The sequence below is a fragment of the Sphingomonas endophytica genome, from assembly GCF_014199415.1.
GTDB classification, from domain to species: domain Bacteria; phylum Pseudomonadota; class Alphaproteobacteria; order Sphingomonadales; family Sphingomonadaceae; genus Sphingomonas; species Sphingomonas endophytica.
The window spans coordinates 55,639-111,250 of sequence record NZ_JACIJN010000010.1; the positions used below are offsets into that span (position 1 = coordinate 55,639).

At 69.3% G+C, this 55,612-nt stretch carries 53 protein-coding genes, 1 tRNA gene and 1 other RNA gene (2 of these 55 running past the window's edge); 28 read left to right on the forward strand and 27 right to left on the reverse strand.

What is annotated here, in order from left to right:
- Positions 1–277, reverse strand: the 5' end (the start) of a protein-coding gene (locus FHS97_RS14345) for a putative DNA modification/repair radical SAM protein (protein WP_184039340.1). 977 nt of this gene lie to the left of the window's left edge; the window shows 277 of its 1,254 coding nt (coding positions 1–277); its start codon is at positions 275–277; its stop codon lies beyond the left edge, outside the window.
- A 65-nt stretch (positions 278–342) separates the two neighbouring features.
- On the opposite strand from FHS97_RS14345, the gene FHS97_RS14350 reads away from it, so the two are divergent.
- Entirely contained in the window at positions 343–1,587 is a 1,245-nt protein-coding gene (locus FHS97_RS14350) for a hypothetical protein (protein ID WP_343053463.1), read from the forward strand.
- On the opposite strand, the gene FHS97_RS14355 is transcribed toward FHS97_RS14350, so the two are convergent.
- From FHS97_RS14355 to FHS97_RS14370, 4 genes are all read right to left on the reverse strand, one after another.
- Positions 1,532–4,924, reverse strand: a complete 3,393-nt coding sequence (locus tag FHS97_RS14355) for a chromosome segregation SMC family protein (protein ID WP_184039343.1) — start codon at positions 4,922–4,924, stop codon at positions 1,532–1,534. The two genes, FHS97_RS14350 and FHS97_RS14355, sit on opposite strands and share 56 nt — an antisense overlap.
- A gap of 211 nt (positions 4,925–5,135) precedes the next feature.
- Positions 5,136–5,891 (reverse strand): thioredoxin domain-containing protein, encoded by a 756-nt coding sequence (locus FHS97_RS14360; RefSeq protein ID WP_184039346.1) that lies wholly within the window; start codon positions 5,889–5,891, stop codon positions 5,136–5,138.
- A gap of 16 nt (positions 5,892–5,907) precedes the next feature.
- Positions 5,908–6,570 carry a thioredoxin domain-containing protein gene (locus tag FHS97_RS14365; RefSeq protein ID WP_184039349.1) on the reverse strand — a complete coding sequence of 221 codons (663 nt, stop codon included), beginning with the start codon at positions 6,568–6,570 and terminating at the stop codon, positions 5,908–5,910.
- Positions 6,567–7,082, reverse strand: coding sequence for a DUF721 domain-containing protein (locus FHS97_RS14370; protein ID WP_246346691.1), 516 nt, complete (start codon positions 7,080–7,082; stop codon positions 6,567–6,569). Before FHS97_RS14370 ends, FHS97_RS14365 begins: the two co-directional genes overlap by 4 nt.
- Before the next feature lie 26 nt (positions 7,083–7,108).
- Between FHS97_RS14370 and mutY the strand changes: the two genes are divergently transcribed.
- Genes mutY through nudC form a run of 3 tightly spaced genes read left to right on the forward strand, consistent with a single transcriptional unit; the run spans position 7,109 to position 10,364 of the window.
- Complete coding sequence (gene mutY / locus FHS97_RS14375) at positions 7,109–8,149, forward strand: A/G-specific adenine glycosylase (protein WP_184039355.1); 1,041 nt, start codon at positions 7,109–7,111, stop codon at positions 8,147–8,149.
- Positions 8,146–9,498: a serine hydrolase domain-containing protein gene (locus FHS97_RS14380; protein WP_246346692.1), complete on the forward strand. Its 1,353-nt coding sequence runs from the start codon at positions 8,146–8,148 to the stop codon at positions 9,496–9,498. Before mutY ends, FHS97_RS14380 begins: the two co-directional genes overlap by 4 nt.
- Positions 9,492–10,364 (forward strand): NAD(+) diphosphatase, encoded by an 873-nt coding sequence (nudC, locus tag FHS97_RS14385; RefSeq protein ID WP_184039357.1) that lies wholly within the window; start codon positions 9,492–9,494, stop codon positions 10,362–10,364. Before FHS97_RS14380 ends, nudC begins: the two co-directional genes overlap by 7 nt.
- Positions 10,365–10,676: 312 nt before the next feature.
- Here the strand turns inward: nudC and gyrB are convergent, their stop codons facing one another.
- The 4 genes from gyrB to recF are packed head-to-tail and all read right to left on the reverse strand — an operon-like array spanning position 10,677 to position 16,831.
- On the reverse strand, positions 10,677–13,169 hold the full coding sequence (gene gyrB / locus FHS97_RS14390; RefSeq protein WP_184039360.1) for a DNA topoisomerase (ATP-hydrolyzing) subunit B: 2,493 nt from the start codon (positions 13,167–13,169) through the stop codon (positions 10,677–10,679).
- A 42-nt stretch (positions 13,170–13,211) separates the two neighbouring features.
- Positions 13,212–14,435 (reverse strand): MFS transporter, encoded by a 1,224-nt coding sequence (locus tag FHS97_RS14395; protein WP_184039362.1) that lies wholly within the window; start codon positions 14,433–14,435, stop codon positions 13,212–13,214.
- Positions 14,436–14,444: 9 nt separating this feature from the next.
- Positions 14,445–15,722: an MFS transporter gene (locus FHS97_RS14400; RefSeq protein WP_184039365.1), complete on the reverse strand. Its 1,278-nt coding sequence runs from the start codon at positions 15,720–15,722 to the stop codon at positions 14,445–14,447.
- Positions 15,723–15,745: 23 nt separating this feature from the next.
- Entirely contained in the window at positions 15,746–16,831 is a 1,086-nt protein-coding gene (recF, locus tag FHS97_RS14405; RefSeq protein WP_184039368.1) for a DNA replication/repair protein RecF, read from the reverse strand.
- A 114-nt stretch (positions 16,832–16,945) separates the two neighbouring features.
- Here recF and rarD point away from each other — a divergent pair, with 114 nt between their 5' ends.
- Positions 16,946–17,809: an EamA family transporter RarD gene (gene rarD, locus FHS97_RS14410; protein ID WP_184039710.1), complete on the forward strand. Its 864-nt coding sequence runs from the start codon at positions 16,946–16,948 to the stop codon at positions 17,807–17,809.
- Here rarD and FHS97_RS14415 read toward each other — a convergent pair.
- Positions 17,799–19,028: a dicarboxylate/amino acid:cation symporter gene (locus FHS97_RS14415; RefSeq protein ID WP_184039370.1), complete on the reverse strand. Its 1,230-nt coding sequence runs from the start codon at positions 19,026–19,028 to the stop codon at positions 17,799–17,801. The genes rarD and FHS97_RS14415 overlap by 11 nt on opposite strands.
- Positions 19,029–19,097: 69 nt before the next feature.
- Between FHS97_RS14415 and glmM the strand changes: the two genes are divergently transcribed.
- Positions 19,098–20,435: a phosphoglucosamine mutase gene (glmM, locus tag FHS97_RS14420; RefSeq protein WP_184039373.1), complete on the forward strand. Its 1,338-nt coding sequence runs from the start codon at positions 19,098–19,100 to the stop codon at positions 20,433–20,435.
- Positions 20,436–20,586: 151 nt separating this feature from the next.
- Here glmM and gpmA read toward each other — a convergent pair whose 3' ends face one another.
- Together gpmA and FHS97_RS14430 are read right to left on the reverse strand one after the other, a co-directional pair.
- A complete protein-coding gene (gpmA, locus tag FHS97_RS14425; protein ID WP_184039376.1) occupies positions 20,587–21,273 on the reverse strand; it encodes a 2,3-diphosphoglycerate-dependent phosphoglycerate mutase in 687 nt (228 codons plus the stop codon).
- A gap of 13 nt (positions 21,274–21,286) precedes the next feature.
- The gene (locus tag FHS97_RS14430; RefSeq protein WP_343053464.1) at positions 21,287–21,742 is read right to left on the reverse strand and encodes a GNAT family N-acetyltransferase; all 456 of its coding nucleotides are present in this window, start codon (positions 21,740–21,742) and stop codon (positions 21,287–21,289) included.
- Positions 21,743–21,814: 72 nt separating this feature from the next.
- On the opposite strand from FHS97_RS14430, the gene FHS97_RS14435 reads away from it, so the two are divergent.
- Together FHS97_RS14435 and FHS97_RS14440 are read left to right on the forward strand one after the other, a co-directional pair.
- Positions 21,815–22,567, forward strand: a complete 753-nt coding sequence (locus FHS97_RS14435) for a dienelactone hydrolase family protein (RefSeq protein ID WP_184039379.1) — start codon at positions 21,815–21,817, stop codon at positions 22,565–22,567.
- 83 nt (positions 22,568–22,650) lie between these two features.
- Positions 22,651–23,175, forward strand: a complete 525-nt coding sequence (locus FHS97_RS14440) for a GAF domain-containing protein (protein ID WP_184039382.1) — start codon at positions 22,651–22,653, stop codon at positions 23,173–23,175.
- A 5-nt stretch (positions 23,176–23,180) separates the two neighbouring features.
- Here the strand turns inward: FHS97_RS14440 and FHS97_RS14445 are convergent, their stop codons facing one another.
- Positions 23,181–23,462, reverse strand: coding sequence for a chorismate mutase (locus FHS97_RS14445; RefSeq protein WP_184039385.1), 282 nt, complete (start codon positions 23,460–23,462; stop codon positions 23,181–23,183).
- Positions 23,463–23,544: 82 nt separating this feature from the next.
- Here FHS97_RS14445 and FHS97_RS14450 point away from each other — a divergent pair, with 82 nt between their 5' ends.
- On the forward strand, positions 23,545–24,555 hold the full coding sequence (locus FHS97_RS14450) for a polyprenyl synthetase family protein (protein ID WP_184039388.1): 1,011 nt from the start codon (positions 23,545–23,547) through the stop codon (positions 24,553–24,555).
- A 200-nt stretch (positions 24,556–24,755) separates the two neighbouring features.
- On the opposite strand, the gene lepA is transcribed toward FHS97_RS14450, so the two are convergent.
- Positions 24,756–26,567 carry a translation elongation factor 4 gene (lepA, locus tag FHS97_RS14455; protein ID WP_184039391.1) on the reverse strand — a complete coding sequence of 604 codons (1,812 nt, stop codon included), beginning with the start codon at positions 26,565–26,567 and terminating at the stop codon, positions 24,756–24,758.
- A 351-nt stretch (positions 26,568–26,918) separates the two neighbouring features.
- Here lepA and FHS97_RS14460 point away from each other — a divergent pair, with 351 nt between their 5' ends.
- On the forward strand, positions 26,919–27,743 hold the full coding sequence (locus FHS97_RS14460; RefSeq protein ID WP_184039394.1) for a hypothetical protein: 825 nt from the start codon (positions 26,919–26,921) through the stop codon (positions 27,741–27,743).
- 76 nt (positions 27,744–27,819) lie between these two features.
- On the opposite strand, the gene FHS97_RS14465 is transcribed toward FHS97_RS14460, so the two are convergent.
- Together FHS97_RS14465 and pnuC are read right to left on the reverse strand one after the other, a co-directional pair.
- Positions 27,820–28,335, reverse strand: coding sequence for an AAA family ATPase (locus FHS97_RS14465; protein WP_184039397.1), 516 nt, complete (start codon positions 28,333–28,335; stop codon positions 27,820–27,822).
- Complete coding sequence (pnuC, locus tag FHS97_RS14470; protein ID WP_184039399.1) at positions 28,332–28,910, reverse strand: nicotinamide riboside transporter PnuC; 579 nt, start codon at positions 28,908–28,910, stop codon at positions 28,332–28,334. Before pnuC ends, FHS97_RS14465 begins: the two co-directional genes overlap by 4 nt.
- A gap of 118 nt (positions 28,911–29,028) precedes the next feature.
- Between pnuC and FHS97_RS14475 the strand changes: the two genes are divergently transcribed.
- The 5 genes from FHS97_RS14475 to FHS97_RS14495 all read left to right on the forward strand — a co-directional run bounded on the left by FHS97_RS14475 (position 29,029) and on the right by FHS97_RS14495 (position 32,379).
- Positions 29,029–29,105 (forward strand) — tRNA-Pro (locus FHS97_RS14475).
- Between the two features lie 77 nt (positions 29,106–29,182).
- Positions 29,183–30,304 carry an NADH:flavin oxidoreductase/NADH oxidase gene (locus FHS97_RS14480; RefSeq protein ID WP_184039402.1) on the forward strand — a complete coding sequence of 374 codons (1,122 nt, stop codon included), beginning with the start codon at positions 29,183–29,185 and terminating at the stop codon, positions 30,302–30,304.
- A 47-nt stretch (positions 30,305–30,351) separates the two neighbouring features.
- A complete protein-coding gene (modA, locus tag FHS97_RS14485; protein ID WP_246346693.1) occupies positions 30,352–31,104 on the forward strand; it encodes a molybdate ABC transporter substrate-binding protein in 753 nt (250 codons plus the stop codon).
- Positions 31,101–31,784, forward strand: a complete 684-nt coding sequence (modB, locus tag FHS97_RS14490; protein WP_184039409.1) for a molybdate ABC transporter permease subunit — start codon at positions 31,101–31,103, stop codon at positions 31,782–31,784. Before modA ends, modB begins: the two co-directional genes overlap by 4 nt.
- Positions 31,774–32,379, forward strand: a complete 606-nt coding sequence (locus tag FHS97_RS14495) for an ATP-binding cassette domain-containing protein (RefSeq protein ID WP_184039423.1) — start codon at positions 31,774–31,776, stop codon at positions 32,377–32,379. The genes modB and FHS97_RS14495 overlap by 11 nt, the downstream gene beginning before the upstream one ends.
- 36 nt (positions 32,380–32,415) lie before the next feature.
- Here FHS97_RS14495 and mtgA read toward each other — a convergent pair whose 3' ends face one another.
- The 3 genes from mtgA to FHS97_RS14510 all read right to left on the reverse strand — a co-directional run bounded on the left by mtgA (position 32,416) and on the right by FHS97_RS14510 (position 35,073).
- Complete coding sequence (gene mtgA / locus FHS97_RS14500; protein ID WP_184039426.1) at positions 32,416–33,090, reverse strand: monofunctional biosynthetic peptidoglycan transglycosylase; 675 nt, start codon at positions 33,088–33,090, stop codon at positions 32,416–32,418.
- A 61-nt stretch (positions 33,091–33,151) separates the two neighbouring features.
- On the reverse strand, positions 33,152–34,054 hold the full coding sequence (rpoH, locus tag FHS97_RS14505; RefSeq protein WP_184039429.1) for an RNA polymerase sigma factor RpoH: 903 nt from the start codon (positions 34,052–34,054) through the stop codon (positions 33,152–33,154).
- A gap of 71 nt (positions 34,055–34,125) precedes the next feature.
- Complete coding sequence (locus FHS97_RS14510) at positions 34,126–35,073, reverse strand: RluA family pseudouridine synthase (protein WP_184039432.1); 948 nt, start codon at positions 35,071–35,073, stop codon at positions 34,126–34,128.
- Positions 35,074–35,090: 17 nt separating this feature from the next.
- On the opposite strand from FHS97_RS14510, the gene FHS97_RS14515 reads away from it, so the two are divergent.
- From FHS97_RS14515 to FHS97_RS14565, 11 genes are all read left to right on the forward strand, one after another.
- The gene (locus FHS97_RS14515; protein WP_184039716.1) at positions 35,091–35,546 is read left to right on the forward strand and encodes a M67 family metallopeptidase; all 456 of its coding nucleotides are present in this window, start codon (positions 35,091–35,093) and stop codon (positions 35,544–35,546) included.
- An 8-nt stretch (positions 35,547–35,554) separates the two neighbouring features.
- On the forward strand, positions 35,555–36,202 hold the full coding sequence (locus FHS97_RS14520; protein ID WP_184039435.1) for a histidine phosphotransferase family protein: 648 nt from the start codon (positions 35,555–35,557) through the stop codon (positions 36,200–36,202).
- Between the two features lie 78 nt (positions 36,203–36,280).
- Complete coding sequence (locus FHS97_RS14525; RefSeq protein ID WP_184039440.1) at positions 36,281–38,569, forward strand: chemotaxis protein CheA; 2,289 nt, start codon at positions 36,281–36,283, stop codon at positions 38,567–38,569.
- Positions 38,566–39,000: a chemotaxis protein CheW gene (locus FHS97_RS14530; protein ID WP_184039443.1), complete on the forward strand. Its 435-nt coding sequence runs from the start codon at positions 38,566–38,568 to the stop codon at positions 38,998–39,000. Before FHS97_RS14525 ends, FHS97_RS14530 begins: the two co-directional genes overlap by 4 nt.
- A 71-nt stretch (positions 39,001–39,071) precedes the next feature.
- A complete protein-coding gene (locus tag FHS97_RS14535; RefSeq protein ID WP_184039445.1) occupies positions 39,072–39,437 on the forward strand; it encodes a response regulator in 366 nt (121 codons plus the stop codon).
- A 29-nt stretch (positions 39,438–39,466) separates the two neighbouring features.
- A complete protein-coding gene (locus FHS97_RS14540) occupies positions 39,467–40,528 on the forward strand; it encodes a chemotaxis protein CheB (RefSeq protein ID WP_184039448.1) in 1,062 nt (353 codons plus the stop codon).
- Positions 40,528–41,352, forward strand: a complete 825-nt coding sequence (locus FHS97_RS14545; RefSeq protein WP_184039451.1) for a CheR family methyltransferase — start codon at positions 40,528–40,530, stop codon at positions 41,350–41,352. Before FHS97_RS14540 ends, FHS97_RS14545 begins: the two co-directional genes overlap by 1 nt.
- Before the next feature lie 82 nt (positions 41,353–41,434).
- On the forward strand, positions 41,435–42,124 hold the full coding sequence (locus FHS97_RS14550; RefSeq protein ID WP_184039454.1) for an N-acetylmuramoyl-L-alanine amidase: 690 nt from the start codon (positions 41,435–41,437) through the stop codon (positions 42,122–42,124).
- 129 nt (positions 42,125–42,253) lie between these two features.
- Positions 42,254–42,647, forward strand: an RNA gene (gene rnpB, locus FHS97_RS14555) — RNase P RNA component class A.
- 55 nt (positions 42,648–42,702) lie between these two features.
- On the forward strand, positions 42,703–43,251 hold the full coding sequence (locus tag FHS97_RS14560) for a J domain-containing protein (protein WP_184039468.1): 549 nt from the start codon (positions 42,703–42,705) through the stop codon (positions 43,249–43,251).
- Positions 43,227–43,544: a (2Fe-2S) ferredoxin domain-containing protein gene (locus FHS97_RS14565; RefSeq protein ID WP_343053465.1), complete on the forward strand. Its 318-nt coding sequence runs from the start codon at positions 43,227–43,229 to the stop codon at positions 43,542–43,544. Before FHS97_RS14560 ends, FHS97_RS14565 begins: the two co-directional genes overlap by 25 nt.
- 220 nt (positions 43,545–43,764) lie before the next feature.
- Here FHS97_RS14565 and paoC read toward each other — a convergent pair whose 3' ends face one another.
- From paoC to paoA, 3 genes are read right to left on the reverse strand one after another with little or no spacing between them, the layout of a single operon-like run.
- Entirely contained in the window at positions 43,765–45,960 is a 2,196-nt protein-coding gene (gene paoC, locus FHS97_RS14570) for an aldehyde oxidoreductase molybdenum-binding subunit PaoC (protein WP_184039471.1), read from the reverse strand.
- Complete coding sequence (locus FHS97_RS14575; RefSeq protein WP_184039474.1) at positions 45,957–46,910, reverse strand: FAD binding domain-containing protein; 954 nt, start codon at positions 46,908–46,910, stop codon at positions 45,957–45,959. The genes paoC and FHS97_RS14575 overlap by 4 nt, the downstream gene beginning before the upstream one ends.
- Complete coding sequence (gene paoA / locus FHS97_RS14580) at positions 46,907–47,545, reverse strand: aldehyde dehydrogenase iron-sulfur subunit PaoA (protein ID WP_184039477.1); 639 nt, start codon at positions 47,543–47,545, stop codon at positions 46,907–46,909. Before paoA ends, FHS97_RS14575 begins: the two co-directional genes overlap by 4 nt.
- A 156-nt stretch (positions 47,546–47,701) precedes the next feature.
- Here paoA and FHS97_RS14585 point away from each other — a divergent pair, with 156 nt between their 5' ends.
- Together FHS97_RS14585 and FHS97_RS14590 are read left to right on the forward strand one after the other, a co-directional pair.
- Complete coding sequence (locus FHS97_RS14585; RefSeq protein WP_184039722.1) at positions 47,702–48,472, forward strand: class II aldolase/adducin family protein; 771 nt, start codon at positions 47,702–47,704, stop codon at positions 48,470–48,472.
- A gap of 59 nt (positions 48,473–48,531) precedes the next feature.
- Positions 48,532–50,472: a sialate O-acetylesterase gene (locus FHS97_RS14590; RefSeq protein WP_221233327.1), complete on the forward strand. Its 1,941-nt coding sequence runs from the start codon at positions 48,532–48,534 to the stop codon at positions 50,470–50,472.
- 252 nt (positions 50,473–50,724) lie between these two features.
- Here FHS97_RS14590 and pnp read toward each other — a convergent pair whose 3' ends face one another.
- From pnp to FHS97_RS14615, 5 genes are all read right to left on the reverse strand, one after another.
- Positions 50,725–53,070, reverse strand: a complete 2,346-nt coding sequence (pnp, locus tag FHS97_RS14595) for a polyribonucleotide nucleotidyltransferase (protein ID WP_184039480.1) — start codon at positions 53,068–53,070, stop codon at positions 50,725–50,727.
- A 216-nt stretch (positions 53,071–53,286) separates the two neighbouring features.
- Positions 53,287–53,556, reverse strand: coding sequence for a 30S ribosomal protein S15 (gene rpsO, locus FHS97_RS14600; RefSeq protein ID WP_028966110.1), 270 nt, complete (start codon positions 53,554–53,556; stop codon positions 53,287–53,289).
- A gap of 20 nt (positions 53,557–53,576) precedes the next feature.
- The gene (gene truB, locus FHS97_RS14605; protein ID WP_246346699.1) at positions 53,577–54,470 is read right to left on the reverse strand and encodes a tRNA pseudouridine(55) synthase TruB; all 894 of its coding nucleotides are present in this window, start codon (positions 54,468–54,470) and stop codon (positions 53,577–53,579) included.
- Positions 54,471–54,472: 2 nt separating this feature from the next.
- Positions 54,473–55,165, reverse strand: coding sequence for a site-2 protease family protein (locus tag FHS97_RS14610; protein WP_184039487.1), 693 nt, complete (start codon positions 55,163–55,165; stop codon positions 54,473–54,475).
- Between the two features lie 270 nt (positions 55,166–55,435).
- On the reverse strand, positions 55,436–55,612 hold the 3' end of the coding sequence (locus FHS97_RS14615; RefSeq protein WP_184039490.1) for a thymidine kinase. It continues 408 nt past the right edge of the window; only the last 177 of its 585 coding nucleotides appear in the window; the start codon falls outside the window, past its right edge; it ends in the stop codon at positions 55,436–55,438.

Here is a 55,612-nt window from a genome sequence, read left to right on the forward strand (position 1 = left end):
CCTGCGCGGTGAAGCGCGCGCGGCGAACGTTCGAGCTCTTGCGGTTGATGCAATAATGGCAGTCGAAGATGCAGCTGTTCGTCAGCAGGATCTTGAGCAGCGAGATGCAGCGACCGTCCGGCGCATAAGCGTGGCAGATGCCCATGCCCTCGGTCGAACCGATCCCCTTGCCGTCCGCGGAGTTGCGCTTCGCCGTCCCGGACGACGCGCAGGACGCGTCATATTTCGCCGCATCGGCAAGGATTTCCAGCTTCTGTCGGACATCCAGTTGCGCCATGTGTTCGATGTATGTTCGACAAGGCGGCTTGTCGAGGGCACATCGCTTTGCCATGGATCAGCCCCGTGCACAGGATCCTCGACCGGCTCGGCCCCAACGGCCCGTATCTCGCGCTGGCGCTGACCTGCCTGTTCGGATGGGGGTTCAAGGCGCATTGCGGCGCGGGGTGGAGCGGGTCGGAGCAATATATCACCGGCTGCTACAGCGACGCGGTGCCGTTCTGGGGGCTACGCGGGGTCGCGGCGGGTCAGATACCGTATTTCGAGGCGCGGATGGAATATCCGGTGCTGACCGGGGCGCTGATCTGGATTGAGGGGCTGGTCGCGCGCGTGATCGGCGGGCGCGGCGCGGATGCGGCCGATTTCCTCAACGCGGTGACGCTCGGCAACGCCATCCTCGCGTTCGTCGTGCTCGAATTCATGCGGAACGCCGGGGTCGGGGTGCGGCGGCAATATGCGTGGGCGCTCGCGCCGCCGCTGGTGCTGTACCTCGCGCACAATTGGGATTTGCTGGCGGTGACGTTCGCGGTCGCCGCGCTGTTGGCGGCACGCCGCGGCGCCGAGCGCAAGGCGACTGCGCTGGCGGCGCTGGGGGGCGCAGCGAAGCTCTTTCCGGTGCTGATGCTGCCGCTGTTCGGACTGGGAGCATTGTTCCGCGTCGGGCGATCGTGGCCACAACGGTTGGCGGCGGCGGCAGTGCTGGTGGCAGTCGCGGTGGCGACGTGGGGCATGGTCAACCTGCCGGTCGCGGCGCTGGCGTTCGAGAACTGGCGCGAGTTCTACGCTTTCTCCAGCGAGCGGAGCGGGACGGCGGCGAGCGTCTGGGAGTTGATGGCGCAATTCGGCTGGTGGACCACCGATATTCCGACCCGCAATTTTTGGTCCTTCGTGCTGTTCGCAGGTGGCGCGGCGACGATCGTCACGGTCGGCTGGCGGAAGCACGCCGAGCGGCCGTGGTTGCTGTTCATGCCGGTGCTGGCGTGGTTCCTGCTGACCAACAAGGTCTATTCGCCGCAGTTCGATTTGTGGCTATGGCCGATGATCGTGCTGACCGGCACGCGGGTGCGGGCGATGGCGCTGTTCCTGCTCGGCGACCTGCTCGCCTATTTCGCAGAATTCTGGTTGTTCGCCGGGTTGGAGGGTGCGTGGCCGTCGGCAACGCAGTCGGACATTCTCGCCGCCGCGATCGTGCGCGGGGTGGCGATGCTGTGGCTGATCCACGGTGCGGTGCGCGACGATGCGCCGGCCTGGACGCTTATTCCGCCGCCAGCAGCTCCGCGGCCTGAAGATCGACCGACACCAGCCGGCTGACGCCCTTCTCGATCATCGTGACGCCGAACAGCCGGTGCATCCGGCTCATCGTCACGGCATTGTGCGTGACGATGAGGTAGCGGGTGTCAGTTTCGCGCGCCATCCGGTCGAGCAGATCGCAGAAACGCTCGATATTGGCGTCGTCGAGCGGGGCGTCGACCTCGTCCAGCACGCAGATCGGCGCGGGGTTGGTGAGGAACAGCCCGAAGATCAGCGCGATCGCGGTCAGCGCCTGCTCGCCGCCCGACAGCAGGGTCAGCGATTGCAGCCGCTTGCCGGGCGGCTGCGCCATGATCTCCAGCCCGGCCTCGAGCGGATCGTCCGAGTCGACCAATGCGAGATGCGCCTGCCCGCCGTCGAACAACGTCGTGAACAGCCGTCGGAAGTGGCCGTCGACCGCCTCGAACGCCGCGAGCAGCCGCTGGCGCCCCTCGCGGTTGAGCGTGCCGATCGAGCCGCGCAGCCGGTCGACGGCCTGGCCCAGCTCGTCGCGCTCGGCGGCCGTGGCAGTGCCGGCGGCCTCCAGCTCGGCGAGTTCCTGTTCAGCGACGAGATTGACCGGGCCGAGCCGCTCGCGATCCATCACCAGCCGCTCATGTGCGGCGGACTCATCGGCCGGGCTGGCGACCGAGTCGCGCTCGAACCCGACCTGCGACGGCAGGGTCGGGGCGGGGCACGCGAAGCGTTCGCCCGAGACGCGACCCATTTCGACGCGGCGCAATTCATGGCCTTCGCGCCGCGCGATCGAACCGGCGCGCCGCTCGCGCGCCTGCGCCAGCGTCTCGGCGGCGCGGGTCAGCGCGGCCTCGGCGACGCGCAGCGCGACGTCGGACTCGCGCTCGGCGTCGTGCGTCGCGTCGGCATCGGCGCGCGCGGCGGCATGACCGGTTTCGAGCGAGGCGATCTCCGCGGCCAAGGCCGCGGGGCGTTCCGACAGGTCCGACAGCTCGGTGTCGAGCGTGGCGGCGCGCGCGGTCATGTCGTCGATCCGCCGCGCCGCCTCGCCCGCGCGCGCCCGCCAGCCGAGCGCCTCGTCGCTTGCCCCGGCCGCTCGGGCGCGCGCCTCGTCGAGCATCCGGTCCTGCGTGCTGCGATCGGCGCGGGCGAGCGCGACATGCGCGCGCGCCGCCTCCGCTTCGGCGCGCAAACGGGCGGTCGCCGCGGCGGCGGCGGTGCCGTCGGGCAAAGCGGCGACCGCCTGCGCGGCTGCGCCCTGCTCGGCCTCGGCTTCCGCCGCCTCGGCGGTGATGCGCGTCGCGCGCGCAGCGAGGTCAGCCTGCTGCGCCGTCAGTCGCTCGATCAGCGCGGTGGCGCGGTCCTCGTCGCGCTGTGCGGCGCGGAACGCCGTCTCGGCCTCGGCAAGCAAGGTGCGGGACGAGTGCGCCGCCGTCCGCGCGCGTGCGATCCGCTCATCGACCTTGGTGCGGCGGGTGGTGGTGGTCTCGACGGCCTGTTCGGCGGCCGGGCGCGCCGCCTCCAGCGCGCCGATCCGGTTGAGCCGCTGCAACCGCTCCGCCGCCGCGACGCCCCCGATCTCGCTGACATAACCGTCCCAGCGGCGGACGTGCCCGGTACGGGTCACGAGCCGCTGGCCGACCTGGAGAACCTGCCCCGAATCACCCTCGACCAGAAACACCTGCGAGAGCCGGCGATCGAGCGCAGGCGGCGCGGTGACGCGCGCGGCGAGCGGCAGCGTGCCAACCGGGGCGGGCGGGTCGGTCGGGTTCGGCGCGGCGCCGGTCCAGTCAGCAAGCGCGGTTTCCAGCTCGTCGCCGAGCACCGCGGCGAGCGCGCGCTCGAACCCCGGCTCGGCGCGGACCGCGTCGATCAGCCGGTCACCGTCGCGGGCGGTCGACTGGCGCAGCGCGGCCAACTCACCGTCGAGCGCGGCCAGTGCCGCGATCGCCGCAGCGCGGTTCGCCTCCGCGGGGTCGCGTTCCTCGCGCGCCTCGGTCTCGCTCGCCTCGGCCCACGCCAGTGCAGCGGCGGCCTTGTCGGCCTGCGCGCGGGCGGCGGCGAGCGTGACCTGCGCCGCGCTGCGCTGTTCTTCCAGCACGGCGGGGCTGTCGAGCGCCTCGATCGCCGCGGCGAGCTGCACCGCCTCGCGGCGGGCGCGGTCGTAGCGTGCCGCCGCCGCCGCCTGCGCGGCAAGCGCGACGCGGCGCTCGGCGGCTTCGGCGGCCTCGGCGGACATCGCCTGCGCCAGCGCGACCTCCGCATCGCGCGCGCGCCGCTCGGCGTCGGCGAGCGCGGCATCGAGCGCGGGGAGCGCGGCGGCGGTGTGCGCGATCCGCTGCTTGAGCGACTCGCGCTCGTCGGCGAGCCGCGCGAGCGCCGCCGCGGCGTCATGCGCCAGCGCATCCTCGCGCGCGCGATCCTCGTCGATCCGCACGCGCGCGGCGCGCATGTCGGACAGCCGGCGTTCGAGGCCGAGGCGTTGCTCCTGGAGGCGGGTGAGCCGGTGCGCGAGGTCGGCAGCCACGTCGCGCGCGGCGAGTGCGGCATCGCGCGCGGCGACATGGCGCTCGGCGGCGGCCTGTTGCTCGGCCTGCGCGGCGCTGCTGTCGGCGGTGGCGGCGGCCAGCGCCTGTTCGGCAGCATCGGACTCGGCCTTCGCCTCGGCAGCGGCCGCGGCCGCGTCGCGCCAGCGGGCGAAGATCATCCGCGCCTCGGCGAGCCGGATCTGCTCGGACAGCAGGCGGTAGCGTTCGGCGGCGCGCGCCTGTCGCCGCAGCGCGGTGATCCGCGTCGTCTGGTCGGCGAGCAATTCGTCGAGCCGCGCGAGATTGGCCTCGGTGGCGCGCAGCCGCGTCTCGGCGTCCTTGCGGCGGACGTGGAGGCCGGCGATGCCGGCGGCCTCCTCCAGCATCGCGCGCCGCTCTACCGGGCGGGCGGCGATCACCGCGCCGATGCGGTTCTGGCTGACCAGCGCGGGGGAGTGCGCGCCGGTCGCGGCATCGGCGAACAGCAATTGCACGTCGCGCGCGCGGACGTCGCGCCCGTCGATGCGATAGGCGGAACCGGCACCGCGCTCGATGCGGCGAACGATCTCGCTTTCCTCGGGGCCGTCGGGTCCGTCGCGCTCGGCGAGCAGCGCGACCTCGGCGAAGTCGCGCGGCGGGCGCGACGCGGTGCCCGCGAAGATCACGTCCTCCATGCCCGCGCCGCGCATCGACCGCGCGCTGTTCTCGCCCATCGTCCAGCGCAGCGCTTCGAGCAGGTTCGACTTGCCGCAGCCGTTCGGCCCTACGACGCCGGTCAGCCCCGGCTCGATGCGCAGGTCGGCCGGGTCAACGAAGCTCTTGAAGCCGGTGAGCCGGAGGCGCTTTATCCGCATCGCTTCAGGCGATCGTGACGACCGTCATCCCCGCGAGGGCGGGACTCCAGAACCTCCGACCTCTCCGAAAGAAGCGTGATGTCCGCGCGTCTGGATTCCCGCCTTCGCGGGAATGACGATTGGGGGCGGCGGGGCGGCGAGGCTGGCGCAGGGCGGGCGCGTTCAGCACCCCCCTGCGCCGGGCGTCCGTAGCGACGGACGCCCGCCGGCATCAGGCGCCCGCGTTCTTCAGCGCCGTCTCGACCTGTGCCCAGGTGACGCCGTCGACCTTCGCGCCGTTGAGAATGAAGGTCGGGGTGCCGGTGACGCCGTTCTTGTCGGTGCCGTCCTGCATCATCTTGGTGAGCTGGTCGATCGCCTTGGCGTCGGTCAGGCAGGCGCGCGCCTGCGCCTCGGGGACGCCGCGCTGCTTGATGAACTCCAGATAGCCCATCTTCTCGGCCCAGGCGGTGGCGACCTGCGCGGGGGCGGCGTTCTGCGTCTGTTGCAGGAATGCCTGATCCTGCGCGATCTTCATCTGCGTATCGAGGAACTTGGGCTGATCGATATACATCTGCTCGAGGATCGGGAAGAACGGCTGCGGCCCGGCGCACCGCCCGAGCAGCGCCGCGGCGAGATCGGGCGGGCCGTGAACGAGGAAGTCGCGGAATTCATATGAGACCTTGCCGCTCTTGACGTAATTGTCCTCGAGCGGGCGCATTCCGGTCTGGCCGAACGCGCCACACGTCGGGCAGGTGCGCGAGCCATATTCGACCAGCTTCAGCTTGGCATCGGGGTTGCCGACGACATAGCCGCCCGCCGGCGTCGCCGCGACGACCTGCGTCCAGTCCTGCCCGGCCGGCGCGGCGACCGCCTTTACCGATCCGGCGGGGGCGGTCGGCGTGCTGCTGTTGCCGCCGCCCGCGCCGCTGCCGCAGCCGGCAAGCAGCGACACCGCCGCCAGCAAGGGGATTCCGCTACGCTTCATCGTGTCACTCCGTCGCTCATTTCGCACCCGCCGTGCGCAATTGCGGCTGCAACTGCGCCCAGCCGACATTCTGGATCAGCCGCCCGTTGATCTCGAAGGCGGGCGTGCCCTGGACCTTCGACGTGCCTTCCGACACCGCGATCGTCTTCTTCACCGCGCTATCATTGGCGAAGCAGGCGCTGATCGCGGCCGGGGGCGCGCCCGCCTCGCGCGCGATCGCGGTGAGGCCGGCGGCGTCGGCGATCGCCGACAGTTGCGCGAGTTGCGGCCAGCTCGCGATCCGGTCGCGATTGGCCTCTGCCCAGTCGGCGGCGCGATCGAGCCATTGCTCCTGCTTCTGGAAGAAGGCGGCATGGACGCGCGGGAAGGCCGCCGCCCCCGAACAGCGCGCCAGCGTCGCGGCGGCAAGGTCGATCCCGTCGTGGACTTGATTGCGCAGCTCGACGCTGGTCGACCCCGAGCGGACCATCGCGCCGAGCGTGGCGTCGGATTCCTGCGTGAAGTGCGCGCAATGCGGGCAGGTGTAGCTGACATATTCGACCAGCTTCACGCGCGCCTTGGGGTTGCCGATCAGGTAGCTGCCGCTCGCCACCGGGGTGGCGACCGCGGTCCACGGACGCGGCGCGGTGGCGGCGGTGAGCGCGAGGGCGGCGAGCAGGGGGAGAAGAAAGCGCGTCATCGGACCTTCGGCAGCACAGGACGGGGGGCGGCGACACCGGAGGCGAGCGCCTCCAGCACCGCCTTCAGCTCGGGATCGGCGATCGTGCGCAGGCTCTGCCCCATTTCGGGCGGCGCGGGCACGAGGGACGGCGGGGCGCGGCGTTCCGCGCGGCGCGTGACCTCGCCGTGGCGGATCGCGACGCGCACCACCGCAGCATAGCCGAAGAAGCGGTTCACGCGCTCGATGATCTCGGCCGTCAGATGGCTCATCATCGCAGCATGAGCGCCGCGGACGGTCAGCGTCAACACGCCGTCCTGCTTCTTTCCCGCGGGAAAACGGATTGATTCCGGCGTGCTGGCGGCGGCGAGTCGCTCGCCGACGATCTCCGGCCACCGCGTGACGATCGCCGATTGCACGAAGCCGAAGCGGCGGAACGCCGCGCCGCCGACTGCGGGCAGCAGCTCGGCGACTTGCCGCGAGCGATTGTGGCGCGGGGTTTCGGATAAGGGATCGCCGGCGCGCTTGCTCATTCCGCAGCCCATGCCATAGCCGGGGCATGGACGCCAAGCACCGGATCGATATCGCGACTCCGTTGCTCGACTGGTACGATCGCCATCGCCGCGATTTGCCGTGGCGGGCGAAGCCCGGCGAGACCGTCGATCCCTATCGCGTGTGGCTGAGCGAGGTGATGCTCCAGCAGACGACGGTGGCGACGGTACGTCCGCGCTTCACCGACTGGACGCGGCGCTGGCCGACCTTCGCCGACCTCGCCGCCGCCGGGGAGGGCGAGGTGATGGCGGCATGGGCGGGGCTCGGCTATTACGCCCGTGCGCGCAATCTGCTCGCGGCGGCGCGGATGATCGCGGCGGAGCATGGCGGCCGATTGCCCGACACCGAGCCGGCCTTGCGCGCGCTGCCGGGGTTCGGCGACTATACCGCCGCGGCGGTGGCGGCGATCGCGTTCGGGCGGCGCGCGGTGGTGGTCGACGCCAATGTCGAGCGCGTCGTCGCACGGCTGTTCGCGATCGACGTGCCGCTGCCCGCCGCCCGCAAGCCGATCCGCGCGGCGGCGGACACGATCACCCCTGCGGTGCGCGCGGGCGATTTCGCGCAGGCGATGATGGATCTCGGCGCGGCGATCTGCACGCCGAAGCGGCCGCGCTGCCTGTTGTGCCCGCTGAACCATGCGTGCGCCGCGCAGGCGGCCGGGACGCCCGAGGCCTATCCGGTCAGGAAGCCCAAGGCGGCACGGCCGCACCGGCATGGCACGTTGTTCTGGTTGCAGCGCGGCGACTCGGTGTTGCTGGAACGGCGGCCGGACAAGGGATTGCTCGGCGGGATGCGCGCCCTGCCGACCGGACCATGGAGCGAAAGGCCGCCCTTGCTGGCCGATGCGCCGGCGGACGCCGACTGGCGCATTCTCGACGAGCCGGTGACCCACGGCTTCACGCATTTCACGATCGACCTCGCGGTCGCGGTGGCGCACACCGGGGCCGCGAGCAACAAAGGTGAGTGGTGGCCGGTCGACCGGCTCGACGAGGCGGGCTTGCCGACGGTGTTCGCGAAAGCGGCGGATGTGGTGAGGAGACGGGCATGACGATGACGCGCTGGACGATGAAGCCGGTCAGGGCGGCCGGGCTGGGCGCCGCGCTGCTGGCAACGGTCGCGGCCTCGGCGCAGCAGCCGCAATCGCAGATGCGCACGCCCGCACCGGCGCCGCGCGCGCCGGAAGCCGCCGCGGCGACGACGTTGCTGCCCGCGACCAAGGCGCTGTACGACGGCTATGTCGCCGCGGGAAAGATGCCGGGGATCGTCGGCGCATTCGGGCTGGGCGAGTTGCCGACGGTGTTCGTCAGCGCGGGCCGGATCGCGCTCGATCCCGGCGCCCCCGCCGCCGGCCCCGATTCGCTGTGGCGCGTCTACTCGATGACCAAACCGATCACGGGCATGGCGGCGATGCTGCTGGTCGAGGACGGCAAACTGTCGCTCGACGATCCGCTATCGAAATACTTTCCGGCGTTCGCGACGATGCGCGTGCTGACCAGCCCCGACACCTCGCTGGAAACGCGCGCCGCGACCAAGCCGATCACGATCCGCGAGCTGATGACGCATACGTCCGGGATCGGCTATCAGATCAACGCCAAGGGGCCGCTGCTCAAGGAATATGAGCGGCTGGGGCTGGTGCCCGCGACCGTCAACGCGCAGATCGAGGCGCAGGCGCGCCGCACGCGTCCGGCGTCGCTGGCGGCGTTCGCCGAGCGCGTCGCGCAGGCGCCGCTGGTCGCCGAACCGGGAACGAAATGGCATTACTCCATGGGACTCGACGTGCTCGCGGCGGTGGTCGAAAAGGCGAGCGGCATGTCGTTCGAGCGCTTCGTCCAGACGCGGTTGCTGGGCCCGCTTGGAATGAACTCGACCTTCTGGCAGGTGCCGCAGCGCGACGTGGCGCGGTTCGCGACCAATTACGCGTTCGTCGGCGACAATCTCACCCCGCTCGACCCGGCGGCGCGCTCGCCGTGGCTGCAGCCGCCGAGTTTCCCTTATGGCGGCGCCGGGCTGGTGAGCAGCGCGCGCGATTACGACCGCTTCCTCCACATGCTCCAGAATTACGGGACGCTGCAGGGCACGCGCGTGATGAAGGAGCAGACCGCGCGGCTGGCGATGTCGAACCTGATGCCGGCGGGCGTGTTCTTTGACAATGACGGGCAGCAGCGCGGCTTCGGCGCGGGCGGCGTGGTGTATCTGAACGACGATCCGAACGGCGCGTCGAAGGGCAGCTATGGCTGGGCGGGCGCGGCGGGGACGCTGGCGCTGGTCGATCCCGCCAAGCGCTTCCGCAGCACGATCATGGTCAATTATTTTCCGGCCGAGAAATGGCCGCTGGGCAAGGAAACCTATGCCGCGATCCGGCGCGACGCCGCGCGGCTGCATGGAGGGCAATGGTGATCGAAACCGGGTTTACCGGCGGTACGCTGGATCGCGCGGACGCGTTGCGGCACGATCCGCCGGCGGTGGCGGCGTTGCTCGCCGATCCGGCGTCACGGCTGTTGCGGCTCGATGCGTTCGAGCCGGTGGTGGCGGATGACGGTGCGCTGTCGTGGGGCACGATCGCGGACGCCCCGGACGGCGCCGAGTTCGTGTTGCTCGGGCTGGCCGAAGGGCGCGCGCATTTCGCGGCGGTGATCCCGGGCGCAGCGCCGCCGCCGCCCTATCGCTCCCCGACGCTGTTCGCGTTGCTCGACCGGCTGCGCGGCGGCGAGGCGGCGACCTTCGCGGGGGCGCGTGCGCTGATCGACTGGCATGCGCGGCATCCGTTCTGCGCGCGCTGCGGCCATGCGACGGTGCCGTTCCGTGCCGGCTGGGGGCGCAACTGCCCGAACTGCAAGGCCGAGCATTTTCCGCGCGTCGATCCGGTGGTCATCATGATCGCCGAGCATGACGGGCGCGCGTTGATCGGGCGGCAGGCGGCGTGGCCGGCCGGCCGCTATTCGGCGCTGGCCGGGTTTCTGGAGCCGGGCGAGTCGATCGAGGAAGCGGTGGCGCGCGAAATCGCCGAGGAGGCGGGGGTGCGGGTCGGCGCGGTGCGCTATGTCGCGAGCCAGCCGTGGCCGTTCCCGTCGCAGCTGATGATCGCGTGCATCGCCGAGGCGGAGGACGATGCGATCACGCTCGACACCAACGAGTTGGAGGATGCGCGCTGGGTGACGCGTGATGAGGTACGCGCTGCGCTGGCGGGCGAGGCAGGGGCGTTCGGTGCGCCGCCGCCCTATGCAATCGCGCATTCGTTGTTGCGGGCGTGGGTAGAGGGGTAGGGCTGGCTGTTATTGCGAGCATAGCGAAGCGATGACGGGCGTTCTGATCCGGCGCTGGATTGCTTCGCTGCGCTCGCAATGACGGGCGATCTGGCTGCAAGCTTCCGTCATTCCCGAAGGCGGGAATCCAGAACCTCTGACGCTTGTGGCCTTTACGAGAACCTGCGCGTCTGGATCCCCGCCTGCGCGGGGATGACGGGTGGGGGTGAGCCGTCATCCACTTGCGTCGTCCCGGGCTCGACCCGGGACGACGCTTCTTCTTCGCCGTGTCGGTAAGAAGTGGGGCCCCGGATCGAGTCCGGGGCGACCGCCCTATACGTCGAGGTTCGCGACGCTCAGCGCATTCTCCTGGATGAACTCGCGGCGCGGTTCGACGACGTCGCCCATCAGCCGGGTGAAGATCTCGTCCGCGACATCGGCCTGCTCGATCGCGACCTTGAGCATCGTGCGGTTCGACGGGTCGAGCGTGGTTTCCCACAGCTGTTCCGCGTTCATCTCGCCCAAGCCCTTGTAGCGCTGGATCGCCAGCCCCTTGCGCCCCGAGGCGAGGATCGCCTCGAGCAATTGCGACGGGCGCGCCACCAGCGACTCGCCACGACCGACCGAGACGGTGTCCTCGCCCTCCTCGTCGGTGGCGACCGCGTCGACCGGCGTCTCGACCGCGGCGGTCTTGACCGGCACCAGCTTGGCGGCGTGCGCGAAGGTCTCGGCCTGTTCGGCGGCGAGCGTGTGGAGCTTGCGCGCCTCCGCCGAGCCGAGGAATGCCGCCTCGACGATATGATGGTCGGTCACGCCGCGCCACAGCCGCTCGAAGTGGATGCCGCCGTCCTCGGTGACGCGCGCGCTCCACGTCGCCTCGCTGTCGCCCTGATCGAGCCGGCGGACGACCTCCATCACCGCCGCAGCGCGGCTTTCGCGCGTCGCTTCGGGATCGAGCGCGCCGCCCAGCGCCAGCCCCTCGATGATGACCGGATCGTAGCGGCGCGGCACGTAGCGCATCAGCGTGCGCATCCGCCGCGCATGCTCGACCAGCGGGCGCAAATGCGCGCCGGTCAGCTTCTCGTCGCCACGCTCCAGCGCCATCGCGCCGAGCCCGGCATCGACGAGGTAATTGTCGAGCGCGTGATCGTCCTTGAGGTAGACCTCCGACCGGCCCTTGGTCGCCTTATAGAGCGGCGGCTGCGCGATATAGAGGTGCCCGGCCTCGATGATCTCGGGCATCTGGCGATAGAAGAACGTCAGCAGCAAGGTGCGGATATGCGCGCCGTCGACATCGGCGTCTGTCATGATGACGATCTTGTGGTAGCGCAACTTGTCGAGCTTGAAGTCGTCGCGGCCGATGCCGGTGCCCATCGCCTGGATGAGCGTGCCGATCTCCTTCGAGCCTAGCATCCGGTCGAAGCGCGCGCGCTCGACGTTGAGGATCTTGCCGCGCAACGGCAGGATCGCCTGGAAGTGGCGGTCGCGGCCCTGTTTGGCCGAGCCACCGGCCGAGTCGCCCTCGACGAGGAACAGCTCGGACTTGGCGGGATCGCGCTCCTGACAGTCGGCGAGCTTGCCGGGCAGGCTGGCGATGTCCATGACGCCCTTGCGCCGCGTCAGTTCGCGCGCGCGCTTCGCCGCTTCGCGCGCGGCGGCGGCGTCGATGATCTTGCCGACGATCGACCGCGCGTGCTGCGGATTTTCCTCCAACCATTCCGCCATCTTGTCGGCCATCAGGCTTTCGAGCGGCTGGCGGACCTCCGACGAGACGAGCTTGTCCTTGGTCTGCGAGCTGAACTTCGGGTCGGGCAGCTTGACCGAGACAATCGCGGTCAGCCCCTCACGCATGTCGTCGCCGGTGAGCGAGACCTTCTCCTTCTTCAGGAGCCCCGACTTTTCGGCATAATTGTTGAGCGTGCGGGTCAGCGCGGCGCGGAACGCGGCAATGTGCGTGCCGCCGTCGCGCTGCGGGATGTTGTTCGTGAACGCGAGGACGTTCTCGTAATAGCTGTCGTTCCACTCCAGCGCGACCTCGATCGTGACGTGATCGCGGGTGCCCGCGACCGAGATCGGATCGGGGAACAACGGCTGCTTGTTGCGGTCCAGCCACTTCACGAACGCGGCGATCCCGCCTTCGTAGAACAGCTCGATCGACTTCGGCTCTTCGTGGCGCGCGTCGTTGAGGAACAGGCGGACGCCGGAGTTGAGGAACGCCAGCTCACGATAGCGATGCTCGAGCTTCTCGAAGTCGAATTCGGTGATCTTGAACGTCTCGGGCGAGGGCAGGAAGGTGACGCGCGTGCCCTTCTTGCCCTCGGCGGGGCCGACGACCTTGAGCGGGGCGACCGCATCGCCGTGCGCGAAGCGCATGTAATGCTCCTCGCCGTCGCGCCAGATCGTCAGGTCGAGATATTCGGACAGTGCGTTGACCACCGAGACGCCGACGCCGTGCAGTCCGCCCGACACCTTATAGGCATTGTCGTCGCTGGTGTTCTCGAACTTGCCGCCGGCGTGGAGCTGGGTCATGATGACCTCGGCCGCCGAGACGCCCTCTTCGGGGTGGATGCCGGTCGGGATGCCGCGGCCGTTGTCGGTCACCGACACCGACCCGTCGGCGTTCAGCGTGATGTCGATCCGGTCGCAATGCCCGGCCAGCGCCTCGTCAATCGCATTGTCGCTCACCTCGAACACCATATGGTGAAGGCCCGAGCCGTCGTCGGTGTCGCCGATGTACATGCCGGGACGCTTGCGGACGGCGTCGAGGCCCTTCAGCACCTTGATCGAGGAGGCGCCGTATTCGCTGGTATTCTGAGGTTCTGCCATGGCGATCATATAGGCAGCCGGACGGTCTAGCGAAAGCGAAACCTAGCCCTGCGCGGGGCGGTCGCGCAGCCCGGCGAACAGCAGCCCGGCGATCGCCAGCGCGGCGCTCGCCACCGCCAGCCCGACCGCGTCGCCGCCGGTCGCGTCGTGGAGCATGCCGAAGCCGATGATCCCCGCGCCGCTGCCGACCAGCGCGACGACGATCAGTGTGCCGTAGATCTCGCCATAGGCGCGCAGGCCGAACAACCGCGCGGCGAAGAACGGAAAGAGGTCGTTCTCGGCGCCGTTCATCAGCCCCGCGCAGAAGACGCCGAGCGCCAGCGCAGGCAAGGTCAGTTCGCGCCATTGCAGCACCGCGAAGCCGAGCGCGGAAACGAAGGCCACGGCGGCGGCGATCCGCTGCGGCGGGAAGCGGTCGATCAGCGCGCCGAACGTGACGCGCGCCGCGACCTGCGATGCGCCGAACGCGGTGAGCAGCAGCGCCGCCTGCGTGGCGGGCAGCCCGCGGGCGATCCCGAACGGCACCAATTGCGTCACGAACCCGATCGTACCCAGATTGACGAAGAGGCCGGTCAGCCCGAGCCGCCAGAAACGCGGATCGCGCCGCGCGCATGGAGCGGTGACGCCGGACACCTGCGCCGGGCCGATGGCGGTGGCACGGTTGACGGGGCCGGCGCCGCGGATCGCGAACAGCGCGATCGGCAGCGCGATCAGCGCCGAATAGACCGCCAGCGCCACGAACCCGCCACGCCAGCCGAAATCCTCGATCACCTCGGCCAGCACGATCGGCAGCAGCAATGTCGTCAGCGGCAGCCCGGAGGTCGCGATCCCCAGCGCCATCCCGCGATGCGCGACGAAGCGCGCCGCGATCAGCTTGCCGTACACGAGCGCGCTGGTGCCCGGCACCGTCATTGCCAGCGCGAGCACCAGGAGGTGATAATGCCATAATCGTCCGGTCATCGCCGCCATGCCGAGATAGGCGGCGGCGAGCGCGACCATGCAGCCGACGATCATCGGCCGCACGCCGACCCGGTCGACCGCGCGCCCCAGCAGCGGCACGACGAGGCTGCCGGCGAAGCCCAGCCCGCTGGCGGCGGCGGTCGCACCGCGGCTCCAGCCGAACTCGCCGGTCATGCCCGGCACGAACATGCTCGACAGATTCTGGAACAGCGCCGGGCTCGCACCGCTGCCGACCAGCGCGCCGGCCACCAGCGGCCAGCCGGTGCGCCATTCGCTGCGATTCGGGACGGGCGGGGGCGCGGGCATCGGCGGGCGCTAGCGGGCGACGCGCGCCCCGTCATCCCCGGTCTGGTCGGGGAGGACCAGGAAGCACAAGGCGGCGAGCAGCAGCACGCCACAACCCAGCGTCAACGCCGCGGTATAGCTGCCGGTAAAATCGTGGAGCCGCCCGAAGCCGATGATGCCGACCGCGGTGCCAGACAGCGCGATCGGCATCGCGGTGCCATAGATCTCGGCATAGGCGCGCAGCCCGAACAGCCGCGCCGCGAAGAACGGCAGCAGGTCGTTCTCGGCACCGTTCATCAGCCCGGCGAGGAAGACGAGCACCAGCAGCAGCGCCAGCCCCGCGGGCGCGAAGGCCAGGGCGACGAACGCCGCGGCGGACAGGATCGCGAACGCCGCCGCGACCGGCTGCGGGCGCAGGCGGTCGACGAGCCAGCCGACCAGCAGCCGTCCGGCGATCGCGCTGGAGGCGAAGCTGGTGAGTAGCAGCGCCGCTTGCGGCGGGCGCAGGCCGAGCTCGATGCCGATCGGGACCAGCTGGGTGACGAAGCCGGTGGTGGCGGCGTTGATCAGCCACGCCGAGGCGACCATGATCCAAAAGCGGCGGTCGCGCCGCGCGGCCGCTGCGCTGGTCCCGGGCAAGGTGGCGTGGGCCCTGTCGGCCTTCGTCGGGAACGTCACCGCGCGCAGGCTGAGCATGATGAGCGGCAGCGCAAGGATCGCCGAGCCGCCGGCCAGCGCGGCGAACCCCGCTTGCCAGCCGAACCGCGCGATCGTGGCACCGAGCAGCGGCGCGGCGACGATCGTCGCCAACGCCAGCCCCGAGGTGCCGAGCGCCAGCGCCATCCCGCGCCCGCGCACGAAGCGCGCCGCGATCGGCTTGCCATAGGCAAGGCTGCTCGTCCCCGGCAGCGCCAGCACCAGCAGCACGACGCCCAGCTGGTAGCGCCAGATCGCCCGGCCGCCGTTCATCCCCATCGCCGCGAGCCAGAGATAGGCTACCCCCAGCAGCAGCATCGACGCGACGATCACCGGGCGCACGCCGAACCGATCGGCGGCGCGGCCGATCAGCGGTGCGGCGACCGCACTGCCCAGCGCGAGCCCGGCGGCGGTGGCGATGTCGCCGCGCGACCAGCCGAAGGTCGCCTCCAGCCCCGGCGTGAACAGGCTGGAAAGATTCTGGTACAGCCCCGGGCCGAACCCCGACCCCAGCATCGCCGCGAGCACCACCGGCCAGCCGTGCCGCCATTCGGTCAGCGTGCGCGGGGCGTCGGCAGGAGCGGCAGGATCGGTCAGCGGAGTGTACCCCAACGGAGAAGGCGGTCTGTCGTCGCTCAACGCGGCGGCGACGAAATTGTTGTGGGCGTAACGACATCGTGGAGCGCGACCCAGGTGGCGGCGTCGATTCCGTCGAACAAGGCGCGCTCGGTGCCGGTCATCCATACCTGCCCGAGCGGCGCGAGCCGCGCGAACAGCGCGGCGCGGCGGACCGGATCGAGATGTGCGGCGACCTCGTCCAGCAGCAGCACCGGCGCGTGCCCGGTCAATTGCGCGACCAGCTCGGCGTGCGCGAGGACGATCCCGAGCAGCAGCGCCTTCTGCTCGCCGGTCGACGCCGTGGCGGCGGGGCGCACCTTGTCGATATGCGTGACGATCAGGTCGGCGCGATGCGGCCCGGCCAGCGTCCGCCCCGCCGCGGCGTCGCGCGCGCGGCCGGTGCGCAGCGCCTCGGCGAGTGCGCCGGCGTCGCCGCTCCACCCGTCGAGCGCGATCCGCGCGCGCGCGATGTCGCCCGCGGGCTGCGCGGCGAGCGCCGCATCGAGTGCGGCGACGGTGCGACGGCGCGCGGCGTCGAGCGCCGCGCCGTGCTGCGCCATCTGCACTTCGAGCGCGGCGAGCCAGTCGGGGTCGGCGAGCGGATCGGCGAGCAGGCGGTTGCGGTCCCTCATCGCGGCTTCGTAGCGCGCGCCGTCGCGGGCATGTCCGGGTTCGACCGCGAGCGTCAGCCGGTCGAGGAAGCGACGGCGCCCCCCGGCCGCCTCGGTGAACAGCCGGTCCATCGCCGGGGTGAGCCACAACACCGCCAGCCGCTCGGCAAGCGCGGTGGCGGGGGCGGCGGCGCCGTTGATCCGCACCACGCGCCGCTCGGGCGCGGTGGCGAGCGCGCCGGTGGCGAGCGTCACGTCATCCGCCAGCGTCGCCGCGACGCCGAATCCGCCCGGCCCGTCGCTGCGCGCGATGTCCGACAGCGCGGCACGGCGCAGCCCGCGGCCGGGCGCGAGCAGCGACACCGCCTCCAGCACGTTGGTCTTTCCGGCGCCGTTCGGCCCGTACAGCACGACGAAGCCGGGCTCGGCACCGGGCGCGATCGACAGCGCCTGATGGTTGCGGACATCGGTGAGGACGAGGCGGGACAGCATGGTGGCGCGATGCTGGTACGGGCAAAGCGCGGGCAGGGCGACTGTTTCTTCGATAGCGGCGCAATGGGTCGGCGCGGCCTTGCATCGCGGCGCATCTTTCGCGACGTGGCGGGGATGACCGCCAATCCCCATCGTTCCGGCCTGCTCCTCGGCGTGGGCGCCTATGTGTCATGGGGGCTGCTCCCGCTCTACCTGCACCTGCTGACCGGCGTGCCGGCGTTGCAGGTGCTGGCGCATCGCGTCGTCTGGTCGCTGCTGCTGCTCGCGGCCATCGTGCTGGCGATGCGGCGCGCCGGGCCGATCCTCGCGGCGGCGCGCGGGCGGACCTTGCTGCTGCTGTGCGCGTCGGCGGCGCTGATCGCGGTCAACTGGCTGGTCTATATTTTCGCGGTGCAGAGCGGGCACGTGCTGGAGGCGAGCCTCGGTTATTTCATCAACCCGTTGCTCAATGTCGCCCTCGGGATGATCGTGCTCGGCGAGCGGATCGGCGCGTTGCAGAAAGCGGCGGTGGCGGTGGCGGCGCTCGGCGTCGCGGTGCTGGCGATCGCGGGCGGCGGGGCATTGTGGATCTCGCTGACGCTCGCGTTCAGCTTCGGCGTCTACGGGCTGATCCGCAAGGTGGCGGCGATCGACGCGCTGGGCGGGCTGACCGTCGAGACCGCCTTGCTGGTCGGGCCGGCGCTGGCGGTCTTGTGGCTCAGCCCCGCGCCGGTGTTCGGGCGCGGCACCATCAACCTGCTGCTGGTGCTGGCGGGGGCGGTCACCGCCGCGCCGCTGCTGATGTTCGCCGCCGCGGCGCGGCGGTTGCGCTATTCGACGCTCGGGCTGCTGCAATATCTCGCCCCGACGCTGCAATTCCTGCTCGCGGTGCTGGTGTTCCACGAACCGCTGCGCGCCGCGCATCTCGTGACCTTCGCGCTGATCTGGACCGGCTGCGCGCTCTACGCGCTGGGCAGCCGGCGGCGCGTTACTCCCTAGGCTCGCGCCGCCCAAGCCAGGCGGTGGTGGCGAGATCCATGGTGACGTTGCCGACGGTGCGGATGATGTCGGGGATCGTCTCGACGGCGACGAGCAGGCCGAGCGGCGCGACCGGCGCGCCGATCGTGCCCGCGATCGGCGCGATCGCGCTGACGTAGCTGACCGTGCCGGGCAGGCTGACCGAGCCGAGCGAGGTGAGCGTCGCCACCACTACCCCGATCGCGAGCGTCGCGGGCGACAGTGTCACGTTGAACCATGTCGCGACATAGATCGCGACCGCGAGGTTCATCGCTGGCCCGGTGCTGCGGAAGATCGCGACGGCGAGCGGCAGCGTCACCCCCGCGGTGCGCACCGGCACGCCGAGCGCGCGCGCGCCTTCCAGCATCGCGGGCACCGAAGCGAGCGAGGATTGCGTGCTGATCGCCACCGCCTGCGACGGCAGCGCGGCGCGCGCGAAGGCGGCGAGGTTGAGCCGTGCGCCCGCCCAGGCGACCGGATAGGCGAGCAGGGTGACGATCACCCCGACGCTGGCGACGACGAGGATGTAATGCGCCAGCGCCCCGAACGCACCCGAGCCCGCGCGCGCGCCGACCACCAGCGCCAGCGCGAAGACGCCGACCGGTGCGATCCACAGGACCCAATGGATCACCACCAGCATCGTGTCGCGCAACGCGGTGAAGAATCTTACCAGCAGCGCACGTCCCTCGGCATCGATCCGGGCGATTGCGAAGGCGAAGACCAGCGTGAAGATGATGAGCGACAGGAAGGCGTCGTTGGCGGCGGCGCTGACGATATTGGTCGGGACGATACCGGCGAAGAACTCGCCGAGCGGCGGGACCGCAGGCACCTTGCCCGCGCCGACCAGCGCCGTGCGCAGCGCCTGCGCCGAAGCGGCGGGGAGCGGCGCGACCGCGAGGATCAGCGGGGTCGCGATCGCGGCGATCACCGCCGACAGGAACAGGAAGGTGACGTAAAGCGCGATCGCGCGCCCGGCGAGCCGTCCGGCGCGCGCCGCCTCCGCGGTCGAGGCGACTCCGGTGACGAGCAGCGAGGCGACGAGCGGCACGATCGTCATCTGCAGGCCGTGCAGCCACGCCGCGCCGATCGGCTCCGCGACCGCGATCGTGCCGGCGACCGCTCCGGGCGCGTAACCGGCGAGTGCGACGCCCCCCGCCAGCCCGATCAGCAGCGACAGCAGGATGCGGGTAGCTTGCGACATGCGGTATCTTCGCCTTTTTTATCGTCCCGCACTAAGGGACCTGTCTGGGCCAAGCGAACGGAAGACACGATGGCAAGGAAATATTTCGGCACGGACGGCATTCGCGGCCTGACCAACGCGGGCGCAATGACCGCGGAGATGGCGATGAAGGTCGGGATGGCGGCCGGGCGGCACTTCCTGCGTGGGCAGCACCGCCACCGCGTGGTGATCGGTAAGGATACGCGGCTGTCGGGCTATATGCTGGAGAGCGCGCTGCAGGCCGGGTTCACCAGCGTCGGGATGGACGTCACCCTGGTCGGGCCGATGCCGACCCCGGCGGTGGCGATGCTGACGAAGTCGATGCGCGCCGACATGGGGGTAATGATCTCCGCCAGCCACAATCCATTTTTCGACAATGGTATCAAGCTGTTCGGGCCGGATGGTTACAAATTGTCCGACGAGGACGAGCTGGCGATCGAGGCGGCGATCGACGGCGAGGTCGCGCTCGCCCCGGCCGGCGAGATCGGCCGCGCGAAGCGGATCGACGACGCGCGCGGCCGCTACATCCACTTCGCCAAATCGACCTTTCCCAACGACCTGCGGCTCGACGGGATGAAAGTCGTCGTCGATTGCGCGAATGGCGCCGCCTATCAGGTCGCACCCGAGGCGCTGTGGGAACTGGGCGCGGACCTGATCCAGATCGGGGTGCAGCCGAACGGGCTGAACATCAACGACAAGATCGGCTCGACGCATCCCGAGGCGCTGTCGGCGGCGGTGATCGAGCATCAGGCCGACATCGGCATCGCGCTGGACGGCGACGCCGACCGGCTGATCGTGGTCGACGAAAAGGGCCGGGTGATCGACGGCGACCAGTTGATGGCGACGATCGCCGCCGGCTGGGCGCGCGCCGGGCGGCTGGCGGGCGGCGGGCTGGTCGCGACGGTGATGTCCAACCTCGGGCTGGAGCGGCATCTCAACGCGCAGGGGCTCGGGCTGATCCGCACCGCGGTCGGTGACCGACACGTGCTGGAGGCGATGCGGCGGCGCGGCTACAATGTCGGCGGCGAACAGTCGGGGCATATCATCCTCAGCGACTATGCGACGACCGGCGACGGGTTGGTCGCGGCGTTGCAGGTGCTGGCGGAGATCTGCCGGGCCGGCGCGCCGGCGAGCGAGGTGCTGCGGCGTTTCGAGCCGTTGCCGCAATTGCTCAAGAACGTGCGCTTCTCGGGCGGCAAGCCGCTGGAGACCGAAGCGGTCAAGGCGGTGATCGCCGATGCCGAGGCGGAGCTGGCGGGGCGCGGGCGGCTGGTGATCCGGCCGTCGGGGACCGAGCCGGTGATCCGCGTGATGGCGGAGGGCGACGATCCGGCGCAGGTGGAGCAGGTGGTCGATCGCATCTGCGACGCGGTACGCGCGGCGGTTTGAGGCGTTGGTCGGGGCGGCGCCACCAACGATAGCCCGCCACCCCGGGCTCGACCCGGGCTCCCGTTTCTTCTGACTGCGGCGCCAGAGAAGAAACGGGGCCCCGGATCAGGTCCGGGCGACGAACCGATGCTTATCGCCCGTCAATTATCGCTTACCGCTCGTTCAGGTAATAACGGTCGGTCGCGTTGAGCGCGTCGTCGAGCTCGTAGACGATTGGCTGGCCGGTCGGGATCTCCAGTCCGGTAATCTCGTCGTCCGAAATCCCCGACAGATGCTTCACCAAGGCACGCAGCGAATTGCCGTGCGCCGAGATCAGCACGCGCTGCCCGTCCCTGAGCGCAGGCGCGATGCGGCCTTCCCAATAAGGCAGGACGCGCGCGATCGTGTCCTTGAGGCTCTCGGTCGCGGGGACGTCGATCCCGGCATAGCGGCGGTCGGCCGAGGGATCGTAGTTGCTGCCCGCCTCGATCGGCGGCGGCGGGACGTCGAAGCTGCGGCGCCAGATGTGGACCTGCTCGTCGCCGTGCTTCGCCGCCGTCTCGGCCTTGTCTAGCCCGGTCAGCCCGCCGTAATGCCGCTCGTTGAGCCGCCAGTCCTTCTCGACCGGAAGCCACAGCCGCCCCATCGCCTCCAGCGCGAGGTTGAGCGTCTTGATCGCGCGGGTCTGGAGCGAGGTGAAGGTCTGGTCGAAGTCCAGCCCCTTCGCCGCCATCAGCTCACCGGCGGCGCGCGCCTCGGCCGCCCCCTTCTCGGTGACGTCGACGTCCCACCAGCCGGTGAAGCGATTTTCGAGATTCCAGGCGGACTGGCCGTGGCGGATGAGGACGAGGGTCGGCAATCGGGTGCTCCCGTTAGAGGATCAGGGTCAGGAACTGGTTGTGCGGGCTGGGCCGGTAATCGGCGAAGGCGTCGCACGGCACGAAGCCTGCGCTGCGATACAGGCCGAGCGCCGGCTGGTGCAGCGCGGCGGTGCCGGTCTCCAGGCTGAGCCGACCATAGCCGCGCTCGCGGGCGGTGGCGACGACGTGCGCCAGCAACGCGCGGCCGACCCCGGTGCCGCGTGCCGCGGGCGCGGCGCGCATCGATTTGACTTCGCCATGATGCGGGTCGAGCGCCTTCAGCGCGACGAAGCCGACCAGCGTCTCGTCACGCCACGCGGTCCAGAACGTGACCTCGGGCGCGGAGAGTCCGGTCGCGTCGAGCGCGAAGGCGAATTCCGCCATTTGGCCGCGCAATTCGGCGAGATGATGCGCCAGCAAGGCGGCGACATGCGGCGCGGCGGGATCGTCCTTCCTGATCTGCATCATGAGCCCTGCTGCTTGTCCGTCGAATAGCTCCGATCTAGCAAAAGGCGCGACCGACACAACAGGAGAGCGCCCATGACGATCCGCCGCCGCACCATCGTCCATGACGGACCGGGCGGGCCGTTCGAGGGCGTGTTCGCCTGGGACGATGCCGACGCGACCCCGCGGCCGGGCGTGCTGGTGATCCCGAACGTGCTCGGGCAGAAGGAAAGCGACAACCTCAAGGCCGAGGCGCTGGCGGCGCTCGGCTATGCCGCCTTCGCCTGTGATCTGTTCGGACAGGGCAAGCGCACGCAGCGCGGCGAGGGGGCGAGCCGCTATATGGACGATTTGAACGCCGACCGCGCGTTGCTGCGCGAGCGGCTGCGCGCGTCGCTGGGCGCGCTGACCGCAGAGCCGGAGGTCGATGCCGAGGCCGTCGCCGCGATCGGCTTCTGTTTCGGCGGCAAATGCGTGCTCGACATGGCGCGCGCCGGGCTGCCAATCCGGGGCGGGGTGAGCTTTCACGGCGTCTACGATCGCCCGGACTGGCCGAGCGTCGATCCAATCACCGTACCGCTGTTGATCTGCCACGGCTGGGACGATCCGCTCGGGCCACCCGCGGCGGTGGTCGCGCTCGCCGACGAGCTCACCGCCGCGCGCGCCGACTGGCAGCTCCACGCCTATGGCGGGGCGGGGCACGCCTTCACCGATCGCGCGATGCCGGCGGGCCATGCCGGGTTCGGCTATGACGCGAAGGCCGACCGCCGCAGCTGGGAGGCAATGAGTCATTTCTTACAAGTTGCCTTCAAAAACAATGAGATCGTTGCTGAAGTCCCGGCGGCATAGTAGCGACCCTTGCTCTGGACGGCGGCTGAAGAACCGGCGCTGCCGGACGTTTTGCAGCGAGCCAGGGTTGGGGGCCGGGGGATTTGGGGATCACCGTTTATGCACCGGCGCCCACGCCGAGCGACGAGGCGGCGCGCGAGCGGGCGGTGATCGCGTCGGGCGCGCTGGACGCGCGCGACGACCCCGAATTGATCGGACTGGTCGAGCAGGCGCGGCAGCGGTTCGGGACCGGGATGGCGGCGGTGTCGATCCTGTCGCGCGACTGGCAATATCTGATCGCCGCGGCTGGCGTCACCTCACGAACCTACAGCCGGCGCATGTCGTTGTGCGGCCATGCGATCATCACGCCGCGTGCGGTCTTCTGCGTCGAGGACGCGCGCGCCGATCCGCGCTTCGCCGACAATCCGACGCTGATCGACGGCGGGCAGGTGCGATTCTACGCGGGCGCGGCGCTGGTCGATCCGGACCAGTTTCCGATTGGCACCTTCTGCGTCTTCGACCGGATTCCGCGCGACGATTTCGGCGCCTATGAGCAGATGCACCTCAAGCAGCTCGCCGATGCGGCGGTCGCGCGGCTGGCGGAGCGCCGGGCACCGTCCGCGCCGTGACGTGATCAGCCCGCCGCGGCGGCGCGGTGGTGGCGGATCACCTCGTCGATGATGAAGCGCAGGAACTTTTCGGAGAATTCCGGATCCAGTTCGGCGTCCTCGCTCAACTGGCGCAGCCGCGCGATCTGCGCCTCCTCGCGACCGGGATCGGCGGCGGGCAGACCGGTCTGCGCCTTGTAGGCGCCGACCGCCTGCGTGATCTTGAAGCGTTCCGCGAGCAGGCAGACCAGCGCCGCATCGATATTGTCGATGCTCTTGCGATAGCCCTTCAGAACGTCGTCGGTCATCACGGCTTCCCCGTCAAAGCGATAATGGTCATGCAGCGCGCGCTTGCGTTGCGCGCGTGCCTCCCCCTAAGGGCAGGAACAGATGAGCGCTACCTTGCACCGACTTCCCGGGCACACGCCCTCGCTCGATCCGATGATCGGGCTGGTCGCCGCCGACATGGATCACGTCAATGCCGTGATCGTGGAGCGGATGCGATCCGAAATTCCGTTGATCCCGGAGCTGGCCGGGCATCTGATCGCGGGCGGGGGCAAAAGGATGCGCCCGATGCTGACGCTCGCGGGCGCGCAGCTGGTCGGCTATGACGGCGACCGGCATCATCTGCTGGCGGCGGCGGTGGAGTTCATCCACACCGCGACGCTGCTCCACGACGATGTTGTCGACGGATCGGACCTGCGGCGCGGCAAGCGTACCGCCAACATCATCTGGGGCAATCCCGCCAGCGTGCTGGTCGGCGACTTCCTGTTCTCGCGCTCCTTCGAGCTGATGGTCGCGGGCGGCAACATGCGCGCGCTCGAGATCCTGTCGAACGCTTCGGCGGTGATCGCGGAGGGCGAGGTCAACCAGCTGACCGCGGCGCGGCGCGTCGATCTGCCCGAGGAACGCTATCTCGACATCATCCATGCGAAGACCGCGGCGCTGTTCGCCGCTGCATGCCGGATCGCGGCGGTGGTCGCCGAGCGACCGGCGGCGGAGGAGCTGGCGCTCGACTCTTACGGTCGCAACCTGGGCATCGCGTTCCAGCTGGTCGACGATGCGATCGACTATACCAGCGATGCGGGCACGATGGGCAAGGATGCCGGCGACGACTTCCGCGAAGGCAAGATGACCTTGCCGGTCATCCTCGCCTATGCACGCGGCGGCGACGAGGAGCGTGCGTTCTGGCGCGACGCGGTCGAGGGACGGCGGGCGAGCGATGCCGATTTCGCACATGCGATCGATCTGGTCCGTCGGACCCGTGCGGTCGACGATACGCTGGCGCGGGCGCGACATTACGGGCAGCGCGCGATCGAGTCGCTGGCGGGTTTTGCCGACAGCGCGATCAAGGAAGCGATGGTCGAAGCGGTCGAGTTCGCGGTCGCACGGGCTTATTGATTCTGGTCGATTTTTCGTGATTGCGAGCGTAGCGAAGCAATCCAGGGCGTCCTGATCCGGCCCTGGATTGCTTCGCTACGCTCGCAATGACGGGAGCATGCCGCATCATTGCCCCGGACTTGATCCGGGGTCCCGCTTCTTCTTGGCCCGCAGCGCCAAAAAGCGGGCCCCGGATCAAATCCGGGGCGACGGTGAATGGCTCAGTTCTCGTCGCCCATGCGCAGCGCTGCGATAAAGGCTTCCTGCGGGATGCTGACGCTGCCGTATTCGCGCATCTTCGCCTTACCCTTCTTCTGCTTTTCCAGAAGCTTGCGCTTACGCGTTGCGTCGCCGCCATAGCATTTGGCGGTCACGTCCTTGCGCATCGCACTGATCGTCTCGCGCGCGATCACCTTGCCACCGATTGCCGCCTGGATCGGAATCTTGAACAAATGGCGTGGGATCAGCTCCTTGAGCCGCTCGCACATCCCGCGTCCGCGCGTCTCGGCGGTGCCGCGGTGGACGATCATCGACAGCGCATCGACCGGCTCCTCGTTGACGAGGATGCTCATCTTGACGAGATCGCCCTCGCGATAGCCGATCTGGTGATAGTCGAAGCTGGCGTAACCCTTCGACAGCGACTTGAGCCGGTCGTAGAAGTCGAAGACGACTTCGTTGAGCGGCAGTTCATAGGTCGCCTGCGCGCGCCCGCCGACATAGGTCAGGTTCTTCTGGATGCCGCGGCGATCCTGACAAAGCTTGAGGATGCTGCCGAGATATTCGTCAGGGACGTAGATCACCGCCTCGATCCACGGCTCGCTGATCGACTCGATCTTGTTCGGATCGGGCATGTCGGCGGGATTGTGGAGGTCGATCTGGCCGCCATCGTGACTCAATTCAATCTGATAGACGACGCTCGGCGCGGTGGTGATGAGGTCGAGGTCGTATTCGCGGGTCAGCCGCTCCTGGATGATCTCCAGATGCAGCAGGCCAAGGAAGCCGCAGCGGAAGCCGAAGCCGAGCGCGGCCGAGGTTTCCATCTCGAAACTGAACGAGGCGTCGTTGAGCCGCAGCTTCGAGATACTCTCACGAAGCTTCTCGAAGTCATTGGCATCGACGGGAAAAAGTCCGCAGAACACGACCGGCTGGACTTCCTTGAACCCCGGCAGCGCCTCGGTAGCGGGGCGCTTGGCGTCGGTGAGCGTGTCGCCGACGCGCGCCTGCGCGACGTCCTTGATCTGCGCGGTGATGAAGCCGATTTCGCCCGGCCCGAGGTCGGTCAGTTGCTCGATTTTTGGGCGGAAGCAGCCGACGCGGTCGATCAGATGCGTCGTTCCGGCCTGCATGAACGTGACCTGCTGCCCCTTGCGGAGCGTCCCGTCCACGACCCGGACCAGAATCATCACGCCCAGATACGGATCGTACCACGAATCGACGAGCATTGCCTTGAGCGGTGCGTCAGCGTCACCCTTCGGTGCCGGAATCTTCCGCACGATCGCTTCGAGGATGTCGGGGATGCCGATCCCCGACTTGGCGCTGGCCAGCACCGCGTCGGAGGCGTCGATGCCGATCACGTCCTCGATCTCGGCACGGACCTTCTCGGGCTCGGCGGCGGGGAGGTCGATCTTGTTGATGACCGGCACGATCTCGTGATCGTGCTCGATCGACTGATAGACGTTGGCGAGCGTCTGCGCCTCGACGCCTTGCGCTGCATCCACCACCAGCAACGCCCCCTCGCACGCCGCCAGCGACCGCGACACTTCATAGGCGAAGTCGACGTGGCCCGGCGTGTCCATCAGGTTGAGCGTGTAGGTCTCGCCGTCATGCGCCTTGTAGGACAGGCGCACGGTCTGCGCCTTGATGGTGATCCCGCGCTCTTTCTCGATCTCCATATTGTCGAGCACCTGCTCGCTCATCTCACGGTCGGTAAGACCGCCGGTCGCCTGGATCAGGCGGTCGGCGAGCGTCGACTTGCCATGGTCGATGTGCGCGATGATCGAGAAATTGCGGATCGTGTTGAGCGGGGTGGTCATGATCTCCGCGCGCCTAGCGCAGCAATGGCGCAAGCGATAGGGGGGCGGCGATTTCCTGCGCATCGCAGCGGCGGCCGCCCCACGCCGCCGGCGACTTCTTCGTTACACACTCGGCGTGTAGATCGAGCAGGCAGGCGGGTAACGCACGTCATTGAAAATCAGGTCGAGCTTCTCGGCTCGATACGCTAGCGTTACGGTCAAGGCACACGTTTTGGGGGTGGGACGAAGATGAAGCGGCATGTGTTTCGGGCAGCGGCGCTGGCCGTGGCGCTTTCCTGGTGCGGAGCCCCCGCGGGCGCGCAGTTCGGCGGATTGAAGCTTGGCGATCTTGCGAAGCGGGCAGGTATCTCCATGCCGAGCCTGCGCAAGGAGCCGATCTCGACCAGTCTGCCCGACGCGCGCTGGGGCGATCCCACGCAGGACAATTTCACGCCCCCGTCCACCAGGCGCGAGCTGACCCAGCTGCAGCGAACCGCCAACGGGGGTTTCCTGCTGCAGGCCGGCTATTATCGCTTTCACGATCAGAGCTATTGCCTGCATGCCGGGACGCATGGTCCCGGCGGTGGTGACGGGTATCTGTATGCGCCGCCGCTCGGCTCAGCCAAGGACGCGGTGATCTCGATCGTCCGCGGCTCGGTCCAGCATCCCGAGATCGACCAGCATGTGATCCAGGCGTTGCTCTGGGCGATCCTGTCGCGGGCCAGGATCGAGGATCTGTCGGGCGAGCAGAAGATCGCCGCCTCGCAACTGTTGACCCCGCGGCAACTCGCCGGACTGAACCGCAACGTCGTGGACATGCTGTCGGCCGGGCCGATCGCGGACAATCTGCCGCGCGAAGTCAGAACCGTTTTGCAGGCGGAAGCCGACCTGCGGCGGATGCTGACCACGCCAGGTACAAGTTTCGGCGAACTGGAGCGCGTTGCCGTGCTCGCCGGCATGGCGCCGGCCGGACCGGGCAGCATCGCGGTGCCGACCGGTCGCTGGAGCCACCATCCCGACGGCTATTGGATCCGCTACCTTCCCAACAGCTACTCGAACACCGTCGTCGAACTCTGGGTGCCCGAAGGCGCACCCGGGATCGGGAAGGAATATGATCCGGCGACCCATATCGCGGTGCCGGGCAACACATCACGGCAGCGACTGATCCAGTCCGGCCGGCCGTACCGGAACGAGTGACGCCGCCGGCCGCCCCGGCCCGGTTCGTCGCCGCGCGACTGAGCCACGGCGGCGGCGGCATGGAGGCGGGTGGCGGCTACAGCGCGGCGCGGATCGCGGTCAGCGCGTTGAGATAGCGGCGCGAGCCTTCGCCCTGGATCAGCACCCATGGCACGCCGCGCCGCTCCAGCTCGCGGCGCGACAGGTCGAAGAAGCGCTGGCGTTCGCGGTGCGAGCCGAACATGCGGGTGCCGTCCTCCACCCATGGCAGGTCGATGTCGAACAGCAGGTAGAGATCGGCGGTGCCCTGCCAGCGATCGAACCACGGGTCGCGCCGTCCGAACATCATGTCCGCCCATACGGCGCTCATCAGCGGATCGGTGTCGAGGATCACCGGTCGCGCGCCGCTATCGAGCGCCGTGCGCGCCTTGGCGTCCTGCGTCTGGGCGATCACGACGAGATCGGCCATCGTCAGATCGGTGCCATAGGTCTCGCAATAAGTGCGGCCGAATTCGGCGACGCACAGCGAATCGAACTGCTGCGCCAGCCGGGGCGCCATCGTCGACTTGCCGGTGCTCTCCGGCCCGTGGAGACAGACGGTGCGCAACGTCATGCCGGCACCATCCGCCAGCCGGCACCGAGCGCGCGGCGCCAGTCGATCAGACCCCAGACCGCGAGCGCGAGATAGACGAGGTAGAGCCCGGCGAAGGGGTAGAGTCCCTTGGCGAGGTAGAGCGGCACCGAGGCGAGGTCGACCGCGATCCACAGCCACCAATTCTCGATCGCGCGCCGCGCCATCAGCAGTTGCGCCGCGACGCTGGCGGCCGCGATCCCGGCATCCCACCAGGGCAGGGCGGCGTCGGTCAGCACGTGCATCGCGCTGCCCCATCCGAGCCAGCACAGCGTGATCCCGCCAAGCCACATGGTGCGGGCACGGGTGCCGAGCATGTGGACGGCGATGTCGCCGCTGTGTGCCCGCGCGCGCCGCCAGTTGATCCAGCCGTACAGATTGGCGGCGGCGAAGAAGAGCTGGAGCAGGGCATCCGAATAGAGCCGCGCGCGGAACACCACGATCCCGAGCAGCGCGACCGAGACGATCGCGGTCGGGAAGGTCCAGATGCTGCGCCGCGCGGCCAGCGCGACACAGGCGATCCCGAGGGCGGTGGCGATCCATTCGGCAGCTGACATCACCGCGAAACCTAGCCGCGCACCGATGTAAAAACAGCTGTGATTCCCCGCTTGCGCTGCAAATTTCCGCTGATATAAGCCGCGCCCTGTCGACGGAACATCCGCTCGGCACCCTGGTCGGGGAATAGCTCAGCCTGGTAGAGCACTGCCTTCGGGAGGCAGGGGCCGGAGGTTCGAATCCTCTTTCCCCGACCATTTCCTTCGCCGCGGCCGCGCGGCACTATTCTTCCGCTGAAGCGTAGGGACGGCTCACCTTCAGGAGCGCGTTTCCGATGAGCGGACCCCGGTTATTCCAGCCACTTGAGATCGGCAGCCTGACGCTCGCCAATCGCATCGTCATCGCGCCGATGTGTCAATATTCGGCGGTCGACGGCGGCATGACCGACTGGCACACGATTCATCTCGGTCAGCTGGCGCTGTCGGGCGCCGGCATTCTGACGATCGAGGCGACCGCGGTCGAGCCGGCGGGGCGGATCAGCTACGGCGATGTCGGGCTGTGGGACGATGCAACCGAGGCGGCGATGGCGCGCGTGCTCGAATCGGTGCGGCGTCATTCCGACATGCCGATCGCGATTCAGCTGGCGCACGCCGGACGCAAGGCGTCGACCGACCTCCCGTGGAAAGGCGAGCGGCAGATCCCGGCCAGCGATCCGCACGGCTGGGAGACGGTCGCGCCATCGGCATTGCCCTATGATCCCAAGAACCCCGCGCCGGTGGCGCTCGACCGCGACGCGCTGGCGCGGATCCGCGACGCATTTGCCGAATCGGCGAAACGATCGGCGCGGCTCGGACTCGACCTGATCCAGATCCACGCCGCGCACGGCTATCTGCTCCACCAGTTCCTCTCGCCGCTCTCCAATCGGCGCGACGACGACTATGGCGGGTCGCTGGAGAACCGGATGCGCTTCCCGCTGGAAGTGTATGACGCGGTGCGCGCGGCGTTCCCGGCGGAGCGGCCGGTGACGGTGCGCGTCTCGGGCAGCGATTGGGTCGAGGGTGGCTGGGATGCCGAACAGACCGTCGCCTTCGCCGAGGCGTTGGAGGCGCGCGGCTGCGCGGCGATCCATGTGTCCAGCGGCGGGCTCGATCCGCGGCAGCAGATCCCGGTGGGGCCGAACTATCAGGTGCCGCTGGCGCGGGCGGTGAAGCAGGCGGTGTCGATCCCGGTCGTCGCGGTGGGTCTCATCACCGAGCCGCAGCAGGCCGAGGCGATCGTCGCGACCGGCGACGCCGACATGATCGCGCTGGCGCGGACGATCCTCTACGATCCGCGCTGGCCGTGGCACGCCGCCGCCGAGCTGGGCGCGCGGGTGAAGGCACCCGACCAGTACCTCCGCTCGCAGCCGCGCCAGTACAAGCATCTGTTCGACGTCGACGGCTCGGCGGAGGATTGAGGGCGACGCGATTGTCTTCGCCGGGGGCGGGTGTCATGAGCGTGGTCATGCGTTTCGTGCTTTCGCTGCTCGCCCTTTTGCTGATCGCCGGACCCGCGGCGGCGCAGGAGCGCGCGCCGCTGGTACTGGCGGCGGCGAGCATGCAGGAGGCGTTGACCGATGCCGCCGACGCATGGACCAAGGCGGGGCATGAGCGGCCGCGGCTGTCGTTCGCGGCATCGTCGGCGCTGGCGCGGCAGATCGCGGCGGGTGGGCGCGCTGATCTGTTCATCTCCGCCGACAGCGACTGGATGGACGATGTCGCGAAGCGCGGGCTGGTCGTGGCCGGAACGCGCGCGGTGCTGGTGCGCAACCAGCTGGTCGTGGTCTCGCGGCCGGGGCTGCCGCGAGTGGTCGCGACCAAGGGCGCGGCGCTTGGCAAGCTGCTGGGCGGTGGCGCGTTGGCGATGGCCGATCCGGACAGCGTGCCCGCCGGCAAATATGGGCGCGAGGCGCTGACCCGGCTCGGCGCGTGGAACGTGGTCGCGCCGCGCGTCGTGCGCGCGGAGAATGTTCGCGCGGCGCTGGCGCTCGTCGAGCGCGGCGCGGCACCTTACGGGATCGTTTATGCCACCGACGCGCGCGCCGCGACCGGCGTGCAGGTCGCCGGCGTGTTCCCGCCGCGCAGCCATGCGCCGATCGTCTATCCCATCGCGCGGCTGACAGCAGGCGAGAGCGCGGCGGCGGAGGGCTTCCGTCGCTTCCTGTTGTCGCGCGCCGGGCAGGCGATCCTCGCGCGGCGCGGTTTCTCGACGCGTTGAGCGAGCTGCTGCCGATCGTCCGGCTGACCCTGCTGGTCGGTGGCACCGCGACGCTGGGGGCGCTGCCGGTCGCGTTCGCGCTGGCGTGGGTGCTGGCGCGGTGGCGGTTTCCGGGCAAGGTGCTGCTCGACGGGCTGGTGCATCTGCCTTTGGTGGTGCCGCCGGTGGTGACGGGCTGGGTGCTGCTGCTCGCCTTCGCGCCGGCCGGGCCGATCGGGCGCGTGCTGGAGGCGGGGTTCGGGGTCAGCGTATTGTTCCGCTGGACCGGCGCGGCCATCGCCGCCGGAGTAATGGCGCTGCCGTTGATGGTGCGCGCGATGCGGCTGTCGATCGAGGCGGTCGACCGGCGGCTGGAGCAGGCGGCGCGGACGCTGGGGGCGACGCGCTGGCGGGCCTATGCGACCGTGACGCTGCCGCTCGCTGCGCCGGGGATCGCGGCGGCGCTGGTGCTGGGGCTGGCGCGCGCGATCGGCGAGTTCGGCGCGACGATCACTTTCGTGTCGAACGTGCCGGGCGAGACGCAGACCTTGCCGCTCGCGATCTACGCCGCGCTCCAGCGGCCGGGTGGCGAAAGCGAGGTATGGCGGCTGGCGGCGGTGTCGGTGGCGCTGTCGCTGGTGGCGCTGGTGGTGTCGGAGGCGCTGGTGCGGCGCGCGGGGCGGGGCGTGCATGTCCTTTGACGTCGATGTGGTGGCGCGGCGTGGGGAGGCGACGGTCGGCGCGCGCTTCGTGGCGGACGACGGGCTGACGGTGCTGGTCGGTGCGTCCGGGGCGGGCAAGACCAGCCTACTCGACATGATCGCCGGGCTGCTGCGGCCGGTGTGCGGGCACGTGCGGGTCGGCGGGCGGACGTTGTTCGATGCCGACTCCGGAATAGACGTCCCGCCCGAGCAGCGGCGCGCGGGCTATGTGTTTCAGGACGCGCGGCTGTTTCCGCACCGGCGCGTGCAGGCGAATCTTCTGTACGGCGCGCGCGATGCCGCGCGGCTGGCGGAGGTGGCGGCGACGCTCGACATCGCGCCGTTGCTGCGACGCTGGCCGCGGACGTTGTCGGGGGGCGAGGCGCGGCGGGTGGCGATCGGGCGGGCGTTGCTCAGCGAGCCAGCGTTCCTGCTGCTCGACGAGCCACTGTCGTCGCTCGACCCGGCGCGGCGCGAGGAGGCGATGCGCGCGATCGAGCGGGTCCGCGACGCGCGCGCGGTGCCGATCCTGATGGTGACCCATGACGCCGCCGAGGCCGAGCGGCTGGGGGACCGGGTGATTACGATCGGGTAGAGCGTTTGTCGTCTCCGCTCGCAATGACGAACGAGATCAGCGCAAGCAGCTGTCCAGCCCGGTGCGGCGGACCGCGCCGACGTAGCGCGCGATCTGGTTGCCGCGGCGGCGGACGAAGCCGGTCGGCGCAACCGCCTCGCGCTTCTTCGGCAGCGGAAGCACCGCCGCGATCCGCGCCGCCTCGACCGGGGTCAGCGTCGCGGCGCTGTGGTGGAAGTAGCGCTGCGCCGCCGCCTCCGCGCCATAAGTGCCGATCCCGGTCTCGGCGATGTTGAGATAGACTTCCATGATCCGCTGCTTGCCCCAGATCGTCTCGATCAGCAGCGTGAACCATGCCTCCAGCGCCTTGCGCAGATAGCCGCCGCCCTGAAAGAGGAAGGCGTTCTTCGCGGTCTGCTGGCTGATCGTCGAGCCGCCGCGGATCCGCCGGCCCTCGGCATTGTGCGCCGCCGCCCCGGCGATCGCACGCCAGTCGAAGCCGTGATGGCTGCAGAAGTGCGCGTCCTCGCCCGCGATCGCAGCGCGCGGCATGTCGGGATCGATTCGCGACAGCGGCGTCCAGTCCTTGGTCACCGAATGGCCGCCGACGAGGTCGCCCATCATCGTCATCGTGAACGGTACGGGCACGATCGCGTAGAGGCCGACCCATGCGAGCGACAGCACGACGAAACCGAGAACGATCTTGAACAGTAGGCGCAGCGCGGTGAACATGCCGCGCGTCGTACCGGCACCGGGCGGGGTCGCTCAACCCCTCCCGGTGCCCGATCATCGATCAGGCGGTGAGCAGCCGCTTGTCACCCGCGAGCCGCATCATCGCGCGCTGGAGCTTCTCGAACGCGCGCACCTCGATCTGGCGGACGCGCTCGCGCGACACGCCATAGACCTGGCTGAGTTCTTCCAGCGTCTTGGGATCGTCGGTCAGGCGGCGCTCGGTGAGGATATGCTTCTCGCGATCGTTGAGATCGCCCATCGCATCCATGAGCATGTCGTGGCGGACGTCCTTCTCCTGCTGATCGGCGACGACGCTGTCCTGCAAGGGCGCATCGTCCTGCAACCAGTCCTGCCACTGGCCCTCGCCATCCTCGCGCATCGAGACGTTGAGCGACGTGTCGCCGCCCATCGCCATACGGCGGTTCATGCTGACCACGTCCGCCTCGGTGACGCCGAGATCGGTGGCGATCTTCTGGACGTTCTCGGGCGTCAGGTCGCCGTCCTCGAACGCGTCGAGCCGTGCCTTCATGCGGCGCAGGTTGAAGAAGAGCTTCTTCTGCGCCGCGGTGGTGCCCATCTTCACGAGGCTCCACGAGCGCAGGATGAACTCCTGGATCGAGGCGCGAATCCACCACATCGCATAGGTGGCGAGGCGGAAGCCGCGATCGGGCTCGAACTTCTTCACGCCCTGCATCAGGCCGATATTGCCCTCGGAGATCAGCTCGCTGACCGGCAGGCCATAGCCGCGATAGCCCATCGCGATCTTGGCGACGAGCCGCAGGTGGCTGGTGACGAGCTGCGCCGCGGCGTCGGTGTCGCCATGCTCCTGAAAGCGCTTGGCGAGCATATATTCCTGCTCGGGCGCGAGGATCGGAAACTTCTTGATCTCCGACAGGTAGCGATTGAGGCTCTGCTCCCCGCCGAGCGCAGGAATCGTCGCGGGGACGTTGCTGCGGGTTGCCATGATCCTAAGTCTCCCTTCCTTGCGGAATACGCGCGACGTGCCCGCTGGCGACGCCGACCCGCGTTCCGTTTCTATACGATAAGCTGACTGAACAGTTCCTGCATGTCCGGCGGCATCGCGCTATCGAAACCCAGCGTTTCGCCGGTGATCGGATGCACGAACCCCAGATGAGCGGCGTGAAGCGCCTGCCGCCGGAAATTCAGCGTGTCCAGCACCTGTTTGTGAGCATGTTTTGTTCTACCATAAACCGGGTCGCCCAGCAAGGCATGGCCGATCGACGCCATATGGACGCGCACCTGATGCGTGCGCCCGGTTTCCAGCCGGCATTCGACCAGCGTGGCGTCGCGGAGCAACTCCAGCGTGCGATAATGCGTCACCGCGCGCTTGCCGCCCTGCACGATCGCGACCTTCTTGCGGTTGTTCGGCGAGCGCGCGAGCGGGGCGTCGACCGATCCCGCCGCCGGCATCGGCCGCCCGCCGACGATCGCGCGGTAGCGGCGGTCGATGCTGTGCGCGGCGAACTGCTTCGCGAGCCCTTCGTGGGTGCGGTCGGTCTTGGCGGCGACCATCAGCCCGGAAGTGTCCTTGTCGATCCGGTGGACGATCCCCGGCCGCGCAACCCCGCCAATCCCCGACAGCGAGCCGTGGCAATGGTGAAGCAACGCGTTGACCAATGTCCCATCAAGATTGCCGGCGGCGGGGTGGACGACCAGCCCGGCGGGCTTGTCGATGACGATCAGATGCTCGTCCTCGAACGCGACGACGAGCGGGATGTCCTGCGCCTCGTTATGCGCTGGCGTGGGGGCGGGGACCGCGACCGCGAACCGCTCGCCGCCGCGCGCCTTGCGCGAAGGGTCGCGCATCGCGGTGTCGCCCTGCGAGACCTGCCCGGCGTTGATGAGCACCTTCAGCCGTTCGCGCGACAGCGTCGGCACCGCGTCGGCGAGCGCACGGTCCACCCGCCAGCCGTCGGCGGCCTGTGCGATCGTCGCTTCGAGAATGATGACCCCCCGGTCCATTGCTTTGCTAGATGGCGATGATGGTGAGAATTACAATCGCGCAGCGAAACGAACTGCTGGTGCTGGCCGCGGCGGAGTGCGACGAGGTGTGCGGCCTGTTGCTCGGCGAGGGGGACGGTGTCACGCGGCTGCTGCCGTGCCGCAACGTCGCTGCCGACCCGGCGGTGCGGTTCGAGATCGACCCGGCGGCGCTGATCGCGGCGCATCGCACGGCGCGGGGCGGCGGCGCGCGGATCATCGGTCATTATCATTCGCACCCTTCGGGCGTCGCCCGCCCGTCGCCCCGCGATGCCGCCGATGCGGCGCCGGACGGGAGCATCTGGCTGATCGTCGCAGGCGCGGCAGTGACGGCGTGGCGCGCGGTGGCGAACGGCGCGGTGCATGGCCGTTTCGATCCGCTGCGGCTGGACGTAAGCGGTTGCGCCGCGTCGGGCGACTCGCCACAAGGCCATAACGCCATCCCGCCGAGGTAGCCTTACCGATGTCCATCAGCCCGGTCGATTTTGCTTCGTTGCTCTGCTCGCGGCTGTGCCACGATCTGTTGTCGCCGGTCGGGGCGCTCAACAACGGGCTGGAGCTGCTCAACGACGAAACCGACCCCGACATGCGCGCCCGCTGCCTCGAGCTGCTCAACGAAAGCGCGCGGACTTCGGCAAACAAGCTGAAGTTCTTCCGGCTGGCGTTCGGCGCGGCGGGCGGGTTCGGCGAGCGCGTCGACGTCCGCGAGGCGCGGCAGGCGGTCGAGGCGCTGCTCGGCGACAACAAGCGGCTCAACCTGCAATGGATGGTCGAGGCGACCGAGCTGCCCAAGGCGGCGGTCAAGGTGCTGCTCAACCTCGCGCTGATCGCGGGCGATACCTTGGTGCGCGGCGGCACGGTCACGATCGGCACCGAGGAAAGCGCCGACGCGACCGAGATCGTGCTGCGCGCCGAGGGACCGCGGATCGTGCTCGACCCCGATCTGCGCGCCACGCTGACCGATGGCCCGGTCGACGACACCGCGGTCGCGCCGCGCGCGGCGGCGGCGTTCCTCGTCCATGAGCTGGTCAGGGAAGCGGGCGGATCGGTGGTGGTCAGCGAGCCGGTGGACGGCGCATTGCTGTTCGGCGCAGCGCTGCCGAACCGGTAAACCAAGCCGTGGCGCGGTAAAGACCCTTTTAACGCCTGTCGTGCGATGCCGTCCGTCTAGCCAAGGCAACGGGACCGCATGGACGATCTTTTGCAGGAATTCATTGCCGAAACGCGCGAGACGCTTGAGGCGATCTCGGGCGAGATCGTGGGGTGGGAAGCCGACCCTGGCGATCGCTCGCGGCTGGATGCGATCTTTCGCTTCATGCATACGATCAAGGGAAGCTGCGGCTTCCTCGATCTGCCGCGGCTCGCCCGGCTGAGCCACGCCGCCGAAGACGCGCTGGCCGCGGTCCGCGCCGGGGAGCGGGCGCCCGATCAGTCGCTGGTCACCGTGATCCTCGCGATCATCGACCGGATTGGCGAGATCGTCGAGGCGATCGATGCCGGCGAGGCGCTGTCGGAGGCCGGCGAGGCGATGCTGATCGCGGCGCTGGACGGCGCGATCGCGGGCGAGGTGGTCCCGTCGGTCGACACCGCGGACGCGCCGGCGGCCGCGCCCGCCGTGCGCCACGCGCCCAAGCGCTCGGTGCGATTGTCGGTCGACCTGCTCGACCGGATGATGAGCGGCGTCTCGGACATGGTGCTGGCGCGCAACCAGCTCGCGCGGCACCTGCGGATGATCGACGATCCGCGGCTCGAATCGATGCTCGAGCGGCTGAGCATCTCGGTCGACGAATTGCGCGACACCGTGACGCGGACGCGCATGCAGCGGGTCGAGTCGCTGTTTTCCGCGTTGCCGCGGCTGGCACGCGATTCGGCGGCGGCGCTCGACAAGTCGGTGACGCTGACGATCGAGGGTGGCGATGTCGAGCTCGACCGCGAGATGATCGAGCTGTTGCGTGATCCGCTGGTCCATCTGGTCCGCAATGCGGTCGATCACGGGATCGAGGATCGCGTCGGACGGCTGCGCGCGGGCAAGGCCGCCGCCGGGCAGTTGCGGATCGTCGCGCGGCAGGCCGGCAACCTCATCATCATCGAGATCGCCGACGACGGGCGCGGGATCGACAGCGAGCGCTTGCTCGCCAAGGCGCTGCGCGCGCAGCCGGAACGCGCCGCCGAACTCGCCGCGCTGGACGAGGACGGCCGGCTCAAGCTGATCTTCGAGGCCGGGCTATCGTCGCGCGACGAGGTGACCGCGCTGTCCGGCCGCGGCGTCGGGATGGATGTGGTGAAGGCCAATGTCGAACAGGCCGGCGGGCGTATCTCGCTGACCAGCCGGCCGGGGCAGGGGCTGACGATCGCGCTTGAGGTGCCGCTGACGCTGGCGATCCTCAACGCGGTGCTGGTTGAAGCGGCGGGCACGCGCTTCGCGATCCCGCGTCAGTCGGTCGACGAGATCGTCGCGGTCGACGGCGGGGCGGTGCGCGTCGATCGTGTCGCGGCGGGCGCTGTGGTGCTGCTGCGCGGACAACGGCTGCCGATGGTGTCGCTGCCGACGTTGCTGGGGCAAAGCGAGGGGAATGCCATCCCCGGCTTCCTCGCGATCGTCTCGCTGCGCGAGGGGCGGTTCGCGCTGGCGCTCGACGGGGTGAACGACACGCAGGAGCTGGTGGTGAAGCCGGCCGCGCCGGCGGTGATGCGCGCGGGCATCTATGCCGGGCAGATGTTGCCCGACGACGGTGCGCCGATCCTGTTGCTGGATTGCGCCGCGATCGCGGCGCGCGCGGCGCTGGCGTTCGAGCGCCCCGACGCGGCGGTGACCGAAGCCGAGGTCGTCGAGCCGGTGCGCGCGCTGCTGTTCGACGACATCGACGGCGTGCGCCGGATGATCGTGTCCGATGCGGTCGACCGGATCGAGGGCGTCACGGCAGGCGCGGTGCGCGCGTTGGCGGGCGGGCTGTGGCTGACGATCGGCGCGCGGTCGATCCCGGTCTGGGCGGGGACGGGCGCCGTCGCGGGCGAGGTCCGCAAGGTGTTGCGCTTGCAGCTCGACGATCAGGAACTCGCCTACCCGATCGCCGATCCGATCGAGATCGTGCCCTTGCCGCAGGAGATCGCGCCCGCGGCCGATCCGCGCGGCGTGATCGCCGGGCTGGCGGTGATCGACGGCGAGCCGATCGAGCTGGTCGATCCGCTGGCGCTGTTCGACGATGCGACCGCGAGCGCCGCGCGCCCGGTCTGCCTGTTGCACGGCGCCGAGAGCGGCTGGATGGAGGCGTTCCTCAAGCCCGCGATCGAGCAGGCCGGCTATCGCGTCGTGCGGCGCGCGCCGCCGGGTCTGCCGGTCGCGCTGGCGCTGGCGATGGAGGACGACGCCGACACGCCGCCGGTGCCCGCGCTGCGGCTGAGCCGCGAGCGTGGCAAGCCGCTCTACCGTTTCGATCGCGCCGCGCTGATCGCCGCGCTGAAGGATTATGCCGCATGAACCATGCCCTGCATCTGGTCGCGCGGGTCGGTGACCGCGGCCTGCTGTTCGACGCCGAGCGGGTCGACTCGGTGGTGGAGGTCCACAGCACCGTTCCCGCCCCCGGCGCCGCCCCGGCAGTGGTCGGGCTGGCGGCGATGCGCAGCCGGGTCGCGACGGTGATCGACGTGCGGGAATTGTTCGGCGGGGCACCGATGATGCGCGACGGCAAGGGCGCGCGCGCGGTGGCGACGCTGGTCGACGGTCATCTCTATGCCATTGCGGTCGATGCGCTGGAGGATGTCGCGACCTTCACGCTGGCGCCCGCGCCGATCGCGCAGGGGACGGCGGGCGAATGGGACTTCGTCACCGGCGTTGCCGAGGGCGAGGGCGAGACGTTGATGGCGGTCGATATTGACCGGCTGGTCGCCCGGGCCAGCGCGCTCGGCTGAGCGCGGTCGTTAACCCCATCCTTACCGCGCCGCGCCCAAGGTGCGGCAGCACCAGAAATATCGGAAATATCATGAAGACCTGCCTGATCGTCGATGATTCGAAGGTGATCCGCAAGGTGGCGCGGCACATTCTGGAGGCGCTGGACTTTTCGGTGTCCGAGGCGGGCGACGGGCGTGAGGCGCTGACGCATTGCCGGCAGACCTGCCCCGATGTGATCCTGCTCGACTGGAACATGCCGGTGATGAGCGGGATGGAATTCCTGCGCGCGCTGGGCGAGGAGCCGATGCCGCGTCGTCCGAAGGTGGTGTTCTGCACCACCGAGAACGGCATGGCGCACATCCGCGCCGCGATCGAGGCCGGCGCGGACGAATATGTGATGAAGCCGTTCGACCGGGAGACGCTGCACAGCAAGCTCCAGATCGTCGGCGTCGCCTGATCCCGGCCGGGCCCGTGCCGGGATCTGCCATGACTCACCGTGCCGATCCGCCCGTCGCGGAGCGCCGCCGGCCGCGCGTCCTGATCGTCGACGATTCGGCGGTGGCGCGCGCCGCGCTGTCGCGCTTCATCAGCGGCAGCGGGCGCTTCGATCTCGCCGGCGCGCTGCCCGACGCACAACGCGCGCTGGCCTTCCTGCACCGTGAGCCGGTCGATTTCATCCTGCTCGATCTGGTCATGCCGCATCAAAGCGGCATCGACGCCCTGCCCGAGCTGCTGAAGGCCGGGGCGGGTGCGCGGGTGCTGGTGGTGTCGAGCTCGGCAGCCGAAGGCGCGGCGGTGACGATGCGCGCGCTGGCGCTCGGTGCGGCGGATACGCTGGTCAAGCCGAGCATCGGCGCCTTCGCGAGCCGCTTCGGCGAGACCTTGCTGGCGCGGCTCGACCTGCTGGCGGCGCATGGCGACGAGCGGCCGCTGCCGCGCCGCGCGACGATCATGACCCCGCCGCCGTTCGACGCGATCGCGATCGGCGCCTCGACGGGCGGCATCCATGCGCTCGCCTCGCTGCTGGAACAGGTGCCGGTGACGATGACGCAGCCGATCTTCGTCACCCAGCATCTGCCGCCGTCCTTTTCGCCATATTTCGCCGCGCAGGTCGGGGTGGTCGCCCGGCGTCCGTCGGCGATCGCGCACGAGCGGCGGCGGGTCGTCGACGGCGAGGTGCTGATCGCGCCGGGCGATGCGCATCTGCTCGCCACGGCGCAGGCCGACGGACGGGTCGCCACGCGGCTGTCGCAGGCGCCCAGCCCGACCGGCAATCTGCCGTCGGTCGACCCGATGTTCACCAGCCTGGCGCACACCTATGGCGCGCGACTGCTCGCGATCGTGCTGACCGGCATGGGACGCGACGGGCTGGACGGCGCGCGCGCGGTGCGGGCGGCGGGCGGGACGATCGTGGTGCAGGACCGCGATTCGTCGGTGGTCTGGGGAATGCCGGGCGCGGTGGCGCAGGCCGGGCTCGCCGATGCGGTGCTCACCCCGCGTGAGATCGGCGCGATGATCGCGGCGCGGCGCATGGGCGCGCGCGGCTGATGGCGGAGATCGATCCCGGCTCCGCGCGGGTGTTCGCCGCGCTGCTGGAGGCGCGCACCGGACAGCGGATCGCGGTCGGCCGCAGCTGGCGGTTCGAGGCGTCGCTCGGACCTTTGCTGCAGGCGCATGCGCTCGATCGCGTCGACCAGCTCGCCGCCCGGCTCATCGAAGGTAAGGACAAGCAACTGGCCGACCGGATCGTCGACGCACTGCTCAATCAGGAGACGTCGTTCTTTCGCGATGCCGGCGTGATCGAGGGCGCAGCCGAGGCGGTTGCCGGGCGCGCGCCGCTGCGCGTGTGGTGCGCGGCCTGCGCGACCGGGCAGGAGCCGCTGTCGCTGGCGATGCTGTTCGCCGAGGCGGGCGGCGCGATGCCGGAGATCGTCGCCACCGACGTGTCCGCGGCGGCGATCGCGCGCGCGCGCGAGGGCGCCTATTCGCAGTTCGAGATCCAGCGCGGGTTGCCGGTGCGGCGGATGGTGCGCTGGTTCGAGCCGGCCGCCGACAATCACTGGCGCGCCGCGCCGGCGTTGCTGGGGGCGATCCATTACCGTCGCCACAATCTGATCGTCGACCCGCCGCCGGTCGGCGAGTTCGACCTGATCCTGTGTCGCAACCTGTTGTTCTATTTCGCGCCGCATCAGCGCGAGCAGGTGCTGACCCGGCTGGCGGGCGCGCTCCGGCCCGACGGCTTCCTGCTGCTCGGCGCGGGCGAGACGGTGATCGGCCAGTCGGAACGGCTCCGCCCCAGCACGCGGGCGCGCGGGCTCTACGAGCGCGTTCCCGACCCCACCGACAGCAACCGGGTTTACACAGGCCGCTGATTTCGCGACGGACGTCGTTACGGTCAACGACGGCGAGGGCGATGGTGACAGGCGCGGAGCGGCACACGGGCAGGTGGGACGCATGAGGTGCCGGGAGGCGCCATCGCCCAGCTTCAACGAACGATTGCTGCCGATCTCGATGATCGTGCTGCACTATACCGGCATGAAGACGGCGCAGGAGGCGCTCGACCGGCTGCGCGATCCTGCCGCCGAAGTGTCGTGCCATTATTTCGTCGACGAGGACGGCACGATCACGCGGCTGGTGCCTGACGACAAGCGCGCGTGGCACGCCGGCGCATCGCACTGGCGCGGGGTGACCGACGTCAATTCGGCGTCGATCGGCGTCGAGATCGTCAACCCCGGCCACGATCATGGCTATCGCGCCTTCCCGGAACCGCAGATCGAGGCGGTGATCCGGCTCGTCGCGCATCTGAAGGACATGTACGAGATCACGCGCGGCAATATCGTCGGCCATTCCGACGTCGCCCCGCTGCGAAAGCGCGATCCGGGCGAGCTGTTCCCGTGGCACCGGCTCGCGCGGCTGCGGCTGGCGTTGCCGCGGCCGACGAAGAACCTTGTCGATCCGATGTGGGGGGAGGCGGCGTTCTGCCTCGCGCTGGAGCGGTTCGGCTATGACGTCAGCGACCGGATGGCGGCGATCATGGCGTTCCAGCGCCGCTTCCGCCCCGAGCTGATCGACGGCGAGATGGATGCGGAATGCCGGATGATCCTGCTGGCGCTGCTGCTGCCCCGACCGCAGGGGGATGATTGATACACGTTCGTCATTGCGAGCGCAGCGAAGCAATCCGGTGTTCCGCGCGACGCCCTGGATTGCTTCGCTTCGCTCGCAATGACGGCGTTGTGCTTCCCTAATGCCTTCCGCCTCGCTACGGCGATCCCGCCAGAGGGCCGGGCGGCCGCGTCGCGCGCAAGCGCGCCGAGGAAAGTCCGGGCTCCACGGAACAACGGTGGCGGGTAACGCCCGCCGGCTCGGGCTTCGGTCCGCAGTCAGGGACAGTGCAACAGAGAGCAGACGGCCTGGGCCTCGGCCCGGTCATGGTGAAAGGGTGCGGTAAGAGCGCACCGCGCGGCCGGTAACGGTCGTGGCACGGTAAACCCCACCGGGAGCAAGACCGAATAGGGGCGGCATGGCGGCGTTCGCGTCGCCGGGGTGTGTTCCCACCCGCTGCCCGGGTTGGTTGCTGGAGCGCGTCGGCAACGGCGCGCCGAGAGGAATGGTCGCCTATCCCCGTTCGCGGGGTGGACAGAACCCGGCTTACAGGCCCTCTGGCAAATTCGCTGCCGCTAGTCGGTTGGCGCGGGCGCGGCGCGTCCTTATGTGCCGCAGGAATGGCACGTATTCCCACCCGATCGAACGACTGGGGCTTTCCCCGCTGGCGCGGCTATGGCGCCAATCGCGAGGCGACGACCGTGCGATTGTGCGACCGCCACGGCTGCAACGAGCCGGGGATGTGCCCCGCGCCCAAGTCGCCGAACAGCCCCGAGCGCTGGTATTTCTGTCAGGCACATGCCGCCGAATACAATCGGGGCTGGAATTATTTCGAGGGCTTGTCCGCCGAGGAGGCCGCGCAGCGCGAGGCGAACGAGCGGCGTGATGCGGGCGGCTTTTCGCAGTCCAAGCATCAGGCGTGGGCTGGGTCGGGCGACGGTACGCGCTCGCGCGACGAGCTGCGCGCGCTGGAGGTGCTGGAGCTGGAGGTCGATGCGTCGTTCGACGACGTGCGGCTGGCGTGGCGGCGGCTGGCGAAGTCGAACCATCCCGATGTGCGGCCCGGCGACAAGGACGCCGCGACGCGCTTTCAGGCGATCCAGGCCGCCTATGACGTGCTGCGCGTTGCCGAGGAGGCGCGGACGTGGAAGCCGCGCGCCGAGCCGTGAAGGATCAGGTGCGCGCCCGGTGGACCGGCGCGGTGCTGGTGTGCGGGAAATGCTCGAAGAAGCTGGGCGGCGGGTTCGGCGCGAAGGGCAGGACGTCGCTCGCCAAGGCGTTGCGCGGCGAGCCGGGGTTCGGCAAGGGGCGCAAGGCCGCGGTCGGGGTGGTCGAGGTGAAGTGTCTCGGGATCTGCCCGAAGGGCGCGGTGACGATCGTCGACAGCCGCGCGCCGGGACGCTGGCGGATCGTGCCGGCGGGGGCGGATGTCGCGGCGTTGGCGGGGCAGTTGAAGGAGTGAGCCGTCGCCCCGGACTTGATCCGGGGCTCCGCTTCTTTTTCGAGCCGCTGGGAAGAAGCGGGGTCCCGGGTCAAGCCCGGGATGACGCTGAATTCCGTCATTCCCGCGCAGGCGGGAATCCGGAACCTCTGACCTTGCGCCTCTATCGACAGACCTGCGCGTCTGGATTCCCGCCTGCGCGGGAATGACGGGTTTGGGACGGGACGCGGCCCGCCGGCCCTCACGCCACCGGCAAGCCCTCCAGCACCTTGTCGAGCGTCAGCGGATAGTCGCGGATGCGGACGCCGCAAGCGTTGTAGACCGCGTTCGCCACCGCCGCCGCCGCGCCGCACAGCCCGAGTTCGCCGACACCCTTCGCCTTCATCGGCGAGGTCTTGTCGTCGAGCGTGTCGAGGAACACGACCTCCTGATGCGGCACGTCGAGGTGGACGGGCACGTGATATTCGGCGAGATCGTGGTTCACGAAATAGCCGAAGCGCGGATCGACTACCGCATCTTCCATCAGCGCCGCGCCGATCCCCATCGTCATGCCGCCGATCACCTGGCTGCGCGCCGACTTGGGGTTGAGGATGCGCCCGGCATCGTAGACGCCCGACATCCGCCGCACGCGAATCTCGCCGGTATAGACGTTGACCGCCGCCTCGACGAAATGCGCGCCGAAGGTCGCCTGCGCGTAATCCTTCTCCAGCGTGCCATATTCCATCGAGTCCTCGCCGCTGATCCCCTCGTCGCCCGCCGCCTTGGCGAGATCGACTGCGCGGTTGCCGCTCGACACCTTGCCGTCAGCGAAGGTCACGTCGTCGGAGTTGAAGCCGAGCTTCTGCGCGATGCGGCGGCGCAGATCGACGCAGGCGGCATAGACCCCCGCGGTCGAGCTGTTACCGCCCCATTGCCCGCCCGACCCGGCCGATACCGGGAAGCGGCTGTCGCCGAGCAGCACGACGACCTTGTCGAGCGGGACGCCGAGCATCTCGGCGGCGGTCTGTGCGATGATCGTATAGCTGCCGGTGCCGATGTCGGTCATGTCGGTGGCGACCGTCACCATGCCCTTGCGGTCGACCCCGACGCGCGCGCCCGACTTCATGTTCATGTTGTTGCGGAATGCCGCCGCCATGCCGAGGCCGACCAGCCAGTCGCCGTCGCGCACCTGCCCCGGCTTCGGATTACGGCGGTCCCAGCCAAACTTTTGCGCGCCTTCCTCAAGACAGCGGACGAGATTGCGGTCGGAGAATTTGCGCTCGGGCTTTTCAGGATCGACCAGCGTGTCGTTGACGATGCGGAAGCGGACCGGGTCCATCCCCAGCTTCTCCGCCATCTCGTCCATCGCGACCTCGAGCGCCATCATCCCCGGCGCTTCACCCGGCGCGCGCATTGCATTGGCCTCGGGTAAGTCGAGCACCGCGAGATGCGTCTCGGTCAGCCGGTTGTCGCCGGCGTAGAGAAGCTGGGTCTGGTTGGCGGCCGTCTCCGGACCGCCGCCGGGCAGGTCGCCCGACCAGGTCTGGTGCGCGATCGCGGTGATCTTGCCGGCCTTGTCCGCGCCGATCCGGATGCGCTGGATCGTCGCGGGGCGGTGCGTCGTGTTGTTCATCAGCTGCGGCCGCGCGAGCGCGACCTTGACCGGCCGCCCCGCCGCCTTGGCCGCGAGCGCCGCCATCACCGCGTCGGAGCGGACCCACAATTTCCCGCCGAACCCGCCGCCGACATAAGGCGAGACGACGCGAATTTTCTCCTTGGGGATCAGCAGCGTCTCGCTCATGTCGCGCACCGCCCAGGCGATCATCTGATTGCTGGTCCACAGCGTCAGCTCGTCGCCGTTCCACGCCGCGATCGTGGCGTGCGGCTCCATCATCATGTGGCTCTGGTCGGGCGTCGTATAAGTGGCGTCGAGCTTAACCGGCGCGCTGGCAAAGGCGCCTGCGAAGTCGCCGCGCGCGGTCTTCATCTTGTCGCCCTTGGCGATCGGCGCGCCGTCCTTGACCGCCTTCAGCTCATACTTGCCCTTGGTGCGCGCGTAATCGACGCGCACGCGTTTGGCGGCGTCACGCGCCTGCTCGAACGTCTCGGCGACGACGATCGCGACCGCCTGATCGTAATGCTCGACCTCCGGCCCGGCGAGCATCGTCGCGGTATGCGCCTTGGCCTTGCCGAGCTTGCCGGCATTCTCATAAGTGACGACCGACAGCACGCCGGGCGCGCGCAGCGCATCGGCGGCGTCGATCCGCTTGATCCGCCCCTTGGCCACGCCGGCACCGACGATCACGCCATAGGCATGGTTCGGCGCGACATCGTTGCGCTCGAAGGCGTAAGGCGCGGTGCCGGTGACCTTCAGCGGGCCGTCGATGCGATCGGTGGGCTTGCCGATGACCTTCTGCTGGTCGATCGGGTTGCGGCCGGCGGGAGTGTCGAACTTCATGCTGCGCGTCCTTCGGCGAGCACCGCGGCCAGCGTGCGCTCGACCAGCGGGATTTTATAGGCGTTCTGCGACGTCGGCGTGGCACCGGCGAGCGCGGCGGCGGCGATCGCCTTCGCGCCGCCGTCCAGCCGCGCCTCGGCGGCGGCGACGCGCCACGGCTTGTGCGCGAGGCCACCGAAGGCGAAGCGCGGCGTGCCGCTCTCGGGCAGGATCGCCGCGACCGAGATCGTCGCAAAGGCGTAGGAAGCACGGTCGCGCACCTTGCGATAAATGTGCGTGCCGCGCACCGGCGCGGGGAGCGTCACCGCGGTGATCATCTCGCCGGGCGTGAGCGCGGTTTCGATCCACGGCGTGCTGCCGGGGAGGCGGTGGAAGTCGGCGATCGGGATCGTCCTCGTGCGCCCGCCGCCGTCGACCGTCTCGACGGTCGCATCGAGCGCGCGCATCGCCACCGCCATGTCGCTGGGGTGGGTAGCGATGCAGTCCTTGCTGGTGCCGATCACCGCCAGCGCGCGGCTGTAGCCGCCGAGTGCGGCACAGCCCGAGCCGGGCTTGCGCTTGTTGCACGCCTGATTGGTGTCGTAGAAATACGGACAGCGCGTCCGCTGGAGCAGATTGCCCGCGGTCGTCGCCTTGTTGCGCAACTGCCCCGACGCACCCGAGAGCAACGCACGGCTGAGTACGCCATAGTCGCGGCGCACACGGCTGTCGGCGGCGAGCGCGGTGTTGCGGACCAGCGCGCCGACGCGCAAGCCGCCGTCCGGTGTCGCCTCGATCGTGTCGAGCCCGAGCCGGTTGACGTCGACGAGATGCGTCGGCGCCTCGATCTGCAGCTTCATCAGGTCGAGCAGGTTGGTGCCGCCCGCGACGAACTTCGCGCCCGGCTTCGCCGCGACCGCCGCGGCGGCGGCGGCGGGGGAGGTGGCGCGTTCATAGGTGAAGGGCTTCATGCGACATCCTCCGCACCGGCGACATCGGCGATCGCGGCGACGATGTTCGAGTAAGCGGCGCAGCGGCAGATGTTGCCGCTCATCCGCTCGCGGACCTCCTGCGCGTCGATGCGGCCGGCGGCGGTGAGGTCAGTCGAGACGTAGCTCGGCACGCCGTCCTTCACCTCCTGCAACATCGCCACCGCGGCCATGATCTGCCCGGGGGTGCAATAGCCGCACTGATAGCCGTCATGCTTGACGAACGCGGCCTGCATCGGGTGCAGGTCGCCCGGCTTGCCGAGGCCTTCGATCGTCGTGATCTCGTCGCCATCGTGCATCACGGCGAGCGTCAGGCATGAGTTGATCCGCTTGCCTTCGACCATCACCGTGCACGCGCCGCACTGGCCGTGATCGCAGCCCTTCTTGCTGCCCGTCAGGTGCAGATGCTCGCGCAGCGCGTCGAGCAGCGTGACGCGCGGGTCGAGATCGAGCGCGCGCTTCTTGCCGTTGACGGTGAAGGACACCGGGACGGTGGCGGCGCGCGCTTCGGCGGGCAGCGGCTGCGCGTCGAGCGGCAGCGCGGTGGTGGAGGCGGCGGCGACCCCGCTGACGAGCGCTCCGCGCCGCGTGAGGCTGAATCCGTTGGTGTCGGTCATGTCGGTCCTGCTGTGGGGACGGGCAGGAGAGCCGCCCCGTCGATGAAACGCGCCCGACCCATGTTATATCCGGCTGCAACACCGCGATACACGCGCCGCTGGTGGCCGACCACTGCCTGTATTAACATCCATGTCAAAAGCATGGAGAGGAAGCGTATGGCGACGGCGGCGATGGTAGAGTCCACGGCGATGGCACCGGGCGAGCGCGAGGCGCGCATCGATCTCGCCGCCGCCTATCGGCTGGTGGCGCTCTACGGCTGGGACGATCTGATCTTCACGCACCTGTCGGCGCGCGTGCCGGGGCCGGAGCATCATTTCCTCATCAACCCCTATGACATGATGTTCGAGGAGATCACCGCCTCCTCGCTGGTGAAGATCGATGTCGAGGGCCAGCCGGTCGGCATGACTGCGCATCCGGTCAATCCGGCCGGGTTCACGATCCACTCCGCGATCCACATGGCGCGCGACGACGCGCAGGCGGTGATGCACCTCCATACGCCGCATGGACAGGCGGTGTCGGCGATGGCGTGCGGGCTGTTGCCGCATACGCAGACCGCAATGATCACGTCGCACGACGTCGCCTATCACGAGTACGAGGGGATCGCGACCGACCTGGAGGAGCGCGAGCGGCTGGTCGCCGATCTCGGCGAGCGCCATGCGATGATCCTGCGCAATCACGGGACGCTGACGGTCGGCGACTCGGTAGCGTCCTGCTTCCTGCGGCTCTATTTCCTCGAACGCGCGTGCGAGGCGCAGGTGTTGATGCTCGCTGCCGGTATCGACGGGCTGCACACGCCGCCGCAAGGCGTGGAGACGAAGGTTGCGGGTCAGTCGCCGCCCGCCGGCATCGCAATGCTGGCGCGCGGGCTGGCGTGGCCGGCGTTGCTGCGCAAGCTCGACCGGATCGATCCGTCCTACCGCGATTGACGCTTGGCGAGCGCCAGTCCGGTGCGATACGTGAGCGCTAACAACCGACGGAGGGGATGATGGCGATGTGGCGCATGGTGATGGCGGGATCGGCAATGGCGCTCGCCGCGCCGGCGATGGCGCAGGAGGCGACGCCGCGCTTCGCCCACATCTTCGCGGATCATGCCGTGCTCCAGCGCGACCGGCCGATCGCAATATGGGGGCAGGGCGCGCCGAACGCCGCGGTGACGGTGCGGCTCGGCCAGCAGACCGCCTCGGCGACCGCCGATGCGCAGGGCCGATGGCGTGCGACGCTGCCGGCGCAGGCGGCGGGCGGACCTTACACGCTGAGCGTCGAGGGCGGGCAGACGCTGAGCGACATCATGGTCGGCGACGTTTTCCTGTGCGGCGGCCAGTCGAACATGGAGTTCATGGTCAAGCAGTCGACCAATGCGTGGGGCGCGTTGCAGACCCCCGCCGACCCCGACCTGCGCTACGCCACGATCCCCGATACCAGCCGCGCGCAGCCGCTCGCCGATCTGGAAGCGCCCGCCAAATGGCAGCGCGTCGGGCCGGAGACGGTCGGCGACGCCTCGGCGGTCTGTTATTACATGGCGCGCTCGCTGCGGCAGAGCGAGAAGGTGCCGATCGGGTTCATCAATTCCGAATGGGGCGGGACGCGGATCGAAAGCTGGATCAGCCCGACGTCGCTCGCGACCCTTCCACGGCTGAAGGACGGGATCGCGGCGGTCGATCTCTACGGGCGCGATCCGGCCAAGGCGCTGGCGCAGGACGGCGCGCGGCGCGAGGCGTGGTGGAAGGCGCATGATCCCGCCGCCGCGCGGCAGGCGGCGTTCCGGCGCGCCGACTTCGACGACAGCAAGTGGGCAACGATCCCGACATCGGCGTGGAAGGACGCGGGCGTGCCAGCGCTCGCCGCGTTCGAGGGGGTGATGTGGCTGCGCGGCGCGATCGACCTGACCGCCGAGCAGGTCGCGGCGGCCAAGACGCTGCAACTCGGGCCGATCGACCAATATGAGGAGACGTGGGTCAACGGCCGCTATGTCGGCGGCGGCAGCGTAAATTGGGCGTGGCGGCATTACGATGCGCCCGCGGGGACGTGGAAGGTCGGGCGCAACGTCGTCGCGATGCGCGTGCTGGGCGGCGCGAACGGCGGCGGGCTGACGGGGGCTGCGCCGCGCGGACTGGAACTGGCCGATGGAACATTGGTGCCGTTCGCCGGACCGTGGCGCTTCTATCAGGGCCGCGCGCTGACCGGCGAGACGATCGCGCCCGCGCCGTGGGACGTACCGAACAGCCTTGCGACGCTCCACAACGGCATGATCGCGCCGTTCGCCGGCTACGGGCTGAAGCTCGCCGCCTGGTATCAGGGCGAGTCGAACGCGGGCGAGGCGTCGACTTATCGCGAGTTGATGACGTTGTTGATGGCCGACTGGCGTCGGACCTTCGCCGCGCCGGAATTGCCGTTTTTCGTGGTCCAGCTCACCTCCTATGGCAAGCCGTCGACCGCGCCGGTGCAGTCGGGCTGGGCGGAGTTGCGCGAGGCGCAGGCGCAGGCGGTCGCGCAGGATGCGCACGCCGGGCTGGCGGTGACGCTGGACGTCGGCGACCGGTTCGACATCCATCCGACGCAGAAGACCGTCGTCGGCGAGCGGCTGGCGCGGCTGGCGCGGGTGATCGCCTACGGCCAGCCGGGGCTGCGCAGCGGGCCGGAGGTGGCGGGCGTCTCGCGCAGCGGCAGCGATCTGGTGGTGCGTTATCGCAACGTCACCGGTGGGCTGCACACCTATGGCGCGGGGCAGGCGATCGGGTTCGAGGCATGCGCGGGTGATGCGTGCCGCTACGTGCCCGCGGAGGCGCGGGGCGATACCATCGTGTTGCCGGGCGCGAATGCCGCGGGCGTGACGAAGGTGCGGTACGCGTGGAGCGATGCGCCTTTCACGAATCTGTTCGACGGTGCGGACCTGCCGGCGGCACCGTTCGAGCGCGGAGTGGAATAGCCTTCCGTCACTGCGAGCGTAGCGCGGCAATCCAGAGCGTCCTGATCCGACCATGGATTGCTTCGCTACGCTCGCAATGACGTAACCTCAGCCGCACCCCGGCGAAGGCGGGACTTTTGCAAAAGTCCCCTCCCTGTACCCCGGCCTTCGCCGGGTAGCGCTCCACGTAGATGACAAATGATCGCCCAAACCAAAATGGCCCCGGCATTGCTGCCGGGGCCATTCGCTTGCTGCACGCAAAGCGACTTGGGATCAGTCGCGATCGTTGGTCAGGAAGGCCGGGGCGAACGCCGGGGCATCGCCCTCTTCCTTGCCGCCGCCTTCGCCGCGCTCACGGCGCGGGCCGCGACCTTCGCGACGCGGGCCACCACGATCGCCGCCGCGGTCGCCGCCACGGCCACCACCATCGCGGTTGCCGCCGTCACGACGCGGACCACGGTCACCGCCGCGATCGCTTCGCTCGCGCGGCTCGCGCGCCGGGCGGGTGTCTTCCAGCTCCGCACCGGTTTCCTGATCGACGACGCGCATCGACAGGCGGACCTTGCCACGCGGATCGATCTCGAGAACCTTGACCTTGACCTCCTGGCCTTCGGTCACGACGTCGCCCGGCTTCTCGACCCGCTCGTTCTTCATCTCGCTGACGTGGACGAGACCGTCCTTGCCGCCCATGAAGTTCACGAACGCGCCGAAGTCGACGATGTTGACGACCTTGCCGTCGTAGATCTTGCCGACCTCGGCCTCTTCGACCAGCCCCTTGATCCACTTGATCGCGGCGTCGATCTGCGCGTGATCCGACGACGACACCTTGATGACGCCCTCGTCGTCGATGTCGACCTTCGCGCCGGTGGTGGCGACGATCTCGCGGATCACCTTGCCGCCGGTGCCGATCACTTCGCGGATCTTCGACTTGTCGATCGTGAAGGTCTCGATGCGCGGCGCGTGCGCCGACAGCTCGGTACGCGTCGAGTCGAGCGCCTTGGCCATTTCGGCCAGGATGTGCGCACGGCCCTCATGCGCCTGTGCCAGCGCGACCTTCATGATCTCCTCGGTGATCCCGGAGATCTTGATGTCCATCTGCAGCGCGGTGATGCCCTCGCTGGTGCCCGCGACCTTGAAGTCCATGTCGCCGAGGTGATCCTCGTCGCCGAGGATGTCCGACAGGACCGCGAAGTCCTTGCCCTCGAGGATCAGCCCCATCGCGATCCCCGACACCGGGCGCTTCAGCGGCACGCCCGCATCCATCATCGCCAGCGAGCCGCCGCACACCGTCGCCATCGACGACGAGCCGTTCGACTCGGTGATGTCGCTGGTGACGCGGATCGTGTACGGGAATTCTTCCTTGGTCGGCAGCACCGGATGCAGCGCCCGCCACGCCAGCTTGCCGTGGCCGACTTCGCGACGGCCCGGCGCACCGAAGCGGCCCACTTCGCCGACCGAATAGGGCGGGAAGTTATAGTGCAGCATGAAGTGCTGATACGACAGGCCGTTCAGACCGTCGATCATCTGCTCCGCGTCGCGGGTGCCCAACGTCGTGGTCGCGATCGTCTGCGTCTCGCCACGCGTGAACAGCGCCGAGCCGTGCGCACGCGGCAGGAAGTGGACTTCCGCCTCGATCGGACGGACGGTCTTGGTGTCGCGCCCGTCGATGCGGCGGCCGGTCTTGAGGATCGCGGTGCGGACGATGTCCGCCTCCAGCTTCTTCACCAGCTTCAGGCTGGCGAGATACGCCTGCGGATCGCTGTCCTTCAGGTCGGCCATGCCGTCGCGCGCCTTGGCACGCGCCTCGTTGATCGCGGTCTGGCGCTGCTGCTTGTCGGTCAGCTTGTACGCCGCCTCCAGATCCTTGCCGATCAGCTTCTTCAGCTTGGTCTTCACCGCGGCGCTGTCGGCCTGGACCTTCAGCTCCCACGGCTCCTTCGCCGCCTGCTCGGCCAGATCGATGATCGCGTTGATGATGTCCTGCGACGCCTTGTGCGCGAACATCACCGCGCCGAGCATCACGTCCTCGGACAGCTCCTTGGCTTCCGACTCGACCATCATCACCGCGTCGTGCGTCGCGGCGACCATCAGGTCCAGCTCGCCCTCGACGACCTGCGCGTCGGACGGGTTGAGGATATACTCACCGTCCTGATAGCCGACGCGCGCCGCGCCGATCGGGCCCATGAACGGCACGCCCGACAGCGTCATCGCCGCCGAGGCCGCGATCATCGCCAGCAGATCGGGCTCGTTCTCGCCGTCATACGACATCACCTGCGCGATGCAGTTGATCTCGTTGTAGAAGCCTTCGGGGAACAGCGGGCGGATCGGGCGATCGATCAGGCGGCTGACCAGCGTCTCACGCTCGGTCGCGCCACGCTCGCGCTTGAAGAAGCCGCCGGGGATGCGGCCGCTGGCGGAGAATTTCTCCTGATAGTGAACGGTGAGCGGGAAGAAGTCCTGCCCTTCCTTCACGTTCTTGGCGGCGGTCACGGCGCACAGCACCACCGTTTCGCCGAGCGTCGCGATCACCGCGCCGTCGGCCTGGCGGGCGACCTTGCCCGTCTCCAGGGTCAGCGTCTTGCCGCCCCACTGGATTTCCACCTTCTTGGTATCGAACATCTGATTTCCTTCACTCCCCGCGCCAGATGCGCGGGGGGCCTGCGTGCGGGCCGATAGTGGCCCGGGAAGATATGGCCGTATTGCCGTCTCTTCCGTCCCGGCTCCAGCGGACCGGGAAAGCGCCGTCTGACGCTCTTACATGCTGGACCCGGCTTACACCGGGATGACAAAAGCGGGGATGACAAAAGGGGCGACCTTGCGGGCCGCCCCTTGATGTTACTTGCGGAGGCCGAGCTTGGCGATGAGCGCCAAATAACGGTCACCGTCCTTCTTGCGGAGATAGTCGAGCAGCGAACGACGCTTGTTGACCATCATCAGCAGGCCGCGGCGGGAGTGGTTGTCCTTGGCGTGGCCCTTGAAGTGCTCGGTCAGGTTCTTGATCCGCTCCGTCAGGATCGCGACCTGGACCTCGGGCGACCCGGTGTCGCCTTCGGCGCGGGCGTTGTCCTTGATGACTTCCTGACGGCGTTCTGCGGTAATCGACATATGTGTTCCTACGACATCTTCTACAGGTTGAAGCCCCGGACGACGCGAACGGAGCCTTGCTCCACCTCGACCAGTGCGACGGGCATTTCCCCCAGCACGGCAAAGGCCTGACCGTCGTCGGCGGCGATCCCGGCCAGCACACGCCCCTGACGGAGCGCCCCTGCCTGGTCGGGTGTGAGTGCGAGAGCCGGGATGTCGTCCAGCCCTGCGCTCAATGGCAGGAGAGAGTGTTCAAGGCTGCGCGCCTTAGCGACTTCGTCCAGTTTGTCCAGCGTAATCGCCTGATCGAGCGAGAACGGCCCCGCCTTTGTCCGGCGCAGATAGGTGACATGGCCGACCGTGCCGAGCGCCAGCGCGATGTCGCGCGCGAGGCTGCGGATGTACGTGCCCTTGGAGACGTGCGCGGTCAGCGTCGCCTGCTCCAGCGGACCATCATCGGGCGCGGTCGCCAGCGTCAGCGCATGGATCGTCACGTCGCGCGTCGCCAGCACCACCTCCTCGCCAGCGCGGGCGAGGTCATAGGCGCGCTGGCCGTCGACCTTGAGCGCCGAATAGGCGGGGGGCACCTGCGCGGTCGGGCCGGTGAAGCGCGGCAGGATCGCCTCCAGCGCCGCCGCCGTCGGGCGCGCGTCGCTGGTCGCGATCACCTTGCCCTCGGCGTCGAGCGTGTCGGTCTGCTCACCGAACCAGATCGTGAAATCATAGACCTTGTCGCTGTCGAGCATCCGCCCGGCCAGCTTGGTCGCCTCCCCGATCGCGATCGGCAGCACGCCGGTCGCCAGCGGATCGAGCGTCCCGCCATGCCCGACCTTGGCCTTGCCATAGCCGCCGGTGCGCAACGCGCGCTTCGCCGCCGAGACGCCCTGCGTCGAGCCGAGCCCGAGCGGCTTGTCGAGGACCAGCCATCCGTGCAGCGTCACGCGCCAATCGCTCCCGCAAGCGCGAGATACCATTCGGCGAGCGCCTGCGCGGGCGGCTGGACGAGCCGCTGGACGATATTCGCGCCCGGCACCAGCGACGGCAGGACGAGCAGCAGCACGATCAGCAACGGAAAGCCGAAGCGCGCGAGGCCGTCCCAGCGCTGCGCGAGCGGTTCGGGGAGCAAGCCGGCCACGACGTGCCCGCCGTCGAACGGCGGCAGCGGGATCAGGTTGAAGATCGCGAGAAAGACGTTGATGATGACGAAATTGAGCAGGTTGGCGGCGACGAACGCGGTGAGGCTGCCGGGCGCGACGCCATAGATATCGCGCGTGAACAGCCCGAGCAGCACCGCGCCGATCAGCGCCAGCACGAGGTTCGATCCCGGGCCGGCGAGAGCGACCAGCATCATGTCGCGGCGTGGGTGGGGCAGGCGTCGCGAGTCGACCGGCACCGGCTTCGCCCAGCCGAACACTGGCGCCTTGGCGATCGCGAGCATCAGCGGGAGCACGACCGTCCCGATCGGATCGACGTGGCGCAGCGGGTTGAGCGACAACCGCCGCTGCTCCTGCGCGGTCGGATCGCCGAGCGCGCGCGCGGCGAGGCCATGCGCGACCTCGTGGAAGACGATCGCGATGACGAGCGGAATGATCCAGATCGCCGCCGACCAGATGATGCCGTTCGGGTTCATGCCCGCGCAGATAGGGCGGGGGCGGGGGGATGGCTAGGCGGGATGGCGTGCAATGCTACGCGAAGATCGCCCACATCAGCAAAGCCAAGAAGGCGATAGGGCCAAGCAAGGTAAGTACGCCTGCCATCCAGCCCCATCGTTTATATGCGGCCTCGAACGTATATTCCCAGAGACCTTGGGCTACCTCCACCACCAACTCGCCCAAGATCGTCATTGCTGGAGCTTGTCGGTTCGCGACAGGAAGAACAAGCGCGCACTGGCCCGATCCGGTTACGCCTTCGCTTGCAACGCCGCGCTGAAATGCCGCCGGCATAAAGCAACATACCGATCGTTCCCGCCTATCTCGGTCTGCCGCCCCTCCGCCACCGGGCGCCCCTCGGCATCGACGCGCAGGTTCATCGTCGCCTTGCGCCCGCATTCGCACACCGACTTGATCTCGACGAGCGA

Bases quoted from the DNA above. Each gene is read 5' to 3' on its own strand.
- FHS97_RS14355 (WP_184039343.1), bottom strand. From the start codon at position 4,924: ATGCGGATAAAGCGCCTCCGGCTCACCGGCTTCAAGAGCTTCGTTGAC.
- FHS97_RS14360 (WP_184039346.1), bottom strand. From the start codon at position 5,891: ATGAAGCGTAGCGGAATCCCCTTGCTGGCGGCGGTGTCGCTGCTTGCC.
- FHS97_RS14365 (WP_184039349.1), bottom strand. From the start codon at position 6,570: ATGACGCGCTTTCTTCTCCCCCTGCTCGCCGCCCTCGCGCTCACCGCC.
- FHS97_RS14370 (WP_246346691.1), bottom strand. From the start codon at position 7,082: ATGAGCAAGCGCGCCGGCGATCCCTTATCCGAAACCCCGCGCCACAAT.
- mutY (WP_184039355.1), top strand. From the start codon at position 7,109: ATGGACGCCAAGCACCGGATCGATATCGCGACTCCGTTGCTCGACTGG.
- FHS97_RS14380 (WP_246346692.1), top strand. From the start codon at position 8,146: ATGACGATGACGCGCTGGACGATGAAGCCGGTCAGGGCGGCCGGGCTG.
- nudC (WP_184039357.1), top strand. From the start codon at position 9,492: ATGGTGATCGAAACCGGGTTTACCGGCGGTACGCTGGATCGCGCGGAC.
- gyrB (WP_184039360.1), bottom strand. From the start codon at position 13,169: ATGGCAGAACCTCAGAATACCAGCGAATACGGCGCCTCCTCGATCAAG.
- FHS97_RS14395 (WP_184039362.1), bottom strand. From the start codon at position 14,435: ATGCCCGCGCCCCCGCCCGTCCCGAATCGCAGCGAATGGCGCACCGGC.
- recF (WP_184039368.1), bottom strand. From the start codon at position 16,831: ATGCTGTCCCGCCTCGTCCTCACCGATGTCCGCAACCATCAGGCGCTG.
- rarD (WP_184039710.1), top strand. From the start codon at position 16,946: ATGACCGCCAATCCCCATCGTTCCGGCCTGCTCCTCGGCGTGGGCGCC.
- FHS97_RS14415 (WP_184039370.1), bottom strand. From the start codon at position 19,028: ATGTCGCAAGCTACCCGCATCCTGCTGTCGCTGCTGATCGGGCTGGCG.
- glmM (WP_184039373.1), top strand. From the start codon at position 19,098: ATGGCAAGGAAATATTTCGGCACGGACGGCATTCGCGGCCTGACCAAC.
- FHS97_RS14430 (WP_343053464.1), bottom strand. From the start codon at position 21,742: ATGATGCAGATCAGGAAGGACGATCCCGCCGCGCCGCATGTCGCCGCC.
- FHS97_RS14435 (WP_184039379.1), top strand. From the start codon at position 21,815: ATGACGATCCGCCGCCGCACCATCGTCCATGACGGACCGGGCGGGCCG.
- FHS97_RS14445 (WP_184039385.1), bottom strand. From the start codon at position 23,462: ATGACCGACGACGTTCTGAAGGGCTATCGCAAGAGCATCGACAATATC.
- FHS97_RS14450 (WP_184039388.1), top strand. From the start codon at position 23,545: ATGAGCGCTACCTTGCACCGACTTCCCGGGCACACGCCCTCGCTCGAT.
- lepA (WP_184039391.1), bottom strand. From the start codon at position 26,567: ATGACCACCCCGCTCAACACGATCCGCAATTTCTCGATCATCGCGCAC.
- FHS97_RS14460 (WP_184039394.1), top strand. From the start codon at position 26,919: ATGCCGAGCCTGCGCAAGGAGCCGATCTCGACCAGTCTGCCCGACGCG.
- FHS97_RS14465 (WP_184039397.1), bottom strand. From the start codon at position 28,335: ATGACGTTGCGCACCGTCTGTCTCCACGGGCCGGAGAGCACCGGCAAG.
- pnuC (WP_184039399.1), bottom strand. From the start codon at position 28,910: ATGTCAGCTGCCGAATGGATCGCCACCGCCCTCGGGATCGCCTGTGTC.
- FHS97_RS14480 (WP_184039402.1), top strand. From the start codon at position 29,183: ATGAGCGGACCCCGGTTATTCCAGCCACTTGAGATCGGCAGCCTGACG.
- modA (WP_246346693.1), top strand. From the start codon at position 30,352: ATGCGTTTCGTGCTTTCGCTGCTCGCCCTTTTGCTGATCGCCGGACCC.
- FHS97_RS14495 (WP_184039423.1), top strand. From the start codon at position 31,774: ATGTCCTTTGACGTCGATGTGGTGGCGCGGCGTGGGGAGGCGACGGTC.
- mtgA (WP_184039426.1), bottom strand. From the start codon at position 33,090: ATGTTCACCGCGCTGCGCCTACTGTTCAAGATCGTTCTCGGTTTCGTC.
- rpoH (WP_184039429.1), bottom strand. From the start codon at position 34,054: ATGGCAACCCGCAGCAACGTCCCCGCGACGATTCCTGCGCTCGGCGGG.
- FHS97_RS14510 (WP_184039432.1), bottom strand. From the start codon at position 35,073: ATGGACCGGGGGGTCATCATTCTCGAAGCGACGATCGCACAGGCCGCC.
- FHS97_RS14515 (WP_184039716.1), top strand. From the start codon at position 35,091: ATGATGGTGAGAATTACAATCGCGCAGCGAAACGAACTGCTGGTGCTG.
- FHS97_RS14520 (WP_184039435.1), top strand. From the start codon at position 35,555: ATGTCCATCAGCCCGGTCGATTTTGCTTCGTTGCTCTGCTCGCGGCTG.
- FHS97_RS14525 (WP_184039440.1), top strand. From the start codon at position 36,281: ATGGACGATCTTTTGCAGGAATTCATTGCCGAAACGCGCGAGACGCTT.
- FHS97_RS14530 (WP_184039443.1), top strand. From the start codon at position 38,566: ATGAACCATGCCCTGCATCTGGTCGCGCGGGTCGGTGACCGCGGCCTG.
- FHS97_RS14535 (WP_184039445.1), top strand. From the start codon at position 39,072: ATGAAGACCTGCCTGATCGTCGATGATTCGAAGGTGATCCGCAAGGTG.
- FHS97_RS14540 (WP_184039448.1), top strand. From the start codon at position 39,467: ATGACTCACCGTGCCGATCCGCCCGTCGCGGAGCGCCGCCGGCCGCGC.
- FHS97_RS14545 (WP_184039451.1), top strand. From the start codon at position 40,528: ATGGCGGAGATCGATCCCGGCTCCGCGCGGGTGTTCGCCGCGCTGCTG.
- FHS97_RS14550 (WP_184039454.1), top strand. From the start codon at position 41,435: ATGAGGTGCCGGGAGGCGCCATCGCCCAGCTTCAACGAACGATTGCTG.
- FHS97_RS14560 (WP_184039468.1), top strand. From the start codon at position 42,703: ATGGCACGTATTCCCACCCGATCGAACGACTGGGGCTTTCCCCGCTGG.
- paoC (WP_184039471.1), bottom strand. From the start codon at position 45,960: ATGAAGTTCGACACTCCCGCCGGCCGCAACCCGATCGACCAGCAGAAG.
- FHS97_RS14575 (WP_184039474.1), bottom strand. From the start codon at position 46,910: ATGAAGCCCTTCACCTATGAACGCGCCACCTCCCCCGCCGCCGCCGCC.
- paoA (WP_184039477.1), bottom strand. From the start codon at position 47,545: ATGACCGACACCAACGGATTCAGCCTCACGCGGCGCGGAGCGCTCGTC.
- FHS97_RS14585 (WP_184039722.1), top strand. From the start codon at position 47,702: ATGGCGACGGCGGCGATGGTAGAGTCCACGGCGATGGCACCGGGCGAG.
- FHS97_RS14590 (WP_221233327.1), top strand. From the start codon at position 48,532: ATGGCGATGTGGCGCATGGTGATGGCGGGATCGGCAATGGCGCTCGCC.
- pnp (WP_184039480.1), bottom strand. From the start codon at position 53,070: ATGTTCGATACCAAGAAGGTGGAAATCCAGTGGGGCGGCAAGACGCTG.
- rpsO (WP_028966110.1), bottom strand. From the start codon at position 53,556: ATGTCGATTACCGCAGAACGCCGTCAGGAAGTCATCAAGGACAACGCC.
- FHS97_RS14610 (WP_184039487.1), bottom strand. From the start codon at position 55,165: ATGAACCCGAACGGCATCATCTGGTCGGCGGCGATCTGGATCATTCCG.